The organism is Agromyces sp. Soil535, assembly GCF_001428255.1.
Taxonomy (GTDB): Bacteria; Actinomycetota; Actinomycetes; order Actinomycetales; family Microbacteriaceae; genus Agromyces.
Map to the genome: position 1 here is coordinate 1 of NZ_LMRW01000027.1, position 54978 is coordinate 54978.

At 71.7% G+C, this 54978-nt stretch carries 58 protein-coding genes, 1 tRNA gene, 1 rRNA gene and 1 riboswitch (1 of these 61 only partly in view); of the genes, 40 read left to right on the top strand and 20 right to left on the bottom strand.

What is annotated here, in order from left to right:
- Positions 1-19: 19 nt before the first annotated feature.
- From rrf to pnuC, 4 genes are all read left to right on the top strand, one after another.
- Positions 20-133: ribosomal RNA gene (gene rrf, locus ASG80_RS19645) — 5S ribosomal RNA — on the top strand.
- 120 nt (positions 134-253) lie between these two features.
- Positions 254-2146: a thioredoxin domain-containing protein gene (locus ASG80_RS19650; protein ID WP_056733923.1), complete on the top strand. Its 1893-nt coding sequence runs from the start codon at positions 254-256 to the stop codon at positions 2144-2146.
- A gap of 35 nt (positions 2147-2181) precedes the next feature.
- On the top strand, positions 2182-2589 hold the full coding sequence (locus tag ASG80_RS19655; protein ID WP_056733924.1) for a DUF3054 domain-containing protein: 408 nt from the start codon (positions 2182-2184) through the stop codon (positions 2587-2589).
- A complete protein-coding gene (gene pnuC / locus ASG80_RS19660; RefSeq protein ID WP_056733926.1) occupies positions 2586-3269 on the top strand; it encodes a nicotinamide riboside transporter PnuC in 684 nt (227 codons plus the stop codon). The genes ASG80_RS19655 and pnuC overlap by 4 nt, the downstream gene beginning before the upstream one ends.
- Here the strand turns inward: pnuC and ASG80_RS19665 are convergent.
- Positions 3220-3555, bottom strand: coding sequence for a hypothetical protein (locus ASG80_RS19665; protein ID WP_056733929.1), 336 nt, complete (start codon positions 3553-3555; stop codon positions 3220-3222). The genes pnuC and ASG80_RS19665 overlap by 50 nt on opposite strands.
- Positions 3556-3728: 173 nt before the next feature.
- Between ASG80_RS19665 and ASG80_RS19670 the strand changes: the two genes are divergently transcribed.
- Positions 3729-4313: an alpha/beta hydrolase gene (locus tag ASG80_RS19670; RefSeq protein WP_200952637.1), complete on the top strand. Its 585-nt coding sequence runs from the start codon at positions 3729-3731 to the stop codon at positions 4311-4313.
- A 46-nt stretch (positions 4314-4359) separates the two neighbouring features.
- Positions 4360-5991 carry a methyltransferase gene (locus ASG80_RS19675; RefSeq protein ID WP_056733934.1) on the top strand — a complete coding sequence of 544 codons (1632 nt, stop codon included), beginning with the start codon at positions 4360-4362 and terminating at the stop codon, positions 5989-5991.
- Between the two features lie 21 nt (positions 5992-6012).
- Here the strand turns inward: ASG80_RS19675 and ASG80_RS19680 are convergent, their stop codons facing one another.
- Positions 6013-6438: a DUF1761 domain-containing protein gene (locus ASG80_RS19680; RefSeq protein ID WP_056733935.1), complete on the bottom strand. Its 426-nt coding sequence runs from the start codon at positions 6436-6438 to the stop codon at positions 6013-6015.
- Positions 6439-6577: 139 nt separating this feature from the next.
- Between ASG80_RS19680 and ASG80_RS19685 the strand changes: the two genes are divergently transcribed.
- The 3 genes from ASG80_RS19685 to ASG80_RS19695 all read left to right on the top strand — a co-directional run bounded on the left by ASG80_RS19685 (position 6578) and on the right by ASG80_RS19695 (position 9519).
- Complete coding sequence (locus ASG80_RS19685; protein ID WP_056733937.1) at positions 6578-7510, top strand: DnaJ domain-containing protein; 933 nt, start codon at positions 6578-6580, stop codon at positions 7508-7510.
- 106 nt (positions 7511-7616) lie between these two features.
- Complete coding sequence (locus tag ASG80_RS19690; RefSeq protein WP_056733939.1) at positions 7617-8906, top strand: M18 family aminopeptidase; 1290 nt, start codon at positions 7617-7619, stop codon at positions 8904-8906.
- 100 nt (positions 8907-9006) lie between these two features.
- Entirely contained in the window at positions 9007-9519 is a 513-nt protein-coding gene (locus ASG80_RS19695) for a rhodanese-like domain-containing protein (RefSeq protein ID WP_056733941.1), read from the top strand.
- A 16-nt stretch (positions 9520-9535) separates the two neighbouring features.
- Here ASG80_RS19695 and ASG80_RS19700 read toward each other — a convergent pair whose 3' ends face one another.
- From ASG80_RS19700 to ASG80_RS19710, 3 genes are all read right to left on the bottom strand, one after another.
- On the bottom strand, positions 9536-10414 hold the full coding sequence (locus ASG80_RS19700) for a sulfurtransferase (RefSeq protein WP_056733943.1): 879 nt from the start codon (positions 10412-10414) through the stop codon (positions 9536-9538).
- Positions 10415-10484: 70 nt separating this feature from the next.
- Positions 10485-10667, bottom strand: coding sequence for a hypothetical protein (locus ASG80_RS19705; RefSeq protein ID WP_056733945.1), 183 nt, complete (start codon positions 10665-10667; stop codon positions 10485-10487).
- Positions 10668-10743: 76 nt separating this feature from the next.
- Complete coding sequence (locus tag ASG80_RS19710) at positions 10744-12120, bottom strand: L-serine ammonia-lyase (protein WP_056733947.1); 1377 nt, start codon at positions 12118-12120, stop codon at positions 10744-10746.
- Positions 12121-12253: 133 nt separating this feature from the next.
- Between ASG80_RS19710 and ASG80_RS23170 the strand changes: the two genes are divergently transcribed.
- The 3 genes from ASG80_RS23170 to ASG80_RS19725 all read left to right on the top strand — a co-directional run bounded on the left by ASG80_RS23170 (position 12254) and on the right by ASG80_RS19725 (position 15251).
- Positions 12254-13306 carry a GNAT family N-acetyltransferase gene (locus tag ASG80_RS23170; RefSeq protein ID WP_082590751.1) on the top strand — a complete coding sequence of 351 codons (1053 nt, stop codon included), beginning with the start codon at positions 12254-12256 and terminating at the stop codon, positions 13304-13306.
- A gap of 113 nt (positions 13307-13419) precedes the next feature.
- Positions 13420-14430: an ATP-binding cassette domain-containing protein gene (locus tag ASG80_RS19720; RefSeq protein ID WP_200952638.1), complete on the top strand. Its 1011-nt coding sequence runs from the start codon at positions 13420-13422 to the stop codon at positions 14428-14430.
- Positions 14427-15251: an ABC transporter permease gene (locus tag ASG80_RS19725; protein WP_200952639.1), complete on the top strand. Its 825-nt coding sequence runs from the start codon at positions 14427-14429 to the stop codon at positions 15249-15251. Before ASG80_RS19720 ends, ASG80_RS19725 begins: the two co-directional genes overlap by 4 nt.
- A 17-nt stretch (positions 15252-15268) precedes the next feature.
- Here the strand turns inward: ASG80_RS19725 and ASG80_RS19730 are convergent, their stop codons facing one another.
- Positions 15269-18451, bottom strand: a complete 3183-nt coding sequence (locus tag ASG80_RS19730; protein ID WP_162256660.1) for a BTAD domain-containing putative transcriptional regulator — start codon at positions 18449-18451, stop codon at positions 15269-15271.
- A gap of 128 nt (positions 18452-18579) precedes the next feature.
- On the opposite strand from ASG80_RS19730, the gene ASG80_RS19735 reads away from it, so the two are divergent.
- The 4 genes from ASG80_RS19735 to ASG80_RS19750 are packed head-to-tail and all read left to right on the top strand — an operon-like array spanning position 18580 to position 21194.
- The gene (locus ASG80_RS19735) at positions 18580-18816 is read left to right on the top strand and encodes a helix-turn-helix domain-containing protein (RefSeq protein WP_056733951.1); all 237 of its coding nucleotides are present in this window, start codon (positions 18580-18582) and stop codon (positions 18814-18816) included.
- Positions 18809-19306, top strand: coding sequence for a Clp protease N-terminal domain-containing protein (locus tag ASG80_RS19740; RefSeq protein WP_082590755.1), 498 nt, complete (start codon positions 18809-18811; stop codon positions 19304-19306). Before ASG80_RS19735 ends, ASG80_RS19740 begins: the two co-directional genes overlap by 8 nt.
- Before the next feature lie 47 nt (positions 19307-19353).
- A complete protein-coding gene (locus ASG80_RS19745; protein WP_056733953.1) occupies positions 19354-20367 on the top strand; it encodes an ATP-binding cassette domain-containing protein in 1014 nt (337 codons plus the stop codon).
- Positions 20364-21194, top strand: coding sequence for an ABC transporter permease (locus ASG80_RS19750; protein ID WP_056733956.1), 831 nt, complete (start codon positions 20364-20366; stop codon positions 21192-21194). The genes ASG80_RS19745 and ASG80_RS19750 overlap by 4 nt, the downstream gene beginning before the upstream one ends.
- A 21-nt stretch (positions 21195-21215) precedes the next feature.
- On the opposite strand, the gene ASG80_RS19755 is transcribed toward ASG80_RS19750, so the two are convergent.
- The 3 genes from ASG80_RS19755 to ASG80_RS19765 all read right to left on the bottom strand — a co-directional run bounded on the left by ASG80_RS19755 (position 21216) and on the right by ASG80_RS19765 (position 23805).
- Positions 21216-21734 (bottom strand): CoA-binding protein, encoded by a 519-nt coding sequence (locus ASG80_RS19755; protein WP_369816286.1) that lies wholly within the window; start codon positions 21732-21734, stop codon positions 21216-21218.
- Between the two features lie 137 nt (positions 21735-21871).
- The gene (locus ASG80_RS19760; protein ID WP_056733958.1) at positions 21872-23167 is read right to left on the bottom strand and encodes an O-acetylhomoserine aminocarboxypropyltransferase/cysteine synthase family protein; all 1296 of its coding nucleotides are present in this window, start codon (positions 23165-23167) and stop codon (positions 21872-21874) included.
- Between the two features lie 74 nt (positions 23168-23241).
- Positions 23242-23805, bottom strand: a complete 564-nt coding sequence (locus tag ASG80_RS19765) for a cysteine hydrolase family protein (protein WP_056733960.1) — start codon at positions 23803-23805, stop codon at positions 23242-23244.
- Positions 23806-23996: 191 nt separating this feature from the next.
- On the opposite strand from ASG80_RS19765, the gene ASG80_RS19770 reads away from it, so the two are divergent.
- Positions 23997-24296: an antibiotic biosynthesis monooxygenase gene (locus ASG80_RS19770; protein WP_056733962.1), complete on the top strand. Its 300-nt coding sequence runs from the start codon at positions 23997-23999 to the stop codon at positions 24294-24296.
- Between the two features lie 80 nt (positions 24297-24376).
- Positions 24377-24452, top strand: a riboswitch (guanidine-III (ykkC-III) riboswitch).
- Between the two features lie 13 nt (positions 24453-24465).
- On the top strand, positions 24466-24792 hold the full coding sequence (locus ASG80_RS19775) for a multidrug efflux SMR transporter (protein WP_056733964.1): 327 nt from the start codon (positions 24466-24468) through the stop codon (positions 24790-24792).
- Here the strand turns inward: ASG80_RS19775 and ASG80_RS19780 are convergent.
- Positions 24789-25952: a low temperature requirement protein A gene (locus tag ASG80_RS19780; RefSeq protein ID WP_162256661.1), complete on the bottom strand. Its 1164-nt coding sequence runs from the start codon at positions 25950-25952 to the stop codon at positions 24789-24791. The genes ASG80_RS19775 and ASG80_RS19780 overlap by 4 nt on opposite strands.
- Before the next feature lie 183 nt (positions 25953-26135).
- Between ASG80_RS19780 and ASG80_RS19785 the strand changes: the two genes are divergently transcribed.
- From ASG80_RS19785 to ASG80_RS19805, 5 genes are read left to right on the top strand one after another with little or no spacing between them, the layout of a single operon-like run.
- Positions 26136-26837 (top strand): DUF4386 family protein, encoded by a 702-nt coding sequence (locus tag ASG80_RS19785; RefSeq protein WP_056733969.1) that lies wholly within the window; start codon positions 26136-26138, stop codon positions 26835-26837.
- A gap of 2 nt (positions 26838-26839) precedes the next feature.
- The gene (locus ASG80_RS19790) at positions 26840-27271 is read left to right on the top strand and encodes a hypothetical protein (RefSeq protein ID WP_056733970.1); all 432 of its coding nucleotides are present in this window, start codon (positions 26840-26842) and stop codon (positions 27269-27271) included.
- Positions 27265-27501, top strand: coding sequence for a helix-turn-helix transcriptional regulator (locus ASG80_RS19795; protein ID WP_056733972.1), 237 nt, complete (start codon positions 27265-27267; stop codon positions 27499-27501). The genes ASG80_RS19790 and ASG80_RS19795 overlap by 7 nt, the downstream gene beginning before the upstream one ends.
- Positions 27498-28556 (top strand): NAD(P)-dependent alcohol dehydrogenase, encoded by a 1059-nt coding sequence (locus tag ASG80_RS19800; RefSeq protein ID WP_056733974.1) that lies wholly within the window; start codon positions 27498-27500, stop codon positions 28554-28556. The genes ASG80_RS19795 and ASG80_RS19800 overlap by 4 nt, the downstream gene beginning before the upstream one ends.
- Positions 28553-29518, top strand: a complete 966-nt coding sequence (locus ASG80_RS19805) for an NAD(P)-dependent alcohol dehydrogenase (RefSeq protein ID WP_056733976.1) — start codon at positions 28553-28555, stop codon at positions 29516-29518. The genes ASG80_RS19800 and ASG80_RS19805 overlap by 4 nt, the downstream gene beginning before the upstream one ends.
- 12 nt (positions 29519-29530) lie before the next feature.
- Here ASG80_RS19805 and ASG80_RS19810 read toward each other — a convergent pair whose 3' ends face one another.
- From ASG80_RS19810 to ASG80_RS19820, 3 genes are all read right to left on the bottom strand, one after another.
- The gene (locus ASG80_RS19810) at positions 29531-30511 is read right to left on the bottom strand and encodes a YeiH family protein (protein ID WP_056733978.1); all 981 of its coding nucleotides are present in this window, start codon (positions 30509-30511) and stop codon (positions 29531-29533) included.
- A gap of 72 nt (positions 30512-30583) precedes the next feature.
- Positions 30584-31396, bottom strand: coding sequence for an alpha/beta fold hydrolase (locus ASG80_RS19815; RefSeq protein ID WP_056733980.1), 813 nt, complete (start codon positions 31394-31396; stop codon positions 30584-30586).
- Positions 31397-31420: 24 nt separating this feature from the next.
- Complete coding sequence (locus tag ASG80_RS19820) at positions 31421-33088, bottom strand: dolichyl-phosphate-mannose--protein mannosyltransferase (RefSeq protein WP_056733983.1); 1668 nt, start codon at positions 33086-33088, stop codon at positions 31421-31423.
- Positions 33089-33154: 66 nt separating this feature from the next.
- Between ASG80_RS19820 and rsmI the strand changes: the two genes are divergently transcribed.
- The 8 genes from rsmI to ASG80_RS19860 all read left to right on the top strand — a co-directional run bounded on the left by rsmI (position 33155) and on the right by ASG80_RS19860 (position 42143).
- The gene (gene rsmI / locus ASG80_RS19825; RefSeq protein WP_056733984.1) at positions 33155-33979 is read left to right on the top strand and encodes a 16S rRNA (cytidine(1402)-2'-O)-methyltransferase; all 825 of its coding nucleotides are present in this window, start codon (positions 33155-33157) and stop codon (positions 33977-33979) included.
- 88 nt (positions 33980-34067) lie between these two features.
- The gene (locus ASG80_RS19830) at positions 34068-35147 is read left to right on the top strand and encodes an NADP-dependent oxidoreductase (RefSeq protein WP_056733986.1); all 1080 of its coding nucleotides are present in this window, start codon (positions 34068-34070) and stop codon (positions 35145-35147) included.
- A 57-nt stretch (positions 35148-35204) separates the two neighbouring features.
- Entirely contained in the window at positions 35205-36764 is a 1560-nt protein-coding gene (metG, locus tag ASG80_RS19835; protein ID WP_056733988.1) for a methionine--tRNA ligase, read from the top strand.
- Positions 36765-36780: 16 nt separating this feature from the next.
- Positions 36781-37728, top strand: coding sequence for a TatD family hydrolase (locus tag ASG80_RS19840; RefSeq protein ID WP_082590761.1), 948 nt, complete (start codon positions 36781-36783; stop codon positions 37726-37728).
- A complete protein-coding gene (rsmA, locus tag ASG80_RS19845) occupies positions 37725-38615 on the top strand; it encodes a 16S rRNA (adenine(1518)-N(6)/adenine(1519)-N(6))-dimethyltransferase RsmA (protein ID WP_082590762.1) in 891 nt (296 codons plus the stop codon). Before ASG80_RS19840 ends, rsmA begins: the two co-directional genes overlap by 4 nt.
- Positions 38616-38683: 68 nt before the next feature.
- On the top strand, positions 38684-39223 hold the full coding sequence (locus tag ASG80_RS19850) for a DUF4287 domain-containing protein (protein ID WP_056733990.1): 540 nt from the start codon (positions 38684-38686) through the stop codon (positions 39221-39223).
- A 37-nt stretch (positions 39224-39260) separates the two neighbouring features.
- A complete protein-coding gene (locus ASG80_RS19855; RefSeq protein ID WP_056733991.1) occupies positions 39261-40193 on the top strand; it encodes a 4-(cytidine 5'-diphospho)-2-C-methyl-D-erythritol kinase in 933 nt (310 codons plus the stop codon).
- Positions 40194-40235: 42 nt separating this feature from the next.
- Entirely contained in the window at positions 40236-42143 is a 1908-nt protein-coding gene (locus ASG80_RS19860; protein WP_056733994.1) for an ABC-F family ATP-binding cassette domain-containing protein, read from the top strand.
- An 85-nt stretch (positions 42144-42228) separates the two neighbouring features.
- Here ASG80_RS19860 and ASG80_RS19865 read toward each other — a convergent pair whose 3' ends face one another.
- Genes ASG80_RS19865 through ASG80_RS24640 form a run of 3 tightly spaced genes read right to left on the bottom strand, consistent with a single transcriptional unit; the run spans position 42229 to position 43543 of the window.
- Positions 42229-42720, bottom strand: coding sequence for a MarR family winged helix-turn-helix transcriptional regulator (locus ASG80_RS19865; RefSeq protein WP_056733996.1), 492 nt, complete (start codon positions 42718-42720; stop codon positions 42229-42231).
- Complete coding sequence (locus ASG80_RS24635; RefSeq protein ID WP_082590764.1) at positions 42717-43226, bottom strand: SRPBCC domain-containing protein; 510 nt, start codon at positions 43224-43226, stop codon at positions 42717-42719. Before ASG80_RS24635 ends, ASG80_RS19865 begins: the two co-directional genes overlap by 4 nt.
- Positions 43223-43543, bottom strand: coding sequence for a helix-turn-helix transcriptional regulator (locus tag ASG80_RS24640; RefSeq protein WP_056733999.1), 321 nt, complete (start codon positions 43541-43543; stop codon positions 43223-43225). Before ASG80_RS24640 ends, ASG80_RS24635 begins: the two co-directional genes overlap by 4 nt.
- A 110-nt stretch (positions 43544-43653) precedes the next feature.
- Here ASG80_RS24640 and ASG80_RS19880 point away from each other — a divergent pair.
- From ASG80_RS19880 to ASG80_RS19900, 5 genes are all read left to right on the top strand, one after another.
- Positions 43654-43725, top strand: a tRNA-Gln gene (locus ASG80_RS19880).
- Positions 43726-43788: 63 nt separating this feature from the next.
- The gene (gene glmU, locus ASG80_RS19885; protein ID WP_056734001.1) at positions 43789-45249 is read left to right on the top strand and encodes a bifunctional UDP-N-acetylglucosamine diphosphorylase/glucosamine-1-phosphate N-acetyltransferase GlmU; all 1461 of its coding nucleotides are present in this window, start codon (positions 43789-43791) and stop codon (positions 45247-45249) included.
- Positions 45250-45285: 36 nt separating this feature from the next.
- On the top strand, positions 45286-46263 hold the full coding sequence (locus ASG80_RS19890; protein WP_056734003.1) for a ribose-phosphate diphosphokinase: 978 nt from the start codon (positions 45286-45288) through the stop codon (positions 46261-46263).
- A 7-nt stretch (positions 46264-46270) separates the two neighbouring features.
- Positions 46271-47971, top strand: coding sequence for a long-chain-fatty-acid--CoA ligase (locus tag ASG80_RS19895; protein WP_056734006.1), 1701 nt, complete (start codon positions 46271-46273; stop codon positions 47969-47971).
- Between the two features lie 8 nt (positions 47972-47979).
- Positions 47980-48471: a hypothetical protein gene (locus ASG80_RS19900; protein ID WP_056734008.1), complete on the top strand. Its 492-nt coding sequence runs from the start codon at positions 47980-47982 to the stop codon at positions 48469-48471.
- A 48-nt stretch (positions 48472-48519) separates the two neighbouring features.
- Here ASG80_RS19900 and ASG80_RS19905 read toward each other — a convergent pair whose 3' ends face one another.
- Positions 48520-49215, bottom strand: coding sequence for an SDR family NAD(P)-dependent oxidoreductase (locus ASG80_RS19905; protein WP_056734010.1), 696 nt, complete (start codon positions 49213-49215; stop codon positions 48520-48522).
- 101 nt (positions 49216-49316) lie between these two features.
- Here ASG80_RS19905 and ASG80_RS19910 point away from each other — a divergent pair, with 101 nt between their 5' ends.
- The gene (locus ASG80_RS19910; protein ID WP_056734012.1) at positions 49317-50186 is read left to right on the top strand and encodes a helix-turn-helix transcriptional regulator; all 870 of its coding nucleotides are present in this window, start codon (positions 49317-49319) and stop codon (positions 50184-50186) included.
- Between the two features lie 46 nt (positions 50187-50232).
- Here the strand turns inward: ASG80_RS19910 and ASG80_RS19915 are convergent, their stop codons facing one another.
- Together ASG80_RS19915 and gndA are read right to left on the bottom strand one after the other, a co-directional pair.
- On the bottom strand, positions 50233-50595 hold the full coding sequence (locus ASG80_RS19915) for a hypothetical protein (protein WP_056734014.1): 363 nt from the start codon (positions 50593-50595) through the stop codon (positions 50233-50235).
- A 68-nt stretch (positions 50596-50663) separates the two neighbouring features.
- Entirely contained in the window at positions 50664-52127 is a 1464-nt protein-coding gene (gndA, locus tag ASG80_RS19920; RefSeq protein WP_255355617.1) for an NADP-dependent phosphogluconate dehydrogenase, read from the bottom strand.
- A 120-nt stretch (positions 52128-52247) separates the two neighbouring features.
- On the opposite strand from gndA, the gene ASG80_RS19925 reads away from it, so the two are divergent.
- The 3 genes from ASG80_RS19925 to pth all read left to right on the top strand — a co-directional run bounded on the left by ASG80_RS19925 (position 52248) and on the right by pth (position 54382).
- Complete coding sequence (locus ASG80_RS19925; RefSeq protein ID WP_056734016.1) at positions 52248-52775, top strand: gluconokinase; 528 nt, start codon at positions 52248-52250, stop codon at positions 52773-52775.
- A 220-nt stretch (positions 52776-52995) separates the two neighbouring features.
- Positions 52996-53634: a 50S ribosomal protein L25/general stress protein Ctc gene (locus ASG80_RS19930; protein ID WP_056734018.1), complete on the top strand. Its 639-nt coding sequence runs from the start codon at positions 52996-52998 to the stop codon at positions 53632-53634.
- A gap of 118 nt (positions 53635-53752) precedes the next feature.
- Positions 53753-54382: an aminoacyl-tRNA hydrolase gene (gene pth / locus ASG80_RS19935; protein WP_056734020.1), complete on the top strand. Its 630-nt coding sequence runs from the start codon at positions 53753-53755 to the stop codon at positions 54380-54382.
- Positions 54383-54432: 50 nt separating this feature from the next.
- On the opposite strand, the gene ASG80_RS19940 is transcribed toward pth, so the two are convergent.
- Positions 54433-54978, bottom strand: partial view of a ribonuclease H gene (locus ASG80_RS19940; RefSeq protein WP_056734022.1) — the 3' portion only. The gene runs 180 nt beyond the window's last position; only the last 546 of its 726 coding nucleotides appear in the window; the start codon falls outside the window, past its right edge; its stop codon occupies positions 54433-54435.

Sequence of the window (54978 nt, forward strand, 5' to 3'; positions counted from 1 at the left end):
CGCCCGGACACATTCCGAACCCGGAAGCTAAGACTCGCAGCCGCCCGGACACATTCCGAACCCGGAAGCTAAGACTCGCAGCGCCGATGGTACTGCAGGGGCGACCCTGTGGGAGAGTAGGACACCGCCGGACATTCATTCGAAGAGAGCCGCCCAGAGTTGGGCGGCTCTCTTTGGTTAACGTGCGTGTTCGACTTGGGCAGCTTCGCGTCAAGCCGGCGCGGTAGGGCGCGGCCCGTCCTACGCTGGAGAGATGGCGAACCGCTTGGGGGATGCGCTGAGTCCCTACCTCCGCGCCCACGCCGGCAACCCCGTCGACTGGTATCCGTGGGGCGAGGACGCATTCGAGGCGGCGCGCGAGCGCGATGTGCCGGTGCTCGTCTCCATCGGCTACGCCACGTGCCACTGGTGTCACGTGATGGCCAGGGAGAGCTTCAGCGATCCCGGGATCGCGGAGACGCTCAACGAACGCTTCGTCTCGATCAAGGTGGACCGCGAGGAACATCCCGATGTCGACGCGAGCTACCTGGCCGCTGCCTCAGCGTTCACACGCGAGCTGGGGTGGCCGCTCACGGTCTTCGCCACGCCCGACGGGCGAGCGTTCTACGCGGGCACGTACTTCCCGCCGCGGCCGGTGCACGGCATTCCGGCGTTCGCGGAGGTACTCGCGGCCGTCGACGAGGCGTGGCGCGAACGGCGACGCGATCTCGACGAGACGGCCGACGCGGTCGCGGGCGCCCTCGCGGCGGCATCCGTCGCGTCGACCGCCGGCGAGCTGCCGGGCCCGGTGGAGCTCGGGCGAGCGGTGGACACCCTCGCCGAGGATGAGGATCGCCTCCACGGCGGGTTCGGAACCGCCCCCAAGTTCCCGGTCGCGCCCGTCCTCGGATTCCTCGTGAACTCGGGACCGGAAGGACGCCGCCTCGCGGAGCGGACGATGCGGATGATGGGGGCATCACCACTGTGCGACGCCATCGAGGGAGGGTTCTTCCGCTATTCGACGCGCGCCGACTGGAGTGAGCCGCACTACGAGCGCATGCTCACCGACAACGCGCTCCTCCTCGACGTGGCCGCCGAGCTCAGTCGCGGTGAAGGCGCCACGACGTTCGCGGCACCGCTCGCCGCCGGTGTCATCCGCTTCCTCATCGAACGGATGCAACTCGCGGGTGGCGGGTTCGCGAGTGCGCAGGACTCCGAGAGCGTCGTCGACGGCGAGCGCAGTGAGGGCGGCTACTACCGGCTCGACGCGGCCGGCCGCGCGCGCCTCCAGCCACCCGCCCTCGACCAGAAGGTTCTCACCGGCTGGAACGGCCTGGCCATCGGCGGGCTAGCCCGAGCCGGGTTCGTGCTCGACGAGCCGGCGGCTGTCGACGCTGCCCGCCGGGCGGCCGACCATCTCCTGGAGCACCACGTGCGCGAGGACGGCACCCTCGTGCGCGCGTCGCTCGACGGCGTGCCGTCGAGTGCCGCGTCGACCCTCGAGGACACCGGCATGTTCGCGTGCGGCCTCATCGACCTCGCGTGTGCGACGGGCGACGCCGCGTATGCGTCGATGGCCCGCGTGCTCGTCGATCGGGCCGCATCCGCAGCCGAGGAGGATGCCCAGGTGCCGTTCGCCGCGCCGGCAGGCGGCGACCCGGTGCTCGTCGCACACGGCCTCGCGCTCCCCGCGGACCCCGCCGAGGGCGCAACGCCGTCGGGCGTCACGGCGTGTGCGGATGCGGCATGGCGCCTGTACACGCTCGGGGCGGGCGAGCGTTACCTCGATCTCGCCGAGCAGGCGATGCGGTCGGTCGCCGGCATGGCGGTGCAGCGCCCGCTCGCGTTCGGCGGCGCGCTGGGGCTCATGGCGCGGCTCGCCGCGCCGCTCGTGCAGCTCGTCACGGTCGTGCCGGACGAGCGGGACGGGCCCGGTGGTGCGGGCGAGGCGCTGCTCGGTGCAACGCGGCGGCACGCGGCATCCGTCGCCACGATCGTGACCGAGCGGCAGGCGCGCGAATTCGCAGCGGCGGGATTCGAGCTCTTCGAGGGGCGGAGCGCCCAGCACGACGAGGCGTCCGCCTACCGCTGCAGGTCGTTCGTGTGCGCACTGCCCGTGCACGACGCGGGGGCGCTCGAGGAACTCGTCGAGCGCCCGGGGGAGTGACGTCGTAGACCCCTCCGCATCCGTACGATGGTCGCATGGGTGAACGCGCACGCACGGGCACGGCGTCCGTGGTCGGCGCGCTGGCGCTCGACGCAGCGCTCGTGCTCGTCTTCGCGATCGTCGGCCGGCGCAGCCATGCCGAGGGGCTCGACCTCGCGGGCATCTGGGGTACGGCCTGGCCGTTCCTCTTCGGCCTCGGTGTCGGCTGGCTCGCGGCACGGGCGTGGCGGCATCCGCTCGCCCCCTGGCCCACGGGAGCCGTGATCTGGGCGGCGACCCTCGTGGTCGGGATGCTGCTGCGCCTCGCGAGCGGCCAAGGCGTGCAGCTCGCGTTCGTGCTGGTGGCGGCGATCTCGCTCGCGATCCTCCTCATCGGATGGCGTGGCCTCGCTGCGCTGATCAGGCGGTCGACCCGCGCTCGCGCCCGGTCGGTCGTTCCGTGAATCCCATCGAGTGGCTCTTCGACGCGCAGCTCGTGATCGGCGGGCAGGTGATCCTCTGGCGCGAGATCGTCGGGAACCTGTTCGGGCTCGCGAGCGCGCTCGGCGGCCTGCGCCGCAAGGTGTGGGCGTGGCCCGTGGGCATCGTCGGCAACGTGCTGCTGTTCACGGTGTTCATGGGTGCGGTGTTCGACACTCCGAATCCGGTGAACCTGCTCGGCCAGGCGGGCCGGCAGCTCATGTTCATCGCCGTGTCCATCTACGGCTGGGTGCGGTGGGCCCAACATCGGCACGTGAGCGGCACCGGCGTGGAACCGCGATGGGCGGGTGCCAGAGCGCGCATCCTGCTGGGCGTGGGCATGATCGGCGGCACGTTGCTGCTCACGCCCATCTTCCGCGCGCTCGGTTCGTTCGAGCCGGTCTGGGCGGACGCGTGGATCTTCATGGGGTCGCTGCTCGCGACCTACGGCATGGCGAAGGGCTGGACGGAGTTCTGGCTCATCTGGGTGGCCGTCGACGTCGTCGGCGTGCCGCTGCTCGTGAGCGCCGGCTACTACGCCTCGGCGCTGCTGTACGTGTTCTACGGCGCGTTCACGATCTTCGGCTTCATCACGTGGATGCGCGTGCAGCGCCTCACCAGCGTGACGGAACCCGGTCGAGCACCAACCACACCGCAGAACTGAGCTCGGGGTGGTCGAGCGCGATGTCGCGCAGCAGCTCGAACTCGAACCTGGCGGCATCGCCGTCGCGCGCGGTGGGGTGGTACGCGCGCGCTCGCGCGGGGCTCCACCGCTCGGAGTGGAGCCGCTCCTCGCGCAGCGTCGCCACGACCTGCTCGTCGACGGAGGGGAGATCGGGGAGGAAGACCCACGGGTCCTCGCCGAGCCGGCAGCGCAGTTCGATGAGCGCCGAGAGCTCGTCGCGCGCGTCTTGCCGCAGGCGCTCGAGCGTCAATTCGTCGTCATCCATCTGCGACCTCCCCTCGCTTCCTCGATCGTAGCCAACGCTACGTGCACCGTATGACGACGGGGTTACGCCGCGTGACGGCACGTGTACGCCAGATGACGCGGACGTGACGGCGGCGGCCTGGGGCCGCCCGGCGCCCTGATTGAATGGACCGCATTCGGCGAGAGGAGTCGGGCGTGGCCGAGGAATACCTGATCCTGCACGGATGGCAGAACCATCGGCCGGACGGGCACTGGCAGCGGTGGCTCGCCCGTGAGCTCGAGACGCGCGGGGCCGTCGTGCGGTATCCGCAGCTGCCGGGGGCCGACGAGCCGGTGCTCGACGACTGGATCGAGGCGCTCGAGACCGAGCTGCGCGGCACGGATCCGGCATCGCTGACGGTGATCGCGCACAGCCTCGGGTGCCTGCTGTGGCTGGCGTACGCGGCTCGGCGCGCAGCGCGGAGTGCGCCGGGTGCGGCCGCTCGGCGCGTCATCCTCGTGGCGCCGGCCGCACCCGAGGTGCTGCAGGGGATCCCCGAGATCGCGGCGTTCGCGCCGCTGCTCGGGGGTGCTGCCGCCCGCGCGGCGCTCGCCGCAACGACGTGGGAGCGCGGCACGGTCATCGCGGGCACCGACGACCCGTTCTGCCCCGCCGGCGCCGACCGTGTCTATGCGCGCCCGCTCGACCTGGACTTCGTGCCGGTCGAGGGCGGCGGCCACCTCACCATGGACGACGGCTACGGCCCGTTCCCGCTCGTGCTGGAGCTCGCGACCAGATGAGCGGACGCCCCGGCGCAACCTGGTCGCCATGGCACGATCCGCGCCGATGGCCGTGCGGTTGAATGGTGCGGTGAGCACCGACACCGTACCCGGCGACCCGCACGCACGCGACCTGCTGGCGCGGCTCCGGGTCGACCTCGTCGCGGCCGGCTTCACGGTTCCGGTGCTCGAGGCACTCTGGGGAGCGGATGCCGCGGCGGCGCTGCACCGCGGCGAGCGGGTGCCGGCGCGGCGCGTGCTCGACGGCAAGCGCGGGGCGCACGGCGCATCCGCCGACCTCGCGACCCTCGCCGAGCTGTTCGTGCTCGGCCTGCCGGTGCCGGCGTCGGAGGCGGAGCATGCCCTCCCGACGCTCGGTGTCGACGGCGCGGCCGAGCTGGGGCTGCTGGCGACGGGTGCGCCCGCGTCGGATCGTGCCGGCGCGGCCGGCGACGCGGCATCCGTTCGCGCGTTGCTCGACCTGCGCCCGTACGCCTTCCTCGACGCCCGCGGCGACGGACACTGGTGGATCCTCTCGGACCTCGGCGAGGTCGCACTCGGCCACGCGCTCGGCGAGCAGCACGTGCTCGGCGTCGGCGGCGCGTCGATGACGCTGTCGAGCCTCATGCTGCCGACGCCCGCGCGGTCGGTGCTCGACCTGGGCACCGGCTGCGGCATCCAGGCGATGCACGCGTCGCGCTTCGCGGATCGCGTCGTGGCCACCGACATCTCGGAGGGGGCACTGCGTCTCGCACGGCTCAATGTCGAGCTGAACGGGATCGAGGGCGTGGAGCTCCGGCTCGGCAGCCTCTTCGAGCCCGTGACCGGGGAGCGGTTCGAGCGCATCGTGTCGAATCCGCCGTTCGTGATCACGCCGAGGGCGCTCGGCGTACCCGAGTACGAGTACCGCGATGGCGGCATGGTGGGCGACGGTATCGTCGAGGCGGTGATGCGGGCCGCGGTCGAGCATCTCGAGCCCGGCGGCGTGGCGCAGCTGCTCGGCAACTGGGAGTACCACGAAGGTGACGACGGGCTCGAGCGCCTGCGCGCCTGGGCCGGCCCGCTCGAGCACTGGATCGTCGAGCGCGAGGTGCAGCGCGTCACGGAGTACGCGGAGACGTGGATCCGCGACGGCGGCTCGCGCTCCGGCACGCCTGAGTTCGATCGGCTCTACGACGCCTGGCTCGACGATTTCGAGCGGCGCGGCGTGCGCGAGATCGGCCTCGGCTACGTGCTGTTGCGGCGGCCCGACCGGGCGGCAGTCGGGGGCGACGCGCGGCGCCTCGCGCGTGTCGAGCGGCTGCACGGCCCGCTCGGCGACATGGTCGGCGGTCTCGGCACCCACCTCGCGGCCTGCCTCGACGCGCACGACGTGCAAGCGTCGCTCGACGACGCGACGCTCGCGGCGACGCGGCTCACCGTCGCCGGGGACGTGACGGAGGAGCGGCACTACTGGCCGGGCGACGACGACCCCACCGCCATGCTGCTGCGGCAGGGCGGCGGCTTCGGGCGCGTCGTGCCCCTCGACACGGGCCTCGCCGCGCTGGTCGGCGCGTGCGATGGCGAGCTGCCGGTCGGCGCGATCGTCGCCGCGCTCGCCGAGCTCCTCGACGTCGACGCGACGGCGCTCGCTGCGGACCTGCTGCCGGCGGTGCGTGCCCTCATCGACGACGGGATGCTGCTGCTGCCAGCGGAATGACGGGCATGCGGCATCCGCGACTCAGACGGTGCCGGCGGGCGGCCACAGCCCGATGATGAGCGCCATGACGACGACCGTCACCAGCTCGTGCGCGATGTTCAGGATCGTGAGCCCCGCGGGCCGGCCTTCGAACGCGTCGTGGGTGATGAAGCGGGCCGCGGTGAACCCCGCCCACAGCAGGATGCCGGTGAGCAGCGCCGTCACGAGGTAGTTGCCTCCGAACGCCGTCCACGCGACCTGCGTGGCGATGGCGAGCACCCACGCGGAGATGAAGCTCACGATGACCGTCGTGATGATCGGCACCACGGCGCTGCGATCGCCGGGGTCGACCTTGGCGACGCGCATCCAGTAGTTGCCGAACACCTTCGGTGTGTACCAGATCGACCCGACGACCATGGTCGAGATCGTCGCGATCGCGACGGCCCAGTAGTTCACGTCGATGAGCATGCCGGCTCCCCCCTCACTGCCCCCGCGGGCCTGCCCCGGATTCTAGCGGGGAGCATCCCGCGAGGCCGGGAGCGCCACGACTCGGCGATCACCGAGCCGCCGGGGGTATCCTCGTGGTCGCACACCCGAAAGCGAGCCCATGGCCGACAGTCCGCTCTCCGATTCCCCGTACGAGGTGCTCGGCGTCCCTGCCGACGCGGATGCCGCCGCGCTGCGTCTGGCGTACCGTCGTGCGCTGCGCACCGCCCACCCCGATACGGGCGGCGATGCGGCGCGGTTCCACGCGGTGCAACGGGCCTGGCTGCTCGTCGGCACGCCTGAGGCGCGGGCCGCATTCGACCGCGGCGTCCGGGGTGCGGTGCCCGCGCCGACTCGTGAGGCGTGGGCGCCGGCCGCGCCGCGACGACCGAGGGACTCGCGTCCGCTGGCGCGCTCGTACGGGCATCCGGGCGGGCTGACCCGGGAGCTCTACCTCGACCGCATCCGGGAGTGGGTGGGGCGCGGGGTCGACGTGCCCGACCCGTACGATCCCACGCTCGTGCGGCGCGCGCCCCGCGACATCCGGCACATCCTCGCCGATGCGCTCGTCGAGGAGGCGACCGCCCGCGCGCTGTCGACGCTCGGCATCGCCTACACCGTCTGGCACGATATCGCCACGGATGCCGCCGGGCCCGGCCTGCCCCCGAAGCTCGATCACCTCGTGCTGGGGCCGACGGGGCTGTTCGCGATCCAGTCGGAGGACTGGGGCGGGCCGGTCGGTGTGAGGCGCGGCGAGCTCGTGGGTGAGGCGCTCGCGGGCGAACGGCCGATCCGCGCGCTCGCCGCCCGGGCGAAGGCGATCGGGAGGGCGGCGCGCGTGAAGCCCACGGCGCTGATCGTCGTCGTGCCAGACGAGTACGCGGCGGAGCCGCTGGAGCTCGCAGGCACGGTGCGCGGTGCCGTCGTCGCGCTCGTGCGGAGCTCCCGCCTCGGGAGCGCTGTGCGCGAGGGCCTGCGGGGTTCCGCGCACCTCGGCGGCACCGAGCTCATGGAAGTGCGCTCGCGGCTGCAGGCGACCGTGCGGTTCGCCTGACCGCCGCATCCACGGGCTCGCGGCCTGCGCGGTGTCCGCGGGGTCGCCGGCACGCGGCATCCGGCAGCCCGACTCGACCGCGGGACGCCGGGCGGTGTTGGATGGGATGGTGCCTGACCTCGATCGTGACGCCCACCTCTCCGCCTTCGCCGACTTCATCCCCGACTCGCCCTCGTCGTATCACGCCGCCGCTGCCGTCGCCGCGCGCCTCGAGGCCGCCGGCTTCGACCGGCTCGACGAGCGCGACGAATGGCCGTCGGGGCCGGGGCGACGCGTGGTGGTGCGCGATGGCGCGGTCATCGCCTGGGTGCAACCGGATGCCGCGACGCCGACGACCCCGTTCCGCATCCTCGGGGCGCACACCGACTCGCCGTCGTTCAAGGTGAAGCCGAACCCGGATTCGACGGGGGCAGGGCTCCTTCGCGCGGGCGTCGAGGTCTACGGCGGCCCGCTCCTGAACTCGTGGCTGGACCGCGAGCTCGAGGTCGCAGGGCGAGTCGTCACGCGCGACGGCGGGGAGCACCTCGTGCGCACCGGGCCGATGCTGCGCATCCCGCAGCTGGCGATCCACCTCGATCGCGGCGTGAACGACGCGCTCAAACTCGACAAGCAGTTGCACACCCAGCCGATCTGGGGCGCGGCGTCCGACGCCGCCGGCGCGGAGCTCCTGGCTGAGACCGTGCGCGATGCGGGCATCGAACCCGCCGACATCGCCGGTCACGACCTGCTGCTGGCCGACACGCAGGCGCCGGCGCGCTTCGGTCAGGGGGGCGCGTTCTTCGCAGCCGGTCGCATGGACAACCTGAGCTCCGTGTTCGCGGGACTCGTGGCCCTGCTCGGCGCGCCCGACGACGCGCCGCACGTGAGCGTACTCGCCGCGTTCGACCACGAGGAGCTCGGGTCGGCGTCGCGGTCGGGTGCGAGCGGCCCGTTCCTCGAGGACGTGCTCGCACGCGTCGCAGCAGGGCTCGGCGCCGACCCGACCGAGCGTCGACGCGCATTCGCCGACTCCTGGCTGCTCTCCTCGGACGCCGGTCATGCGGTGCATCCGAACTACCCGGAACGCCACGATCCCGGCAACCGCCCGGTGCTCGGCGGTGGCCCGTTGCTGAAGCTCAACGCGAACCAGCGCTACGCGAGCGACGCCGTGGGCTCCGCGCTCTGGGCGCGCCTCTGCGAGCAGGCGGGCGTCGCCACCCAGCCGTTCGTCTCGAACAACGCCATCCCGTGCGGCTCGACGATCGGGCCGCTGAGCTCGACCCGGCTCGGAATCCGCACGGTCGACGTCGGCGCGCCGCTCCTGTCGATGCACTCGGCTCGGGAGCTCGCCCACGTCGACGACCTCGTCTCGCTCGCCGCAGCGGTCACCGCGTTCTTCGCGCCCGACGCCGACTGAGGCAGGTGCGGGGCTCCCCACCGGCACGGTGACCGGATGTCGCGGCACGACGGCGCGATTTCACGTTCGCCACGGCGCACTCCGGTGCGAGGGTGAAGGCATGACCGAGACCATCACCCCCGCCGCATCAGCCCTCTTCCAGCACGTCGCGACGCAGGCCGACGCGATCTCGCACTTCCGCGGGCGCCTCGGCTTCGAGTCCGACGTGTCGGATGTCGCGGCCGCGCTGGCCGAACCCGAGCCCGGGTTCGTGCTCGTCGACACCCGCAACGACGCGTCGTGGGCGCAGGGGCACGTGCCCGGCGCGATCCATCTGCCCTGGCGCCGCATCGCGGCGGAGGCGGCCGAGCGCATCCCTGCCGGCACCCCCGTCGTCGTCTACTGCTGGGGTCCCGGATGCAACGGCGCCACCCACGCCGCGCTCGAGTTCGCCTTGCTCGGGCATCCCGTGAAGGAGATGCTCGGCGGGTTCGAGTACTGGGTGCGCGAGGGCTTCGCGTTCGACACGACGGAGGGCCTCGCGCAGCTGCCGGCCGACGCGCTCACCAACGTCGCGGAGGCGGGACTCGCCGGCGGCGCGGTCGTGGACCACGACATCACCTGCGCCTGCTGACCCGCACCCGCCGGGCTCAGACGAGCGTGATGAGCGGAGCGTCGGGATCGGCGGCCCACTCGTCGAGCGACCCGTCGTAGACGGCGACATCCGTGTGGCCGGCCCGGCGCAGGGCGAACCCCGTTCCGGCCGCCGCGATACCGCCGCCGCAGTACACCACGACCCGTTTCGCACCGGCGGCCGTGGCGGGGGCGAGGCGGGCGGCGAGTTCCGCGTCGCGCAGGTGCGTGCGCGATTCCCGATCGATGACGGAGGAGACCGGCACACTGACACTGCCCGGGATGTGCCCGCGTCGTGCACGCCCGCCGGTCTCGCCGCGGAAGTCGCTGGCCGGAAGCGCGCACACGAGCGCGGCATCCGCTTCTCCTGCGACGATGCGGCGCACCTCCTGGCCGTCGGCCCAGAACTCCGGTCGAGGCGCCAATGTCAGGTGCCCGGCCGCGCGAGGGGCTTCGAATCCTGGCTCGAGCGACCGGCCTTCGGTCCGCCAGCGGGTGAGGCCGCCGTCGAGCAGGGCGACCCGGTCGATGCCGGCCGAGGCGAGCAGCCACCAGAGGCGTGCGGCCCACTGCCCGAGCGACGTGTCGTAGACGACGACGGCGACCTCGTCGTCGATGCCGAGTTCGCGGGTGACGCGTTCGAGTCGCGCGGCGTCGGGCCTCGTGAACGAGTACGGGCCGTCGGGGTCGGAGAACTCCTCGAGGAGGTCGGCGAACACGGCCCCGGGCACGTGGCCCTGGATCAGGTAGTCGTCGAGGCCGCTGAGCCAGCGGAAGCCGGCCGGCGTGTCGACGCCGAGCACGCTGGCGTCGACGACGACGAGCCCGGGATGCTCGAGGTGCGCGGCGAGCCACTCCGTCGTGACGAGGTCGCCGGGAAGGTCGAGTGCTGGCATGCCGACACGCTAGTCGCGTCGGCGCGCACCGCGTGCGGAGGCCGCAACAGGCCGTAACCGGCCGAGGCCGTCAGCGCAGCGGGCCCCGGCGACTCTCCAGCCACATCGAGTGCTCGCGAAGGCCGTTGCGCACGGCCGCCTTGATGATGAGGTAGCCGATCCAGAGCATGAGCGCCAGCACCGCGAGGTAGATCGCGAGGCCGATGACGAGGCCGATGAGGCCGGCGCCGGTGAGGAGGTCGTTCGGGTCCATCTGCACAGGTTGCCAGAAGCATGCCATGGTGCGCGAGAGTCCCGATCGGGGGACAGCGTTCAGCAGGCACCGTCGTTCAGCACTCGATGACGTTCACCGCGAGGCCGCCCTCGCTCGTCTCCTTGTACTTCGTCATCATGTCGAGTCCGGTCTGCCGCATGGTCTCGATGACCGTGTCGAGCGAGACCAAGTGGGTGCCGTCGCCGTGCAGCGCGAGCCTCGCGGCCGAAACAGCGGTCGACGACGCGATCGCATTGCGCTCGATGCAGGGCACCTGCACGAGGCCTGCGACCGGGTCGCAGGTGAGGCCGAGGTGGTGCTCCATCGCGATCTCCGCCGCGTTCTCGATCTGTCGAGGGGTGCCCCCGAGTACGGCGCAGAGCGCCCCGGCTGCCATTGCGCAGGCCGATCCGACCTCGGCCTGGCATCCGCCCTCTGCGCCCGAGATCGAGGCGTTCTTCTTCACGAGCGAGGCGATCGCCGCGGCGGTGAGCAGGTAACGGCGGATGCCCGCGGCATCCGCACCGGGCACGAAGCGCAGGTAGTAGTGCCCGACGGCCGGGATGATGCCGGCCGCGCCGTTGGTCGGCGCGGTGACCACGCGTCCACCGGAGGCGTTCTCCTCGTTGACCGCGAGGGCGAAGGCGTGCAGCCACTCGGTGGAGGTGTCGCGCACGTGCTCGTCGCGGTCGTACTCCTCGAGTCGCCTGCGCACCTCGGGCGCGCGGCGCTTCACGCCGAGGCCGCCGGGCAGCGTGCCCTCGGTCGCGAGGCCGCGCTCGACGCACACCGCCATGGCCGCCCAAATCGCGTCGAGGCCGGCGTCGATGCCCTCCGCACCGTGCACCGCGACCTCGTTGGAGCGCGCGACGTCGCACAACGAGACGCCGTGCTCCTCGCAGAGGGCCAGCAGTTCGTCGGCGGTGTCGTAGGGCAGCGGATGCCGCAGCGCCTCCGACTCGTGCACCGCGTCGCCCTCGCGGCGGATGAAGCCCCCGCCGACCGAGTAGTACGTCTCCTCGGCGAGGGGGAGGGCGTCGTCGGCGCCCCACCCATGCAGCGTCATCGCGTTCGGGTGGCCGGGCAGGCGGGTTCGCGGCTCGAGGCTCAGGTCGCCCTGCGTCATCGTGACCGCGTGCCGGCCCGCGACGCGCACCTCGGCACCGTCGTCGCTGAGCCGCGTCCACGCGCCGCGCACCTCGTCGGGGTCGCAGTCGTCTGGCCTCAGCCCGGCGAGGCCAGCGATGACGGCGTCGGGGGTGCCGTGGCCGAGCCCGGTCGCACCGAGCGAGCCGTACAGCGAGCAGGTGACGCGGGTGACGCGGTCGAGGATGCCGTCGTCGGCGAGTCGCTCGGCGAACGCACGGGCCGCCCGCATCGGGCCGACGGTGTGCGAACTCGAAGGACCGATCCCGATCGAGAAGAGATCGAGGGCTGAGACGAACGCTGTCACGGCTCAAGGCTACGCCGGTGCCCGCGCATGCATCCGGCGTCACGTCGCAGGATCCTGCGTCGGATGCGCCGTGACGCGGGTGCCGGCGCAGGGCGTGCGATGCCCGCGCGCCCATAGGCTGGTCTGGATCCCCATGACTGACGTACCCCCCTCCTCCCTGCCGCGAATCGCCCCGGTCCTCCCGCACGAAGCCGCCGACGAGGCGGGCGTCATCCACCGCGCCTTCGCGACGGGCCCGTACGGCCACGTCCCGACGAGCGCAGAGCGACGCGCGTTCGAACACGACACCGCCGGGCGCGTGGCATCCGGTACCGTGCTCGTCGCCCGTCGAGAGGGCCGCGTCGTCGGGAGCGCGAGCGTGTTGCGTGCCGAAACGCCGTACTCGCGCGTGGCCGTGCCCGCCGAGGCGGAGATCGGGCTGCTCGCGGTCGACCCGGGCGCGCAGGGGGCTGGCTTCGGCGAGGCGCTGATGCGTGCGAGCCTCGAGGCCGCCCTCGAGTGGGGCGCCGATGCGTTGGTGGTCGACACCGGGCGCCTGAACGTCCGTGCGCGGGCCCTCGACGAGCGGCTCGGCTTCGAGCATGCGCCCGAGCGTGACGCGGCGGCCTCGAACGGCGACGTCGACGCGGTCGTGTACCGGTACGCGCTGCAGGAGCGCGCCGACGTGCGCATGCGGCTCATGCGCACCGACGAGGCCGATGAGGTGTCGGCCCTGGTCGAGGCGGCGTACGCCGCCGACTTCGAGCTGAGCGAGGCCTACCGCGCGGACATCGCCGCGGTCGCCGAGCGGGCACGTGATCACCAGGTCTGGGTGGCGACGGATGCCGCGAGCGGCATGCTTCTCGGCACCGTGTCCACGCCGCGCGCGGGGCGGGCCATCTCGCCGCTCGCGCGAGCCGGCGAGCTCGACTTCCGCTTCCTCGGGGTGACCGCCGGCGCACGTCGCCGCGGGATCGGCGCGCTCCTCGTCGAGCATGTGCTGCTGTTGGCGCGGCTTCGTGGCACCCCGCGCGTGGTGCTCAACACCGGCCCCGACATGGTGGCGGCGCAACGACTGTACGAGGGCATGGGCTTCCACCGTCTCCATGCGCGCGAGTTCGTGTTCGAGCGGCCCGACGGCTCGAGCTTCCTCATGCTCGCGTACGGCCGCGACATCGAGGCGGCCGGCGTGGGCGCCGCGGCCTGAGCCGCGGCAGCGCGCGGCATCCGCTGCCCCGCTCACACGCCGCGCACGCGGGCCCACGGCCGTGTGAGCGCCGCGTGAGTCGCGTGTGAGCGCCGGCGAGCAGCATGGTCGGCATGCACACCATTACACGAAACGGCGACTGGGCCGTCGAGGCCGATGGCCTCGTCAAGGTGTTCGGTACGAACCGCGCGGTCGACGGCGTCGACCTGCGGGTCGCGACCGGCACCGTCTACGGCGTCCTCGGACCCAACGGCGCCGGCAAGACCACCACGATCTCGATGCTCGCGACGCTGCTGCGGCCCGACGCCGGCACCGGCCGGATCTTCGGGCACGACGTGCAGCGGGAGGCGCAGGTCGTGAGACAGCTGATCGGCGTCACCGGACAGTACGCCTCGGTCGACGAGACCCTCTCCGCCACCGAGAACCTCGTGCTGTTCTCCCGCCTGCTCGGCCTCACGCACACCGCCGCGAAGGCCAAGGCCGCCGAGCTGCTCGAGGAGTTCGGACTGACGGATGCCGCGAAGCGGCCGCTCAAGAAGTTCTCCGGCGGCATGCGTCGCCGCCTGGACCTCGCCGCGAGCCTCATCGCGCAGCCGCCGCTCATCTTCCTCGACGAGCCCACCACCGGGCTCGACCCGCGCACGCGCGCGCAGATGTGGGACACGATCCGCCGCCTCGTGGCGACGGGCTCGACGGTGCTGCTCACGACGCAGTACCTCGACGAGGCCGACCAGCTCGCCGACCGCATCGCGGTGATCGACCACGGTCGCGTCGTCGCCGAGGGCACCGCCGACGAGCTCAAGGCGTCGATCGGCGCGTCGAGCCTTCAACTGCGACTCCAGGACCCGCGCGACCTCGACGACGTGCGCGTCGCGATCGAGCGGGTGCTCCGGGTGACGCCGACGATCTCACCCGAGGCCGGCCGCATCACCGCTCCGATGGACGACCCCGACGTCGTCACGGAACTGCTCCTCACCCTGCGCGACGAGGGCGTGCACCTCGCCGAGCTGAGCGTGCAGAAGCCCACGCTCGATGAGGTCTTCCTCACGCTCACCGGCCACGGCGTCGAGGACGCGGCATCCGCCACCGAAGCCGAAACCGAGCTCGAACGGAGCCGCGCATGACCACCATCGCCACCACCCCCATCACGCCGGGCGCGGCCCGCTCGCTGAAGAACCGCGTGAGCACGAGCGAGACCCTCTCGCACACGATCACGATGGCCTACCGCGGGTTGCTGAAGATCAAGCGCACGCCCGAGCAGCTCTTCGACGTGACCCTGCAGCCGATCATCTTCACCGTGATGTTCACGTACATCTTCGGCGGCGCGATCGCGGGCGACGTGCAGAGCTACCTGCCGATCATCATCCCCGGCATCCTCGTGCAGACCGTCATCTCGACCTCGATCGTCACCGGGGTGCAGTTGCGCGAGGACATGGACAAGGGCGTGTTCGACCGGTTCCGCTCACTGCCGATCGCGCGCATCGCCCCGCTGTCCGGAGCACTGCTCGCCGACACGGTTCGCTACCTCATCGCCACGACCCTGACGTTCGTCATGGGATACCTCATGGGCCTCCGCCCGGAGGGCGGGCTCGGAGGCGTCATCGGTGCGGCGCTGCTCGTGATCGTGTGCGCCTGGTCGCTGTCGTGGATCTTCGCCTTCTTCGGCGTGATCGCGCGCAGCGCCTCGAGCGTGCAGGGCATCTCGATGCTCATCCTGTTCCCGCTTACGTTCCTCTCGAACGCGTTCGTGCCCGTCGACACCATGCCCGGCTGGCTGCAGTGGTTCGTCGACATCAACCCCGTCTCTTACATCGTCACGGCAGTGCGCGACCTCGTGAACAGCGGAACGATCGGCGCGGACTTCGGCTGGTCGCTGGTCGGCTCGGCCGTGGTCGTCGCGGTGTTCGCTCCACTCACCGTGAAGGCCTACATGCGGAGGGCATGAGACGGACGGCCTGCGCGTCAGGGTGCGTCGGCCGGCGGAACGGGCGTTGCGAGCAACTCGTGCGCCCGTTCCGCGCATTCGTCGGTGGTGAGCGCGGCCGCAGCGTCGCGCGCGGCCGCGACCCGCTCCGCGCCGACGCGCGCCTCGGCGGCCGCGAGCAATCGGGCGAGGTTGAGCCCCGGAGTGTCCTGACGGCCCGACATGCGCTCGCCGAGCGCGAGCATCTCCAGCCCGCGTTCCTCGAGGCCCGGCTGGTGCATCGCCCACGAGCCCCAACCGATCGCGACCGTGCCGAGCACCGGCTTGTCGGTGAATCCCGGTCGCGCGCGGGCGGTTGCGGTCACGCGGTGACGCAGCCGCTCGGCCCAGCCGCGCACCTCGTCGGGCGGCCACCCCTCTAGTGCGCCGCGCGCGGCGAAGCCGGCTAGCACGATGAGGAACCAGGGGTCCCCTCGGCGGCGACCGTCATGGAACGCCGCGATCGCATGACGCGCGTGGGCCAACGACTCGGCCCGCCTGCCCTCGACGTGGGCGATCTCCGCGAGCCCGAGATCGGCGATGGTCGCGACCGTCATGCCGTCGGGGAGGGTGCGGTCGTCCTCCGCCATCGCGTCGAGCATGACTCGCGCCTCGTCGAGGCGGTCTGCGGCCACGAGCGCGCCCGCGATCATCCAGTCCACATGGAGCAGGTCCTGCTCGGCGTCGAGGCGCTCGAGCCCGATCCTGGCCTGGCGGGCGTGGCGGAGGGTCTCGAGAGGACGGCCCGACTGGCTCGCGAGCTGCGCGAGCATCATGGACGACACCGCCTCGACCAACACGTCGCCCAGGCGCTGCGCGAGCTCATGCGCGCGCAGCGCATACTCGCGTGCGGTTGCCGGATCCCCCTCGTTCTCGGCGAACTGCGACATCATGATGGAGCCGACCACTGCGGTGTCGGGATCGTCCGACTCCGACATCGCGCGGAGCCTGGACAGCGACTCGCCCACGTCGGGGAGCGCGAGCAGGAAGCCGCTCGTCGCCGCGATCCACGGTGGCATCGGATGTCCCGACCGGGCGAGCAGGCGAAGGCGGGCGAGGCCGCGCGTGGCGGTCGTCGTGCCGGCGGCGAGGTGGGTCGCCGAAACGAGTGTGAGCGCCAGGGTCGCCGGCGCGGCCAGTTCCGGCCCCGGACGACTGCCGCGGGTGCCGTCGAGCACGGCGTCGCCGAACGCCAGGATCTCGGAGTGCGCGCTCCGCGCGGTCCATCGATAGGCGAGCGTCGCGAACACCGGGTACACCGTCTCCGCCCGACCATCGGCGATGGCGCGCCGCAGGATCGCGACGAGGTTGTCCTCTTCGAGGTCCAACGTTCGGAAGGCCTCGATCTGACCGGGTCCGCGGACGACGGCGAGGGCGTGCGTGGACAGCGCCACCGCCCACGCGTCCATCGCCGCGAGCGCGCCGGCCTCGTCGCCGGATTCGGTCAGGCGCAGCTGCCCGAACTCGCGCACGGTCTCGAGCATGCGGTAGCGGGGGGCGGGCGACCCCATGGACGCGGCCACCGAGAGCAGCGACTGGGCGATGAGCCCGTCGAGGAGCCAGAGGGCGTCGCCCGACCCGGTCACGGCGTCGGCCGCGTCGAGGCCGAAGCCGTCGGGGAACCACGAGAGCCGGGCCATGGCGAGCCGCTCGTCGGGCGTGAGCAGCGCCCAGCTCCAGTCGATGACGGCGTGGAGCGTGCGCTGACGCGCGGGCGACGAGCGGTCGCCGCCGGCCAGGAGCGCGAACCGGTTCGCCAGGCGCGCCTCGATCTGCTCCACCGTCATCGAGCGCACCCTGGCTGCCGCGAGTTCGATCGCGAGGGGCAGTCCGTCGAGTCGCGTGCACAGCCGGGCGACCGCCTCGAGCGGCAGGTCGGCGGCGGGCCTCGCCGCGACGGCCCGCTCGAGGAAGAGCTCGACCGCCGGCCCGGCGACGTCGGCGGCGAGCGCCTCGAGCGGATACGCCTGCTCGGCGCCGATCATGAGCGGGCTCCGGCTCGTCGCCAGGACGCGTAGCGACGCGATCGAACCCAGGAGGTCGGCTGCCCAGCGGGCCGCCCCCTCGATCACGTGCTCGCAGTTGTCGAGGACGAGGAGCGCCGGCCACTCCTCAAGCCGGGCGATGATGCGCCCCCGCACGTCGAGCCTCGCCTCGCCGAGGCGCTGGCTCGTCGACGCCTCGCGAACGCCCAGCGTCGACGCGAGCGCCAGCACGACGTCGTCATCCGTGCGGATGCTCGCCAGCTCGACCACGACGACGAGGGGATCGTCGGCCCGTGCCGCGACCTCCTGCGCGATGCGCGTCTTGCCGAGTCCGCCACCGCCGAGCACGGTCACGAGCCGACGCCGGCGGAGCAGCCGTTCGATGGCGACGATGTCCTCGTCGCGGCCGATCAGGGCGTTCGCGGCGGCCCGCACGCCGATGCGCACCGAGCCTCGACGGGGCTGCTCGTCGGCGCGCAGCAGCTCGGCGTTCAGTTCGACGAGTTCGCTCGCGGGCGACACTCCGAGCTCTTCGCCGAGCCGCTCGCGGAACGCGCCGAACTCGGCGATGGCTTCGACACGACGGCCGGATGCCGCGAGCGCACGCAGTCGGCGGGCGACGAGGTCCTCGTTCGCGGGTGACGCCGCCATGAGCACGGCGAGGTCGTCTGCCGCCCCGGTGTGATCGCCCGCCGCGTCGCGCGCAGCGGCGCGCCGCGCGAGCAGTTGCAGGCGCAGCGCACCGGCGCGCTCGGCGAGGGTCTGGGCGATCGGGGCATCCCCGAGGTCGAGTGCCGGCTCGCCGCGCCACAGGGCGAGCGCCTCGTCCACTCCGACGGCCGAACCCTCCCCGTCGGCCGCCCCGGCCACGCCGAGGTCGAGTTCCGAGGATGAGATCGCCAGTGCGTAGCCGCCCGGATGGGAGGCGATGAGGTCGTCGGCCGTGACCGCGCGCACCCGGCTCACGAGCGTCTGCAGGGCGGCCCTCGCGTTGCGAGGCGTCGCGTCGCCCCAGAGCTCGTCGGCGATGACGTCGATGCCGACGGTGCCGCCCACCGTGCGGGGCAGCACGGCGAGCGCGGCCACGAGCGCCTTCGCCAGCGCGCCGGGCGGCTCGATGAGGGCGCCGGAACGACCTTCGAGAAGGACCGGGCCGAGCACGCCCACACGAAGGTCTGGGCGTGGTTCGATCGGCACGCGCACGAGCCTACCCGTGGGCACGGACGCCCCGCCTCGATCCTGACAGGTTCGCCGTCGCCGACGCCTCGAGATGCGGATAAGCAACAAGGGTTGACAAAACACTATTAGCAACCTAAGTTGCTTACATGACCCCGCGAATCCCGGAACCGATCGGCGCCGAAGCCGACGACCTCGCCGCCGTCGTTGCGCTGCGCGAGCTTGCAGACCGGCTCGAGGACGCCGCCGTCGAGCGGGCGATGCGCGCCGGTTGGAGCTGGACGCAGGTTGCCGAGGCGCTCGGCGTCACGCGCCAGGCCGTGCACAAGAAACACCACCGGCGACTCGAAGCCGCCGGCATCGAACTGAGGAGGCGCAATGCGTGAGGTACCCGAACCCCTCGACGGCGGCGTGGGCGTCAGCCTGAAGCGCATCGTCCAGCGAGCCATCGACGAGGCCGTGCGGCGAGGCGCGCCGAATGTCGAGGCCGAGCACCTGCTGCTCGTGATCTCGGCCGGAGACGATGCAGCCGGGAGGGCGCTCGCCGAGGTCGGACTCGATCACGCGGGCGTGGAGGCAGCGCTCCGCGAAGAACGCGAGCGAGCCCTCGCGGCAGCGGGGGTCGAGCCCGTGGCCGAGGAGCGGCTGCGGTCCACCCGCAGGTCGCGACCCGGCTGGGGCGCCTCGTTCCGCGAGGCCATGCTCCGTGCGGACTTCCGCACACGTCGCGACCGCAGCCGCGACGAGCGCGAGCGACTCGCGGTCGCCTCCGCGCTGCTCGGCATCCTGCGTGCCGACCTCGGTACCGTGCCGCGTGCGCTCGCCTACGCGGGCGTCGACCGGCGCGCCCTCATCAACCGACTCGAACAGCTCTGACGGCTCGAACGACCTGACGACTCGAACAATTCTGAGAGGACCGTGCCGTGACCACCTCCACCACCGGCTGGGCCGTTGAGGCCGAGGGCCTCGTGAAGGCCTTCGGGGACACCCGTGCGGTCGACGGCGTCGACTTGCACGTCCCCACCGGTTCCGTCTACGGCGTGCTCGGCCCGAACGGGGCCGGGAAGACCACGACGATCTCGATGCTCGCGACGCTCCTTCGTCCCGACGCCGGGAGTGCCCGCGTCTTCGGCCACGATGTCGTGCGGGAACCGCAGATCGTGCGCCAGCTCGTCGGGCTCACCGGCCAGTACGCCTCACTCGACGAAGCCCTCTCGGGCGTCGAGAATCTCGTGCTGTTCTCGCGGCTGCAGGGTTGCAGTCGCGCAGGGGCAAGGCGAAAGGCCGCCGAACTCCTCGAGGAGTTCGGGCTCGCGGATGCCGCGAAGAAGCCCGTCACGCAGTACTCGGGCGGCATGCGCCGGAGGCTCGACCTCGCGGCGAGCCTCATCGCCCAGCCGCCCCTCATGTTCCTCGACGAGCCGACCACCGGCCTCGATCCGCGTACGAGGGCGCGGATGTGGCAGACGATCCGCCGCCTCGTCGCGACCGGGTCGACGGTGCTCCTCACCACGCAGTACCTCGACGAGGCCGACCAGCTCGCCGACCGCATCGCGGTCATCGACCACGGTCGTGTGGTCGCCGAGGGCACCAATGAGGAGCTCAAGGCTTCGGTCGGGGAGTCGAGCCTGCATCTCCGCCTCGTCGACGCCGACGATCTCGACGACGCCAGCGTCGCTCTTGAACGCGTGCTCGGCGCCCGCCCGGCCGTCTCGCCCGAAGCCGGCCGCCTGACTGCGCCGATACAGAATGCCGACCGCGTGACCGACCTGCTCGTTACGCTTCGCGAGTCCGGCATCCGCGTCGCCGAGATGAGCGTCTCGAAGCCGACACTCGACGAGGTGTTCCTCACGGTCACGGGCCACGGGGTCGAGCCAGACCAGATGGACGACGTCGACGCCGAGGCATCCGCCGCACTCGAAGGGAGCCGCGCATGACCACCGCGACCGTCACCCCTGCGCTCATCATCCCCGGCGCCGAGCGCTCACTCAAGAACTCCGTGGGCCTTGGCCAGACGCTCTCGAACTCGTTCGCGATGGCGTGGCGGGGGCTCCTGAAGATCAAGCGGACGCCCGAGCAGCTCTTCGACGTGACGTTCCAGCCGATCCTGCTCACCGTCATGTTCACGTACATCTTCGGCGGCGCGATCGCCGGTACACCCGAGGACTACCTGCCGTTCATCGTGCCGGGCATCCTCGTGCAGACCGTCATCATGACCTCCGTCGTGACCGGGGTGCAGCTCCGCGAGGACATGACGAAGGGAGTCTTCGATCGGTTCCGATCGTTCCCGATCGCACGCGTCGCGCCCCTCGCGGGCGCGTTGCTCGCGGACACCGTTCGGTACGCGATCGCGTCGCTCGTGACGTTCGCCACCGCCCTCGTGATGGGCTACCGGCCCGACGGCGGTCTCGCCGGCGTGCTCCTCGCGAGCGTGCTCGTGATCGTGTCGGCCTGGTCGCTCAGCTGGATCTTCGCGTTCTTCGGCGTCATAGCGCGCTCGGCGGGCGCGGTGCAGGGCATCTCGCTGATGATCCTGTTCCCGCTCACGTTCCTCTCGAACGCCTTCGTCCCGGCGTCGACGATGCCCGACTGGCTCGCGTGGTTCGTCAGCGTGAACCCGGTTTCGCACCTCGTCACCGCCACACGGGAACTCACGACGACGGGCGCGTCGGGCGTCGAGGTCTGGGTGGCGCTCGCCGCGTCCGCCGCAGTGGTCGCCGTGTTCGCACCGCTCACGGTGCGCGCCTACATGCGGAAGGCGTGATCCCGCCCGTCGGCCGAGGGCTCAGCGCACCGTCTTGCGGCTCGTGATCTGACCCGTGTCGAAGCCGAGCAGGTGCAGGCCGCCGTGGAAGCGGGCGTGCTCGACCTTGATGCAGCGGTCCATGACGACGGTGAGCCCCTGCTCCTCGCCGTAGTACGCGGCATCCTGGTTCCAGATGCCGAGCTGCACCCAGATCGTCTTCGCGCCCGAGGCGAGCACCTCGTCGACCACCTGCGGGATGTCGCTGCCGCGTCGGAACACCACGACGATGTCGGGCACCTCGGGCAGGTCGGAGAGGCTCGCGTATGCCGGCTGACCGAGGATCTCGGTGGAGTTCGGGTTCACGAAGTAGAGCCGGTAGTCGCTCGACTGCTGCAGGTAGGTGCCGACGAAGTAGCTCGAGCGCGCCGGGTTCGGCGACGCGCCGACGATCGCGACGGACTTGGCGGCGTTGAGGATCCTCAGCCGTTGCTTCGCGTCGGGTCCGATCCACGTGCGCTGCGAGTGCAGCAGCTTCGCGAGCGGCGAATTCGCGGGCAGCTCGCAGGAGAGCCCGTTGACGAGGCGCACGGTCTCGAGACTCGTGCTGAGCTCCGTCGAAGTGTCGGCCCCTCCAGCCGGGGCGGATGCCGCGGCATCCGCCCCGGTCAGGACGGCCGTGGTCGTGGCATCCGTCGTCATCGTGCTGCTCCTGTCGCGGCCGTGAGGGCCTGGTCGAGATCGTCGATGATGTCTTCAACGTCTTCGATGCCCACGCTAATCCGCACCACGCCGGGGAGCACTCCCGCATCGGCGAGCTGCTGTTCGGTGAGCTGCGCGTGCGTGGTCGACGCCGGGTGGATGATGAGCGTCTTCGCATCGCCGATGTTGGCGAGGTGCGAGGCGAGGTTCACCGACTCGATGAGCTGCTGGCCGACGGCGCGGCCGCCCTTCACCTCGAAGCTGAACACCGAACCGGGCCCCTTCGGCAGGTACTTCCGGGCGCGCTCGTGGTGCGGGTGGTTGGGAAGGCCGGCCCACAGCACGCGCTCGATGCGCGGGTCGGTCTCGAGCCACTCGGCGACCGCGCGGGCGTTGTCGACGTGCGCCTGGATGCGGTACGGCAGCGTCTCCACCCCCTGTGCGAGCAGGAACGCCGAGTGCGGCGCGAGGGCGGGGCCGATGTCGCGCAGCTGCTCGGCGCGGAGGCGCGTGAGGAACGCGTACTCGCCGAAGTTGCCCGACCACTGGAGGCCGCCGTAGCTCGGCACGGGCTGGCCGAACAGCGGGAACTTCTCGGAGTGCCAGTGGAACCGGCCCGACTCCACGACGACTCCGCCGAGGGTGGTGCCGTGGCCGCCGAGGAACTTCGTGGCCGAGTGCGTGACGATGTCGGCGCCCCACTCGATCGGACGGTTGAGGTAGGGCGTCGGGATCGTCGAGTCGACGATGAACGGGATGCCGTGGGCGCGGGCGACATCGGCGAGGCCCTCGAGGTCGGCGATCTCGCCCGACGGGTTCGCGATCGTCTCGACGAACAGGGCCTTGGTCTTCTCGGTGATCGCCGCGGCGTAATCGGCCGGGTCGGAGGAGCGCACGAACGTCGTCTCGACGCCGAACCGGCGGAGCGTGACGTCCAGTTGCGTGATCGAGCCGCCGTAGAGGTTCGCCGAGGCCACGATGTGGTCGCCGGTGCCGGCCAGGCTGGCGAAGGTGATGTACTGCGCGCTGAGGCCGCTCGCCGTGGCGACGGCGCCGAGGCCGCCCTCGAGGCTCGCGACGCGCTCCTCGAAGCTCGCGACGGTGGGGTTCGCGAGTCGGGAGTAGATGTTGCCGTACTTCTGCAGGGCGAATCGGGCCGCGGCATCCGCCGTGTCGTCGAAGACGAACGCGGTCGACTGGTAGATCGGGAGCGCGCGGGCGCCCGTCACCGGGTCGGGGATGTTGCCCGCATGGATGGCGCGGGTCTTGAAGCCGAATTCGCGGTCTGCCATGGCTTCACGCTACTGCCCGCTGTTGCGGCCTCCGCTTCGGGCCGTAACGCGAGGCAACGGATGCCGCGGCGCGGTCAGTCGACGCCGACGACCTCGTCCGTGGTGACGACGCGGGCGAATCCGCCCCCGTCGAGGTTCACGGCGGTCGCGCGCGCGAGGTCGGCCGCGGCGAGTCGGATGCCCCCCGGCCCCTCGAGGTCGAACGTGTGCGTGGCGTCGAGGGGGACGACGACGTCGTACCCGAGGTTGCCGGCCATGCGGGCCGTGGTCTCGACGCACATGTTCGTCTGGATGCCGCAGATCACGAGCTGCCGGATGCCGCGTTCCGCCAGCCATGCGTGCAGGTCGGGGTCGCCGTAGAACGCCGAGTTCACCTGCTTCGTCACGAACAGGTCGTGCCCGGCATCCGCCACCACGTCCTTCAGCGCGTTGCCGGGGGAGCCGACCGCGAGCGGCGACCCGGGGGAGACGGAGTCGTGCCGCACGAGCACGATCGGCCGGGCGGCCTCCGCCCACGTGGCGACGAGCCGGCCGATGTTCGCCTCCGCGTCGGGATTGTCGCGCTCGCCCCACGCGGGGTCGTCGAAGCCACGCTGCACGTCGATCACGATGAGGGCGGCGGTGTCGTCGAAGTCCATGGCTCCATCGTGCACGCCGTTCCGGACCGGCGGTCGGCGGAGGGGCCTTGTTGGCGGCTTGTCGCCGAAGACAGGCAGACACGCCGCGTCGGCTGCGAGAGCAGGAAGGCGCGCCCGCCGCGTCGGCGTCCCTGCCTGCTTCCGATGCGCATCGCATCTCGCCGGCCGTCTGCCGCGACTACGGTGGGCGGGTGATCCTCGAACACGCGATCCTGCCCGTCATCCCCGGCCGGGAGGTCGACTTCGAAGCCGCCTTCGCGCACGCGGAGGCGATCATCTCGGGCATGCCCGGATTCGTCGACCTCCGCCTGTCGCGGTCGATCGAGACGCCGAACGAGTACCTGCTGCTCGTGCACTGGGAGAGTGTCGACGCGCACGAGCAGGGCTTCCGCGGGTCGCCCGAGTACGCGCGGTGGCGGGAGCTGCTGCACGGGTTCTACGAGCCGTTCCCGATCGTGGAGCATTTCGCCGAGGTCGCGCGGGTCGGGTGAGGCGATCGGATGCGTGGATGGTGCGCCGCGGCATCCGCTGCACAGGGCCTGCTCAGTCCCGCTTGCTAGCTTGAGCGCAGGTCGCCGCCGGAATGATCGAAACGCAGCGGCCCCGGACGAGGGATCAGTACCCGGAACGCGACAAGACTGGCCACGGGAGCGAACAGTCATGGCGTGGGTCATCCTCATCGTCTCCGGCGTGCTCGAGGCCGTCTGGGCCACCGCGCTCGGCAAGTCCGAGGGCTTCACGAAGCTCTGGCCGTCGGTCGTCTTCTTCGGCGCACTCGCCCTGAGCATGGGCGGTCTCGCGTGGGCCATGCGCGACATCTCCACCGGCACGGCGTATGCGGTGTGGGTCGGCATCGGCGCGGCCCTCACGGTGATCTGGGCGATGATCACGGGCGACACGGATGTCTCGTGGGTGAAGCTCGCGCTCATCGTCGGGCTCGTCGGCTGCGTGGTCGGCCTGAAGCTCGTCGACGGTGCAGGTCACTAGTCCGACACGACGGCTCCACGCGCATCCTGACGGAGGCGCTGGCGGAGTCGGTGGGAGATCATCGCGAGCCCGAAGAGGATGACGCCGAGCAGCGCGACCTCCGCGAGCGCGACCAGCGCGGCGCCCCGCCACATCGCCACGATGCACACGGCGGTCGCGGCACCCGACGCGAGCCACTGGATGCCGCCGGCGGCTGCGACGGCCTGTCGAAACGCCGCGATGCCCAGGATGTAGATGCCCGCGCCGCCCGCGAGGAATGCTGCGCCGCTCGGCGACAAGCGGTCGAGCGGATGTTCGAGCACCTCGGCGAGGCCCGCGGAGATCATGACGATGCCGCCGAGGAGCGGGACGAAGCCGTACCCGAATGCGCGTCCCGCGATTCGGACCACCCGCTCGGACGGCGCTGTCTCGAGCGAACGCTCGGCGTCGTCGTCGAGGTCGAGGAAGTAGAGCGACCAGAGGGCGGCCGCGAGGCCGAGGCTCATGAGCGCTGCGACCAGGAGCGCCGGGTCCAGGACGCGATCTCCGATGCCGATGCCCAGCGCGACCATCGACTCTCCGAGCGCGACGATGAGCACGACGGAGTGGCGTTCCACGAAGTGGGCCGCGAGCAGCGAGAAGCTCCCGTATCGGCCGAACTCCAGCAGGCCGACGTGCAACGCCGCGGCGATGCCCCAGAGCCACCAGTCCGCCGCGCCCTCGACGAACCCGGCGATGATGAGCAGCACGGCCGATCCGAGGTTGGAGACCGCGGCCTGCATCACCGCCCGGCCGCCGCCGCGCTGGAATGACAGGGTGATGACGAGGTGCACCACGACGACGACGAGGTACGCCAGGCCGAACGCGAGCCCGTCGGCGCCGAACGCATTCGGCGTCGCGATCGCCATGACCAGGAATCCGCCCATCGCGACGAACAGGAGCAGTCGGCTCGGCAGCGACGACGTGGCCCTGTTGCTCGTGAGCCAGCCGTACCCGGCATACATCCACCAGATGTTGCCGAGGATCAGGAACACGGTCAGCAACCCGATGACGTCGGGCTCGTGGTGCAGCACCTCGGTGAGTCTCGTGATCGTGAGCACGAAGACGAGGTCGAAGAACAGCTCGAAGGTCGTCACCCTCGTCGTGGGCGCCGGTGCCGGCGCGAGATGGTCGCCCCTCATGGGCTCAGTGTGGCGGCCGTCGGCACTCTCCGCCAACAGCCGCGTCGGGTGGTCGAGGACGCTCGACGCGAGGGCAGAGCGACCGCCGCCGACAAGGTTGTAAAGAATCATTGACATCATGTCTGCAACGCTTTACGCTGAGCATGTCAAACAATCTTGACATTCTGACGTGAGGAGACAGCGATGGAGCGACGTGGTGCGACCCCGGTCGAGTGGTTCGCCGCAGCGGGTGGACTGGTGCTCATGGCGGGGCTCGCGGTTGCGGGCACCGGCGCGATCGGTCGGGCGCGGTCGGATGCATCGATCGACGCGATAGGAGCCGCGGCGTTCGGATGGGGCGTCGTCGCGCTCTACGTCGTGGTCCTGCTCGACATCATCGTGGCCTGGGCGCTCTGGCGCGTGTTCCGCGCCGATCGCCCCGGGGGCGCGGCGCTCGCCGCAGCCTTCCGGCTGGCGTATGCCGCGGCATTCGCGGCAGCGATCGCCTTCCTGGCAGACGCGCACCGGATCGCGGCCGGACTCGATGGGACCGGGGCGTTCGACGCAGAGGCTCGCGACGCGACCGTGTTCATGCGGCTCGGCGAGTTCGACACCGCCTGGAGTGGGGCGCTCCTCGTGTTCGCGGCGCACCTGGTCGTGATCGGCTGGCTGCTGGTGCGTCGCGGGGGCGTCTTCGCGATCATCGTGGGGGTGCTCGTGTTCGTGGCGGGCGCCGGGTACGCGGTCGATTCGGTGGTGCGGATCGTGACGCCGGAGTCCGACACCGGGGTCGCGCAATTCACGTTCATCGGCGAACTGGTGCTCATCGCGTGGCCCGTCGTGGGCGGCATCGGCTCCATCCGTGCGGTTCGTCGCCCGACTGGCGCGATGCGAGAAGGTGCGTGAGCATGTCGTACGAGGAGAAGGGCACCTGGGTCTACCTGGTCATCGCGGTCGTCGGCTACACCGTGTACCTCTCGCTCGTACTGCCGCAGGTGATCGGCGGCGTCGGCGTCGAGGACGTCGACTACGTGCCGGTCATGCTCTGGACCATCGGCGGCGCGATCGTCGCGTCGATCGTGCTCCGCATCCTCGTCGAGATCGTCTTCCCGAGCGAGAGCACGAAGGGCGACGTGCGCGACCGCGACATCGACCGGCTCGGCGAGCGCGTCGGCAGCTCGTTCGTCGTGATCGGCGCACTCAGCGCCCTCGTGCTCGCCATGCTCGAGGCCGACTGGTTCTGGATCGCGAACGTCGTGTACCTGTGCTTCGTGCTGTCGGCGCTCCTGTCGAGCGTCACGCGGCTGGTCGCCTATCGCAAGGGCGTGCCGACATGGTGAAGCCCACGAGGGTCACGAACGACATCCGCTCGCTGCGCTTCCGGGCGGGCGAGATGACCCAGGCCGAGCTGGCGAAGCGGATCGGGGTGACCCGTCAGACCGTCATCGCCATCGAGCAGGGGCGGTACTCGCCGTCGCTCGAGATGGCCTTCCAGATCGCGCGGGTGTTCGGGGTCCCGCTCGACGAGGTGTTCCAGTACCCCGACGAGCAGCAGGGAGCAGCATCATGAGAGTCGCAGCCTACGAACGGTACGGACCGCCCGAGGTCGTCGGCATGATCGAACGGCCCGATCCGATTCCGGGCGCAGGTGAGGTGCGCATGCGGGTGCACGCGGTGTCGGTCGGCGCGTCGGACAGCGCCGCGCGGTCGGGAACCCCATGGTTCGCACGCCTGGCCTTCGGGCTCCGGGCGCCGCGGAAGGCGGTGCTGGGATCGGACTTCGCGGGGGTCGTCGACGCCATCGGGCCCGGCGTCACGCGGTTCGCGGTCGGCGACCGGGTCTTCGGCGCCACGGGCGCCGCCTCGGGCGCCCATGCGGAGCTGCTGGTGGTCGCCGAGTCGTCCGCGATCGTGCCGCTGCCCGGCGCGGTGGGCATGGCGGACGCCGCGGCGATCTGCGACGGCGCACTGACCGCGCTGCCCTTCCTGCGCGACGGCGGGCACGTGGGCGTGGGTGATCGCGTGCTCGTCAACGGCGCTTCGGGCAGCGTCGGCGCTGCCGCCGTGCTGCTTGCGAAGCACCTCGGCGCCGAGGTGACTGCGGTCTGCGGGCCTGCCCACGTCGAGCTCGTCTCCGGGCTCGGCGCCGACCGCGTCGTCGACCGCACCCGCGAGGATGTCACGCGCGGCGACGCCATGTTCGACGTCTTCTTCGATGCGGTCGGCAAGACCACGTTCGTGCGAGCGCGGCGCATTCTGGCGCCGGGCGGCGTCTACCTCACGACGGTGCCGTCGTGGGCGATCATGTTCCAGCAGCTCACGTCTCGGCTCGGCCGCCGGCGGGCCGTGATCATGTTCACGGGCCTCCGCAAGGACGCGGACAAGGTGCCCGACCTCGAATACCTCGCGGCGCTCGCCGCGACGGGTGCGCTTCGGCCGCCGATCGAACGCGAAGTGCCGCTCGAGCAGGTCGCCGACGGGTACCGTCTCGTTGACGCGGGGCACAAGGCCGGGAGTGTCATCCTGCGGCCCGTGCCCGAGAACGTCGAGGCCGCGGACGCCGCCACCGAGCCCGAGTCGACGCACGCGGCATCCGCACGGCCCGAGACGAGGGCCGGCGCATGAGGGCGATCGTGCAACATGCCTACGGCGGGCCCGAGCGGCTCTCGCTCGCCGAGGTCGAGGCGCCGGTGCCGGCCGACGACGAGGTGCTGATCCGGGTGGCCGCCGTCGCCGTGAGCGTCGGCGACGTGTTCCTGTTGCACGGCGAGCCGCGGGCCGTGCGCCTCGCGTTCGGCCTCAGGCGCCCGAAGCATGCCGTGATCGGGCGGGACGTCGCGGGCGTCGTCGAGGCCGTCGGCGCGGCGGTCACGCGGTTCCACGTCGGCGACGCCGTGTTCGGCGAGTCCGAGCAGGGCGGATTCGCCGAGCTCGTCGCCGTGCCCGAGCGGTTCGTCGCCGCCCGTCCGGTGAGCGTCGACGCCGTCCACGCCGCCGCAATGGTCGTGTCGGGCACCACCGCGCTGCAGGGCCTGCGGCTCGCGGGCGTCGGGCCCGGGCAGCACGTGCTCGTGAACGGTGCGTCAGGCGGGGTCGGCGGGTTCGCCGTGCAGCTCGCGAAGGCGATGGGCGCCGAGGTGACCGGCGTGTGTCGCGGCGCCAAGGCCGAGCACGTGCGGGCGATCGGCGCCGACCACGTCATCGACTACACCCGCGAGGACTTCACCGCGGGCGACGTGCGGTACGACGTGATCTTCGACCTCGTGGCGGATCATCCGCTCGGCCGCGTGCGACGCTCGCTCGTGCCGCGAGGCACCCTCGTGCTGTCGTCGGGCAAGGGCGGGAAGGTGTTCGGCCCGTTCGGTCGCATCGTCCGCGCGTCCGTGCTCTCCCCGTTCGTGTCGCAGCGACTGCGCCCGCTCGCAGCGAGGCGCAGCGGCGAAGACCTCGCCGAGCTCGCGCGTCGCATCGACGCGGGCGACGTGCGGCCGGTCGTCGACGAGGTGTTCCCGCTCGAGCGGGCGGCCGAGGCGGTGGCCAGGCTCGAGTCCGGCGAGGTGCGCGGCAAGGTGGTCATCGCGGTCTGAGCCGGCCCCCGCTCAGCCGAGCAGCACCGCGCCGTACGCGAGCGCGGCGACGAGCACCCACGACGTCAGGCCGACGATGAGCGCGCGCCACCCCGTGTGCACGAGCTCGCCGACCCGGATCGACGCACCGAGTGCGAACAGCGCCGTCGCGAGCAGGGCGGTCTGCACCCAGTCGGTCCCCGTCAGGAGCCACTCGGGGAGCGGCACGAACGTGTTGAGCAGCACGGCGGCGAGGAACCCGGCGATGAACAGCGGCACGATCGCAGGCGGCGGTCCCGATGGCTCGATCGCGCGTCGCCGCTCGACGGCGGCCGTGATCGCGACAATCGGCGCGAGCATGAGCACGCGCGTGAGCTTCACGACGACGGCCACCGCGAGCGCAGTGGGCCCTGCCAGCTGCGCGGTCGCGACCACCTGGCCGACGTCGTGCACGCCCGCGCCCACCCAGTGGCCGAAACCCGTCGCCGAGAGGCCGAGCGGATGCCACAGCGCGGGCAGCACCGCGATGGCGAGCGTGCCGCACAGCGTGACGAGCGCGATCGGCACCGCCTGCTCCTCATCCTTGGCGCGCACGGTCGCGGCCATCGCGCCGATCGCGGACGCGCCGCAGATCGAGAACCCGCTCGCGACGAGCACCGGCTGGTGCCCCGGCAGGCCGAGCGCACGGCCGAGGCCGATCGTGCCGACGAACGTGACCACGACCACGCCGAGGGTCGTGACGATCGTCACCCAGCCCAGCCCGGCGATGTCCACGAGGCTGAGCTTGAGGCCGAGCAGCACGATGCCGAGGCGCAGCAGGCGACGCGAGGCGATGCGGAGTCCGGGCGCGAGACGGCCCTCGAGCACCGGCTGCAGGGCCGGCACCTGCCCCACGACGATGCCGAGGGCCACTGCGGCGGTGAGGATCGGCACGGCGGGCACCGCGAGGTGCACGAGCCACGAGACGAGGGCCGCGGATGCCGCGACGACGAGTCCCGGCATCCGCTCGCGCATCACCCCACGCTAGCGGAGGCGTGCGCGACCGCCCGCCGCCGTTCGCGGTGGCCGGACCGCCGGCCCGCGCGGTCAGCGGGTGCCCGCGTGGCGATCGACGAAGGCGAGCACCTCGGCTCCGGCCGGGTCGATGAGGTGGCCGCCGGGCACCCGCGCGAGTTCCGCCCCGATGAGGAGCTGGGCGAGCCGTTCGGCGCACTCGCGCAGCGGCTTCGGCGAGTCGGCGGCCACGACCATGAGCACCGGAACCCGGGTCGGAAGCTCCGCAAGCTCCGCAGCGCGGTAGGTGCGAGGATGGGCGCTGAGGTCGAGGCCGTCGCCGTGCAACTCGGCGCGGGTGCCGTCGTTCGCGCCCGCGAACATCTCGACGATCTCGGCCGGGAACGCGTCCCACGTCGCGTCGCCGAGTGCGTCGCGTACCACCGTTTCTGCGACGCCGCCCGCATCGACCGCCTCCGCGTCGAGCACGCGGCCTCGGAGGTCGGCCGCCCACCGTCGGATCGCGTCGTCGATCGAGAACACGGCGGGCTCGAGCAGCACGAGGGCGCGCACGGCATCCGGCGAGCGAAGCGCGAGCTCGAGCGCGATGAGGCCGCCCGTGCTGCGGCCGATCACGATCGCCGGCGTCGCGTCGAGCGCCTCGAGGAGCGCGAGCGCATCGCCGACGTGGTCGTCGAGGTCGACGGACGGCAGCGGGTCGTCGCCCCGACTGCGCAGGAACCCGCGCCGGTCATAGGTGATGCAGCGACCATGCCGGGCCAGCTCGCCCGCGGCGGACTCCCACATCACTGCGGAACTGGGCGTGCCGTGGATACCGAGTATCGGGACTCCTCCGCCCCTGATCTCGACGTGCAGCTCGACCGCATTCACGGTGATGCGAGGCATGACGTCAGGCTACGCCCGGGCCGGTCAGGTCGCCCAGCTCGGCGCCCAGAAGTGGAGCTGCCGGAACTCGGGCGTCACCGGCACCGCCGTCCAGATCGGGTAGTAGTACGCCGAGACGAGCACCACGAAGCCGAGGAAGATCGCCACCGTCGCGATGCCGCGTTGCCGCCGCCACGTCACGTCGTCGCGGCGGCCGAGCGCGAGCGCGATGACCGCCGCGAGCGCCAGCATCGTGTAGGGCTGGAACGCGATCGAGTAGAACTGGAACACCGTGCGGTCGAGGTACGCGAGCCAGGGCAGGTACCCGGCGGCGAGGCCGAGCAGGATCGCACCCGTCTGCCACTCCCGGTAGCGGGCGAGCCGATAGACGAGGTAGACGGATGCCGCGGCCGCCGCCCACCAGATGAGCGGGTTGCCGATGCCGATGATCGATTCCCAGCACGTGTCGGCGCCGCATCCGCCCGACCCGTCGTCCGTGGACGCGAAGTACATGTTCGTCGGCTTGAACATGATGAGCCAGGTGAGCGGGTTCGACTGCGACGGATGCTCGCCGTGCACGCCGATGTGGTACGTGTAGGCCGACTGGTGGTAGTGCCAGAGGCTCTGCAGTGCGTGCGGCACCCAGGCGAGCCATCCGGTCGCCTCGTTGCCGGCTTCGTCGGCCCAGTGCCGGTAGTAGCCGCCGTCGGTGACGAGCCAGCCCGACCAGGAGGCGAGGTACACCGCCACGGCGACCGGTACGAGCAGCAGGAACGTCACCGGCCCCTGCTTCAGCACGGAGCCGGTCAGCCAGAACGGCACGCCCGCGCGCCGACGGGCGAGTGCGTCGACCACCACGAGGTAGAGCCCGAACGCCGCGAGGAACCACACTCCCGACCACTTCACGGCACACGCGGCGCCGATCGCCACGCCAGCCGCGACCACCCACGGTCGCGCCCAGATGGCGGGCCCGTAGTGCGGGTCCCGCCCGACCTCCCGTGCCGCATCGAGCCTGCGCTCGAGCTCCCGCCTGGCCTGCTCGCGGTCGAGGAGCACGAACCAGAAGCCGAGCAGCGCGAAGAGCATGACCCAGTTGTCGAGCAACGCCACGCGCGACATCACGATGGCGTTGCCGTCGACGGCGAGCAGGAACGCCGCGATCACGGCGACGATCGTGGACGGCCAGAGGCGCCGCGCGACCATCGCGAGCACGAACACGGCGACCGTACCGGCGAGCGCGGTGCTGGCGCGCCACCAGAAGGCGTCGCCCGCGCCGAAGGCCGCCATGCCGAGCGCGATCATCCACTTGCCCAGCGGCGGGTGCACGACATAGGCGGGGTCGTCGAGGTAGATCCCGGTGTCGCCGCGTGCGAAGTCCTCGTCGGCGCCGTCGGGCCAGCTCGACTCGTAGCCGTTCTGCAGCAGCGTCCAGGCGTCCTTCACGTAGTACGTCTCGTCGAAGATCATGGCCTGCGGGTGCCCGAGGTTCCAGAAGCGCAGCACCGCGGCGAAGAGGGTCACGAGGATCGGGCCGCCCCAGTACCAGAGGGTCCGCCGCCGCGGCGTCGCGAGCACGCGGCCCCACCAGTCGTCGAGCCGCGTGCCGCGGGACTCGGCGATGGGCTCTTCGATGAGCCCGGACGCCGCAGGGTGGTCGCCGTCAGCACCGCCCTGCGATGCGCGCGCGTCGGCGGCGTCGGTCTCAACACCCATGCGCCCCAGCGTAACCGCGACCGCCGTACGGCTGACCGAGCGGCGCCCGTGAGAGACACTGGGGGCATGATCATCCTCGCGGCGACGCCCATCGGCAACCTCGGCGACGCCTCGGCGCGGCTCCGCGAGGCGCTCGCGCAGGCGACGGTCGTGGCATCCGAGGACACGCGAGTCACCCAGCGGCTTCTCGCGGGACTCGGCATCGAGCACCGCCCCCGCCTGATCGCGCTGCACGAGCACAACGAGCGCCGGAAGGCCGCCGAGCTCGTCGAGCTGGCGCGCGACGCGGACCTCCTCGTGCTGAGCGACGCGGGCATGCCGACCGTCTCCGACCCGGGGTTCCCGCTCGTGCAGGCCGCCGTGGCCGCGGGCGTCGAGGTCACCGTGATCCCCGGGCCGTCCGCCGTCATCACCGCGCTCGCCGTGTCGGGCCTGCCCACGGACCGGTTCGCATTCGAGGGGTTCCTGCCGCGCAAGGCGGGGGAACGCGCCCGGCGCCTCGCCGAGCTCGCCGGCGATCGACGCACGCTCGTCTTCTTCGAGGGTCCGTCGCGCCTCGCCGCGAGCCTCGCGGCGCTCGCCGAGGCGTTCGGCGCCGACCGGCCCGCCGCGGTCTGCCGGGAGCTCACGAAGCTCCACGAGGAGGTGCGCCGCGGCGGACTCGGCGAGCTGGCGACGTGGGCGGCCCCCGGCGTGCGCGGCGAGATCTGCATCGTCGTCGGCGGTGCACCCGAGCAGCGGGCGGATCCGGCGGGGGCCCTCGACCGCGTGCTCGAGCTCGCGGCATCCGGCATGCGGCTGAAGGACGCCGCCGCGCTCGTGGCCGCGGAGAGCGGCCTCGGCCGGCGGGACCTCTACGAGGCGGCGCTGGCCGCTCGCAACGGCCGCTGACCCACCGGTGACGGCTCGCTGAACGTTTCCCCCGCTGTCCCTCGAAGTGGGGGACAATGACACTACCGCGCATCGGTGGAGGTGCAACATGGCGCACGCAGTCAGGTTCTCCGAGTTCGGCGGCCCCGAGGTGCTCGAGGTCGTCGAGGTGCCCACGCCGGAGCCCGGCGAGGGCGAGGTGCTCGTCGAGGTGTTCGCGGCCGGCCTGAACCCCGCCGAGAGCGCGGTGCGGCGCGGCGATCACCGCGAGCGATGGCCGGTGCAGCTGCCGGCGACGCAGGGCCGCGACCTCGCGGGCCTCGTGGTCGCGACCGGCCCCGGGGTCTCCCGGTTCGCGCGGGGCGACGAGGTGATGGGGTTCGTCGACCACGGCGCGCAGGCCACGCACGTGGTCGTGCCGGAGACGAACCTGCTCCCGCGCCCGCCCGCGCTGTCATGGGAGGTTGCCGGCTCGCTCTACACCGCCGGCACCACGGCCTGGACCGCAGTGGAGGGCCTCGGGCTCTCGCCGAGCGACACGGTCGTCGTGACGGCCGCAGCGGGCGGCGTCGGATGCCTCGCCGCGCAGTTCGCCCGCATGCGAGGTGCCACCGTGGTCGGCACGAGCGTGGAGACCCGCTTCGACTTCCTGCGGCAGTTCGGCGTGCTCCCCACGCCGTATGGGCCGGCGCTCGCCGAGCGCGTGCGCGCCCTCACGTCGCAACCCGTGTCCGCGTTCTTCGACTTCCTCGGCGGCGAGACCGACGCGGCGCGCGAGCTCGGCGTGCCCGCCGCCCGCGTGTTCACCGTGCTCGATTGGGACGCCGTCGACGGGCACGACGCCGTGCGGGCCTCGGCCGGCGACGTCGTGGCGCTCAGCCGCGTCGCCGCGCTGGCGGCGGCACGACGCATCCGCCTTCCCATCGCCGACGTGTTCCCGCTCGACGCGGTGGGCGACGCGTACCGCGCGCTCGACAAGCGCGAGGCGCCCGGCAAGATCGTGCTCGGCCTGCGCGTCGTCGACTACCCCGCGCAGCGCGTGCGCGAACCCGAGATCAAGGAGCAGGACGTCACGCTCGGGGTCGCCACGCCGCACGAGCACCTCGACGTGGAGGAGGCGGTGCCGCCCGCGATCGGCGACGGCAGTGTCCGGCGACGGCATCGCGAGGAGCGCGCTCGGGAGGCGTGACCCGGCGCCGGCGTAACGCGGACCCTGCGGCATCCGTGCGCCCATAAGATTGAGCGCATGGCCGACGCCTCCTCGTTCTACATCACCACGCCCATTTTCTACGTGAACGACGTGCCCCACATCGGGCACGCCTACACGGAGGTGGCGACCGACGTGCTCGCGCGCTGGAACCGCCAGGCGGGCAACGACACGTGGATGCTCACGGGCACCGACGAGCACGGCCAGAAGATCCTGCGCACCGCCACGGCCAACGGCGTGACGCCGAAGGAGTGGGCAGACACGCTCGTCGCCGACGCGTGGAAGCCGCTGCTCGAGACGATCGACGTGGCGAACGACGACTTCATCCGCACGACCGACGAGCGCCACGAGCAGAACGTGCAGAAGTTCCTGCAGAAGCTCTACGACGACGGGCACATCTACACCGGCGAGTACGAGGGCTACTACTGCGTGGGCTGCGAGGAGTACAAGCAGCAGTCCGAGCTCGTGCCGGGCACCGGCGAGTACGAGGGCCAGCTCGTCTGCGCCATCCACTCGAAGCCCGTCGAGCTCTTGCACGAGAAGAACTACTTCTTCCGCATGTCCGCATTCGCCGACAAGCTGCTCGCGCTCTACGAGGAGCGGCCCGACTTCGTGCAGCCCGAGTCGGCGCGCAACGAGGCGGTGTCGTTCGTGAAGCAGGGGCTCGCCGACCTCTCCATCTCGCGGTCGACGTTCGATTGGGGCGTGAAGGTGCCGTGGGATGACTCGCACGTCGTCTACGTCTGGTTCGACGCGCTCCTCAACTACGTCACGGCGGTCGGCTACGGACAGGACGACGAGGAGTTCGCACGCCGCTGGCCCGCGCAGCACATCATCGGCAAGGACATCCTGCGGTTCCACGCGGTCATCTGGCCCGCCATGCTCATGGCGGCCGGCCTCGACGTGCCTCGCGGCGTCTTCGGTCATGGATGGCTGCTCGTGGGCGGCGAGAAGATGTCGAAGTCGAAGCTCACGGGCATCGCGCCCGAGCAGATCACCGCGACGTTCGGGTCGGACGCGTTCCGGTACTACTTCCTCTCGGCGATCCACTTCGGCCAGGACGGCTCGTTCTCGTGGGAGGACCTCGCGGCCCGCTACCAAGCCGAGCTCGCGAACGGCTTCGGCAACCTCGCCTCGCGCGTCGTCGCCATGATCATCCGCTACTGCGACGGCGTCGTGCCCGAGGCGTCCGAATTGTCGGCCGCCGACCACGAGATCGCGGCCATCGAGGAGCGCGCGACGGATGCCGCATGGGCGGCGGTCGGCCGGCTCGCGATCCACGAGTCGATCGCCGCCGCGTGGGAGCTCGTCGACGCCCTGAACGGGTATCTCACCGTCGAGGAGCCGTGGACGCTCGCGAAGGACCCGCACCAGCGCGCCCGCCTCGAGACGGTGCTGGCCACCGCGTACCACGGTCTCGGCACGCTCGCCGTGCTGCTCTCGCCCGTGCTGCCCAAGGCGACCGCGAAGCTCTGGACGGCGCTCGGCGCCGCCGGCACCGTGCAGGAGCAGCGCATCGACCGGGCCCACGAGTGGGCCGTCGGCGAGCGGGTGGCGCCGCTCGAGGCGCTCTTCCCGCGCGTCGAGGTCCACGCGTGAGCGCAGGGCTCGCCGCATGACGGCCGCCTCGCCCGAGCCTCGGGTCGAGGAGCCCGCGGAGCGGGCGTCTCGAGACCATCTGCGCACGCGCTCGGACGGCGGCCGGGCCGTCGAGTACCCGCCACCGCCCGAGCCGCTGGCCGTCGGCGTGTACGACAACCACACGCACCTCGAGATCGCCGACGGCGCCCTGCCGCTCGACGTGCACGAGCACCTCGAGCGCGCGGCATCCGTCGGTGTCGTGGGCGCGGTGCAGGTGGGCACGGATGTCGCGACGAGCCGCTGGTCGGCCGACGTCGCCGAGCGCGAGCCCCGCCTGCTCGCCGCCGTCGCCCTCCACCCCAACGAGGCGCCCGTGCTCGAGGCGGCGGGTGCGCTCGACGACGCCCTCGCCGTGATCGACGAGCTCGCCGCGCGGCCCCGGGTGCGCGCGATCGGCGAGACCGGCCTCGACTTCTACCGCACCGGCGAAGACGGGCGCGACGCCCAGTTCCGCTCGTTCGAGGCGCACATCGACATCGCGAGGCGTCACGGGCTCGCCCTGCAGATCCACGACCGCGACGCCCACGACGAGGTGCTCGAGACGCTGCGCCGGGTCGGCGCACCCGAGCGCACCGTGTTCCACTGCTTCTCGGGAGGGGACGAGCTCGCCCGCGTCGCGACCGAGGCCGGCTGGTACCTCTCGTTCGCCGGCAACGTCACGTTCAAGAACGCCGAGACGCTGCGCGACGCGCTGCTGGCGACGCCGCGCGACCGCATCCTCGTCGAGACGGATGCCCCGTACCTCACTCCGGTGCCGCTCCGCGGCCGGCCGAACGCGCCCTACCTGGTGCCGCACACCATGCGGTTCATGGCCGGGGTGCTCGGCGCGGACCTCGACGAGTTGTGCGCACAGGTCGCGTCGAACACGCGGGCGGTGTACGGAGCGTGGCATGATGAGCCCGTGCGGGGGGCATCGGGGTGAACGCGCATCGGCATGCGGCCGAAGGCGCCGAGAGCGCGCCGCGGCTGCTCGGGCCGGCCGAGATCCGCGACCTCGCCGAGCTCCTCGACGTGACGCCGACGAAGAAGCTCGGCCAGAACTTCGTGCACGACGGCAACACCGTCCGCCGCATCGTGCTGACGGCGGGCGTGCAACCGGGGGAGACCGTGCTCGAGATCGGGCCGGGCCTCGGCTCGCTCACGCTCGGGCTGCTCGAAGCCGGGGCATCCGTCATCGCCGTCGAGATCGACGGTCGCCTCGCCGAGCAGTTGCCGCACACCGTGCGCCTCATGCAGCCGGGCACCTCCCTGGCGGTCGTGCACGACGACGCATTGCGCGTGACCGAGCTGCCAGGCGAGCCGGTGCGGCTCGTCGCGAACCTGCCCTACAACGTGTCGGTGCCGGTGCTGCTGCACCTGCTCGAGCACTTCCCGACCCTGCAATCGGGCATCGTCATGGTGCAGGCCGAGGTGGGGCACCGGCTCGCCGCCGAGCCCGGCTCGAAGGTGTACGGCGCGCCGAGCGCGAAGGCCGCGTGGTACGGCCACCGGCGGCTCGCGGGCCAGGTCTCGCGCATGGTCTTCTGGCCGGTGCCGAACGTCGACTCGGTGCTCGTCGGCTTCGAGCGTCGCGACCAGCCGGGCACAGAGGCGGAACGGAAGGCGACGTTCGCCCTCGTCGACGCGGCGTTCCAACAGCGTCGGAAGATGCTGCGGCAGTCGCTCTCGAGCGTGCTCGGCGGGTCGTCGGCGTCGGCGGTGCAGGCGCTCGAGCGGGCCGGCATCGACCCGCAGGCGCGGGGCGAGCAGCTGCGCATCGAGGACTTCCTCGCGATCGCGCGGGCCGCATCCGCGTCGGTCGACGCGTGACGGCTGCGCGCCGCGTCGTCGCGTGGCGACACCTTCCGCGGCCCATCGGACCGCACTAGCGTGGAGGCATGGGCACGCCGGTGGGGAGCAGCGCCGAGGGGGTCGGCGACGAGGCCGTCCGTGAGGCGACGGGAAGGGACCGCGCGGAGTGGTTCGCCCTGCTCGACAGTGCCGGCGCAACCGCCTGGAAGCACAAGCACATCGGGAGCTGGCTCGTGGCCGAGCACGGCGTGGACGGGTGGTGGGCGCAGGGCATCACGGTGGGCTACGAGCAGGCACGCGACATCCGCCAGCCCGGCCAGCGCCAGGACGGCACGTTCGAAGCCAGCGTGAGCCGCACCGTCGACCTCGACACCGGCGCCGCGCTGCGGGCGCTCGCCGCGATCGTGACCCTCGAGCTCGACGTCGACCCGCTTGCGCTCAACGTGACCGCGAAGCATCCGACCGCGCGGTTCCCGCTCGACGGCGGCGAGTTCGTGCTCGCATCGGTCAGCCCCATCGACGACGGCCGATCGTCGATGGGGCTCACCTGGGGCCGCATGCCCGACGGGTCCCGACTCGCCGAGGTCAAGGTGCGCATGCGCGAGTGGTTGCGGGCGGTCGACTGACCGGGTCGCGCCGGGGCCGTGGGATAGCGTTGGAAGCATGACGATCGCGGCGACGGACGAGGCGGTGCACGTTCGGGCGCCCGGCAAGATCAACCTGTTCATGCGGGTCGGCGAGGCCCAGCCCGACGGCTATCACGACGTCGCGACCGCGTACCAGGCGGTGTCGCTCTACGAGGACGTGCGGGCGTGGCCCGACGACGAGTTCAGCGTCGCCTTCGGCGGGAGTGTCGACACTTCGGGCCTGCCGACGGATGCCTCGAACCTCGCGATCCGCGCCGCCAAGCTGCTCGCGCGCACGTCAGGCGTCCCTGGCGGCGTGCACCTCGAGATCGACAAGCACGTGCCCATCGCCGGAGGCATGGGCGGCGGGTCCGCGGATGCCGCTGCGACCCTGGTGGCCTGCGACGCGATGTGGGGCACCGCGCTGTCGAAGGAGGAGTTGCACGCGCTCGCGGCGAAGCTCGGCGCCGACGTGCCGTTCGCCCTCTCGGGCGGCACGGCGATCGGCACCGGCCGAGGCGACCGCCTCAACCCCGCACTCGCGACGGGGTCGTTCCACTGGGTGCTCGCCGTCGCCGAGTTCGGCCTGTCGACGCCCGGCGTCTACCGCGAGCTCGACCGCCGACGCGAGGAGAAGCCGCGGCTCGCGCCGGTGCACGCGCCACCCACGGTAGATACGTCGGTACTGCAGGCGCTGCGCGCCGGGGATCCCCGGCTCCTCGCCGACGCGCTGCACAACGACCTCCAGTCCGCCGCGCTCGGCCTTGCGCCAGGGCTCGGCGGCATCCTCGAACTCGGCGAGTCGCATGGTGCGCTCGCCGGTCTCGTGTCGGGATCGGGGCCAACGGTCGCGTTCCTCGCCGACGACGCGGACTCGGCCCTCGAGCTGCAGATCGCACTCTCCGCGGCGCGACTGAATGCCGTGCACGTGCACGGGCCGGTGCACGGCGCCCGCATCATCCGCGGCTGAGCGCCGGGCGCGCCCGCGCGGGGCGGCTAGGCTCGGTGGGACATGGCACACCTCTTCGGCGCCGAGCGCCTGCACCTCGAGTTCCCGACGCGCACCGTCTTCGACGAGGTCACGCTCGGCATCGACGAGGGCGACCGCATCGGCGTCGTCGGCCGCAACGGCGACGGCAAGTCCTCGCTGCTGAAGCTGCTCGCCGGCCGGCTCGAGGCCGACGCCGGGCGGGTCACACGCCGCCGCGGCATCCGCATCGGCATGCTCGACCAGGCCGACGTCGTGGACCCCGGCATGACGGTCGCCGAGGCCGTGGTCGGCGGCATCGAGGAGCACGTGTGGGCGGGCGACGCGAAGGTGCGCGACGTCATCGGCGGCCTGCTCGCGGATGTGCCGTGGCACGCCCAGATCGCCAGCCTCTCGGGCGGCCAGCGACGGCGCGTGGGCCTCGCAGCGCTGCTCGTGGGCGACTGGGACGTGGTGTTCCTCGACGAGCCGACGAACCACCTCGACGTCGAGGGCATCGCCTGGCTCGCCCGCCACCTGAAGGGTCGATGGGCCGCGGATTCCGGTGCGCTCGTCGTCGTGACGCACGACCGCTGGTTCCTCGACGAGGTGTGCACCGGCACATGGGAGGTGCACGACGGCCTCGTCGAGCCGTTCGAGGGCGGGTACGCCGCGTACGTGCTGCAACGCGTCGAGCGGGACCGCATGGCCGCGGCATCCGAGGCGAAGCGGCAGAACCTCATGCGCAAGGAGCTCGCGTGGTTGCGCCGCGGTGCCCCTGCACGTACGTCGAAGCCGAAGTTCCGCATCGAGGCGGCGAACCAGCTCATCGAGAACGAGCCGCCGGTGCGGAACCCGGTCGAGCTCAGCCGACTCGCGGTGTCTCGGCTCGGCAAGGACGTCGTCGACCTGCTCGACGTGTCGATCGTGTACCCGGTGACGGATGCCGCGCCGGGCGCCCCGACCGACCGCACCGTGCTGCACGACGTCGAGTGGCGCATCGCGCCGGGGGAGCGCACCGGCATCCTCGGGGTGAACGGCGCCGGCAAGTCGACGCTGCTCGGGCTCGTGACCGGCGCGGTGCAGCCGACGACCGGGCGCGTGAAGCGCGGCAAGACCGTGAGGATCGCGACCCTGAGCCAGGAACTCGCGGAGCTCGCCGAGTGGGCCGATCAGCGCGTGAGCGCCGTCATCGCTGAGCAGCGCACCGCCTACAGGGTCGGCGAGGGCTCCAAGGCCGTCGAGCTCACGCCGGGCCAGCTGCTCGAGCGGCTCGGCTTCACGAACGCGCAGCTGTCGACCCCGGTGAAGAACCTCTCGGGCGGCCAGAAGCGCCGCCTGCAGCTGCTGCTCATCCTCCTCAGCGAGCCGAACGTGCTCATCCTCGACGAGCCCACGAACGACCTCGACACCGATATGCTCGCCGCGATCGAGGACCTCCTCGATTCCTGGCCCGGGACCCTGCTCGTCGTGAGCCACGACCGCTACCTCGTCGAGCGCGTGACCGACCGCCAGCTCGCGATCCTCGACGGGCACCTGCGTGACCTCCCTCGCGGCGTCGAGCAGTACCTGGAGCTACGGCGACAGCAGGCGGATGCCGTGGGCGGCGTCGCCGCCGCCGAGGCGTCCCGTCCGATCGCGGCAGGCGGTTCCGCGCCCGTGGCGACGACGGGAGTCGGTGCTGCGGCGTCGACGACCGTCGCCGGCGCCGCGGCATCCGCTGCCCTCACCGGCGCGGAGCGCCGTGCCGCCGAGAAGGAGCGGTCGTCGATCGACCGCCGGCTGGAGAAGCTTCAGGCGCAGATCGCGGAGCAGCACGAGAAGCTCGCGCGGCACGACCAGGGCGACTACGTGGGGCTCGGCGTGCTCGGAGACGAGCTCGCCGAGCTCGAGGCATCCGTCGCCGAGCTGGAGACCCGGTGGCTCGAGGTGTCGGAGGCGCTGGAGACCTGACCGCGCAGACATAGTGACGCGCGGGCCACTCGCGATTCGCGGCGGACTGCAACCGGGTCCCTCGCTCTGCGGGAGTCGCGCGAGCTCAGTCGAACCCGAGGCTGAGCTTGCGCAGCAGCCCTGCGAGGCGCTTCTGCTCGGCGGCGGGCAGGCTGCCGAGGAGCTCCGCCTCCGCGTCGACGAGCCGGGTGATCGCGGCATCCACCCGGGTGAGTCCGGCGGGGCTCATCTCCACGAGGATGCCGCGTCCGTCGTTCGGGTCGGTCTGGCGGGTCACGAGGCCGCGCTCGACGAGCCGGTCGATGCGGTTCGTCATGGTGCCGCTCGAGACGAGGGTCTGCTGCAGCAGCTGCTTGGGGGAGAGGCGGTACGGGGCGCCTGCACGGCGAAGGGCGGAGAGCACGTCGAACTCGGATGCCTCGAGCTCCGACCGCGCGAAGGCCTGGCGCCTGGCGCGGTCGAGGTGCTTCGAGAGGCGAGCCACGCGGGAGAGCACCTGCAGGGGAGCGAAGTCGAGGTCGGGGCGCTCGCGCTCCCAGTCGTCGACGATCCGGTCGACCTCGTCAGCTTCCGTCATCCCACCATTATCCCGCGCCGCCCTCGGGCGCCCGATGCGCGGCGCGGCCGCGGCGGCTCGCGGCGCCTCAACTCGCGCGGAAGCCCCTCGCCCGTCTCGAGCAGCGTCTTCATCGAGCTGAGCACGTACATCCAGCCCGCGCCCGAGACATCCGCCGCCGTCTTCGGCGAGGCCTCCAGCCGGGCGTGGGTGAGGGTCACGAGGCACATGGTGCCGCCCTCCTGCGGGGTGATCTCCCACGTCACGCGGCTCGCCGGCTCGGCGGCGAGCTCCTCGTCGTACACGGACTTCCACTCGTGCACGAGCCGCCTCGGCGGATCGAACTCGAGCACCGCGTCGGTGCCCCAATCCTCGCCGCCGGGTCCGCGCGACGAACGGAGTCCGGGGGCGATCTCGATGGTCGTTCCGAAGAAGTACTTCGACGTGCGCTCGGGGCTCGTGATCGCCTCCCAGATCTCGTCCGCCGTCGCGCGGATGAAGACGTGGTGGACCTGCGTCGTCGTCATGGTCGTTGCTCCAGTTCTCGTTTGAGGTCGGCGAGCGCCGAGGCGGGCCCGACCCGGTACTTGTCGATCCAGCGGTCGTGGATGAGTCGGATCGGCACGACGTTCAGGAAGTGCAGCTTCTCGCGGCCCGAACGCCGGGTGGTGACGAGTCCGGCGTCCTCGAGCACGCGCAGGTGCTTCATCACGCCGAACCGCGTCATGTCGGCGAGCGACTCGAGATCGGCGAGGCGTGCGCCGTCGTGCTCGAAGAGGTGGTCGAGCAGGCGCCGTCTCGTGGGATCCGCAAGGGCCTTGAACACGGCATCGTCGTCATCCATCGCGATCATGATACGTGACTAATAGGTCACATGACAAGGCCGGAACGCCACGCCCCGACCCGGCAGGTCTGGCAGACTGGAGGACGCTCGGAATCACGTGTTCCGCGCGGTCCGCCATGGTGTAACGGCAGCACGACAGCCTTTGGAGCTGTGAGGACCAGGTTCGAATCCTGGTGGCGGAGCATGGCGGCGCCGATGCCGTCCCAGATCCACCACGAACGCGCGACCGCACCCACAGGAGACGCATGACCGACCAGAACCTCGCCATCATCGTGCTCGCCGCCGGCCAGGGCACCCGCATGAAGTCGGCCACCCCGAAGCTCCTGCACCCCCTCGCGGGGTCGCCGATCGTCGCGCACGTGCTGCGCACGGCGCAGGCGCTCGACGCCGCCCACGTCGTCGCCGTCGTGCGGCACGAGCGCGACGAGGTCGCCGCGATGGTGGAATCGGTGCTGCCCGGCACGCTCGTCGTCGACCAGGACGAGATCCCCGGCACCGGCCGGGCGGTCGAGCAGGCGCTCGCCGCGCTTCCGCTCGACTTCGAGGGCGAGGTGCTCGTGCTGAACGGCGACGTGCCGCTCCTCGACGCCGACACGCTCGCCGCCTTCCTCGAGCAGCACCGCGCGGATGCCGCGGAGGCATCCGTGCTCTCGGCGATCTATGACGACCCGAACGGCTACGGCCGCGTCGTGCGCGACGAACACGGCGGGTTCGACCGCATCGTCGAGCAGAAGGACGCGACCGACGACGAGCGGGCGATCGATGAGATCAACGCGGGCATCTACGCGTTCGGCGCCAACGCCCTGCGCGACCAGCTCGCGAACCTCACCACCGACAACGCCCAGGGCGAGAAGTACCTCACCGACGTGATCCAGCTGTTGCGCGAGGCGGGCTCCGAGGTGGAGGCCGTGCCGGTGTCGGAGCCGTGGCTCGTGGCCGGGATCAACGACCGCGCGCAGCTGTCGGAGACCGCCGCCCGCCTCAACGCGCTCATCGTGCGCGGCTGGCAGCTCGCCGGGGTCACGATCGAGGACCCGGCCACCACCTGGATCGACCTCGACGTGACGATCGAGCCCGACGTCACCATCCGCCCCGGCACGCAGTTGAAGGGCGCCACCGTCATCGCCACGGGCGCAGTGGTCGGTCCCGACACGACGCTCGTCGACTGCGAGGTCGGGCGGGGCGCCGAGGTGAAGCGAACGGATGCCACGCTCTCGGTCATCGGCGACGGGGCATCCGTCGGCCCGTTCGCGTACCTCCGCCCCGGCACCGTGCTCGGAGTCGACGGCAAGATCGGCACGTTCGTCGAGACGAAGAACGCGAGGATCGGCGAGGGCACCAAGGTGCCGCACCTCTCGTACGTCGGCGACGCGACGATCGGCGTGCACTCGAACATCGGCGCCGGCTCGATCTTCGCCAACTACGACGGCGTGCGGAAGCACCACTCCGACATCGGCTCGCACGTGAAGACCGGTGCGCACGGCGTGTTCATCGCGCCGGTTAGGATTGGCGACGGGGCCTACACGGGTGCCGGCACCGTCGTCCGCAAGGACGTCCCCGCGGGCGCGCTGGGCGTGAACGTGGCCCCGCAACGCAACATCGAAGGATGGGTCCAGAAGCAACGGCCCGGCACCGCGGCAGCGCAAGCGGCTGAGGCGGCCGAGGCGGCATCCGGCCCGGCATCGATCGACGCACCCGAAGACTGACGCACCGGCGGATCGCGGGTGGAGAGGACAGACCACATGTCGGGAATCGAGACCACCGGATCGAAACGCCTCGTCCTGGTTTCCGGGCGCGCCCACCCCGCGCTCGCCGAGCAGATCGCCGAGGAGCTCGGCACCGAGCTCATGCCGACCGATGCGCGCACGTTCGCGAACGGCGAGCTGTATGCCCGCTTCGATGAGAGCGTGCGGGGAACGGATGCCTTCGTGATCCAGTCGCACTCGGCGCCGATCAACGAGTGGCTCATGGAGCAGCTCATCATGATCGACGCGCTGAAGCGCGCCTCGGCGAAACGCATCACGGTCGTCGCGCCGTTCTACCCGTACGCCCGTCAGGACAAGAAGGGCCGCGGGCGGGAGCCCATCTCGGCGCGCCTCGTGGCCGACCTCTTCAAGGCGGCCGGAGCCGACCGGATCATGTCGATCGACCTGCACGCCGCGCAGATCCAGGGGTTCTTCGACGGACCGGTCGACCACCTCTTCGCCATGCCGGTGCTGCTCGAGCACTTCAAGGAGAAGCTCGACCCCGAAACCCTCACGGTCGTCTCGCCCGACATGGGCCGCGTGCGCGTCGCCGACATCTGGAGCGACAAGCTCGGCGCGCCGCTTGCCATCATCCACAAGCGGCGCGACCCGCTCGTGCCCAACCAGGTCTCGGTGCACGAGATCGTCGGCGAGGTGCACGGCCGGGTGTGCCTGCTCGTCGACGACCTCATCGACACCGGTCGCACCATCGTGAAGGCCGCCGAGGCGCTGAAGGCGAACGGCGCGATCGGCGTCGTCGTCGCCGCGACGCACGCCGTGTTCTCGAACCCGGCGACGCAGATCCTCCAGTCGGACTTCATCGACAGCGTCGTCGTCACCGACACCCTCCCTGTACCGGAAGAGAAGCGGTGGGATCGGCTCACCGTGCTTCCGATCGCGCCGCTCCTCGCTCGCGCCATCCACGAGGTCTTCGAGGACGGCTCGGTGACGAGCATGTTCGACGGCGCGGCCTAGGCGCACGATGGCGATCACCACACCGCGACCCTGGCTGGCCAGCTACGCCGAGGGCGTGCCGCACGACATCGAGGAGCAGGACGGCTCGCTCTACGATCTCGTGCGGGGCTCCGTCGAGCAGTACGGCGACCACGTCGCGCTCGAGTTCTTCCGTGCCACCACGACCTACGCCGAGCTCGGCGACCAGATCGAACGCGCCGCCGAGGGGCTGCGCCTGCTGGGCGTGCAGAAGGGCGATCCCGTCGCGCTCGTACTGCCGAACTGCCCGCAGCACATCGTCGCGTTCTACGCGGTGCTCCGCCTCGGCGCCATCGTCGTCGAGCACAACCCGCTGTACACGCCGCGAGAGCTGCGCCACCAGTTCGAGGACCACGGCGCCCGTGTGGTGATCGCCTGGGACAAGGTGGTCGCCACCATCCAGGCCTTCCCGGCGGATGTCGCGGTGCAGTCGATCATCTCGGTCGACGTCACGCGCGCCATGCCGTTCCTCACCCGGTTCATGCTCCGGCTGCCCGTCGCGAAGGCACGGGAGTCCCGCGCTGCGCTCACCACGAAGGTGCGCGGTGCGATGCCGTGGCGCGAGCTCGTGGCATCCGCCCCCATCGATGGCCACATCATCGGCCCCGAGGCCGGTGACGTCGCGCTCATCCAGTACACGAGCGGCACCACCGGCAGCCCGAAGGGCGCCACGCTCACGCACGCGAACCTCGGCGCGAACGCGGCTCAGGCGCGCGCCTGGGTGCCGCAGATCGAACGCGGCACGTCGGTCGTCTACGCCGTGCTGCCGATGTTCCATGCCTACGGGCTCACGCTCTGCCTCGCGTTCGCGATGAGCATGGGCTCGCGGCTCGTGCTGTTCCCGAGGTTCGATCCCGACCTCGTGCTCAAGGTGATCACGCGGCATCCGCCGACCTTCTTCCCCGCCGTGCCGCCGATCTACGACCGGCTGACGAAGGCGGCCGCCGCCGAGGGCGTCTCGCTGCAGGGCATCCAGATCGCGATCTCCGGCGCGATGCCGCTGTCGGCCGATGTGGTCGAGCCGTGGGAGGCCGCGACCGGCGGGTACCTCGTCGAGGGCTACGGCCTGTCGGAGACCTCGCCCGTGCTGATGGCCAACCCGGTGGCGCCCACCCGCAAGGCCGGCACCGTGGGCCTGCCGCTGCCCTCCACCGAGGTGCGTGTCGTCGACCCCGACGAGCCCACCGTCGACCGCGAACCGGGCGCAGAGGGCGAGCTCATCGTGCGCGGCCCGCAGGTGTTCTCGGGGTACTGGCGCAAGCCCGAGGAGACCGAGGCGGTGTTCGTGCCCGCCGACGACGGCGGCGCGGACTGGTTCCGCACGGGCGACATCGTGGCGATCGACGACGAGGGCTTCGTGCGCGTCGTCGATCGCATCAAGGAGCTCATCATCACGGGCGGCTTCAACGTGGCGCCGAGCGAGGTCGAGGAGGCCATCCGCGCCCACCCCGACATCGAGGACTGCGCCGTGGTGGGCCTGCCCGACGAGCACTCGGGCGAGCAGGTCGTCGCGGTCGTGGTGCTGAAGGACGGCGCCTCGTTCGACGAGACGGCCATCCGCGACTTCGCACGCGGCGGGCTCACCGCCTACAAGGTGCCGAAGCGGGTCGTGCAGGCCGACGACCTGCCGCGGTCGCTCATCGGCAAGGTGCTGCGCCGCCAGGTGCGCAACGGCCTGCTCGAGGGCTGAGGCCGGTCGTGCCGTTCCTGTCCGCCGACGCAGCCCGTGAGCTCGCGCGCCTCGCAGAGCTCGAGGCGGGGTCGGCGGATCCCGCGCCGCTCGAGCGGCTGCGCGGCATCCGCTCGCTCGTGGCCGCCCTCGACGCCGACCCGGTCGCCTTGGACGCGGTGCGCGAGGCCCTCGACGGGGGCGCGACGTGGGACGACGTGGCGGATGCCGCGGGCCTCAGCCCGTCGGCGGCGAAGTACCGCTGGGCGGGCGACGACGCCGCCATCGCGCACCGCCAGGAGGCGAGCCGGAAGCGCAAGCGCGAACGGCCGTCGAGCGTACCCGCCGACCTGCCCGGTCTCTCGGTCGCGGAGGCGGCGAAGCGGCTCGGCGTGACCCCGCAGGCGATCTACCAGCGCGTGGCGCGCGGGCTCCTCGAGGCGCTGACCGTTGAATTGCCCGACGGGCGCAGCTACAAGCGGGTGTTCCTCGCGGAGACGCCTCCGGCAGAGGAGGAGTGACGCGGGACGCCACGGGCCCGCGTCACTTGCATCACCGGTATCCCTCCGTCACCAGGCGACGGGTCCGGATGCCGCGACGAACGACCCGGTCGGGCCGTCGGCCCCGATCGTCGCCATGCCGACGATGATCGCGGCGCCCTCTGCCACGGACTGGATGCCTCGATGGCCGTTGAGGTCGGTTGCGGTGTAGCCGGGGTCCACGACGTTGACGCGGAACCGCGGCAGACCTTTCGCGTACTGCGAGGTGATCATGTTCACCGCGGTCTTCGAGGACGGATAGCCGATGCCGACGAGGGTGGACTCGAGCCGCTCGGGGTCCGTCGTGACGGCGAGCGAGCCCATGCCGCTGCCCACGTTGACGACGACGGGCGCCGTCGACCGCTCGAGCAGGGGGATGAACGCGTGCATCATGCGGACGATGCCGAAGACGTTCGTCTCGTAGACGCGCAGCACGTCGTCGGCGCGGGTGTCGCGCGGCGGCGAGAGCGACCCCGCGATGCCGGCGTTGTTCACGAGCACGTCGAGCACGCCCTCGCGTTCCTCGATGAGGGCGGCCGCCGCGGCCACGGAGGTGTCGTCGGTGACGTCGAGGGTGAGGTGCCGCGCGCCGAGCGCGGCGGCGGCGGCCTCGCCGCGACCGGGGTCGCGGGCGCCGAGGTAGACGGTGTGGCCGGCCCCGAGGAGTGCGCGGGCGGTTTCGAATCCGAGGCCTTTGTTGCCGCCGGTGATGAGGGTGATGGTCATATCCTCATCGTCGGATGCCGGGGGGAGCCTGCCCAGTCGTCTCGTCATCCTGGGACCGGCGGTACCAGCTTCGCGGTCGTGATCCGCGGCATACTCGAAGGATGAGCAGTGAGGGGCGGGAGCTCGGACGGATGCTGCGCGTCTGGCGCGACCGCGTCGATCCCGGCGAGGCCGGCATCCCGGTCGGCCCCAAGCGGCGATCCGCCGGCCTTCGACGTGAAGAGGTCGCGCTCGCGGCGGGCGTGTCGGTTGACTACCTCACGCGGCTCGAACAGGGACGCTCGCAACATCCGTCGCCGCAGGTGCTTTCTGCGCTGGCCCGCACGCTTCGGCTGAGCACCGCGGAACGCGATCACCTGTTCCTGCTCGCCGGCCTCCTCGCACCGACGGCCGGCACCGTCGATGCGCACCTGACGCCGGGGGTGCAACGCCTCGTCGAGCGGATGCGCGACCTGCCGGTCGCGGTCTTCGACGCGCGCTGGTCGCTCATCACCTCGAGTCCGCTGTGGGACGCGCTCATGGGCGCGCCACTCGCCGGCGATGCTCGTGGGCGCAACCTCCCTTGGCAGATCTTCCTCGGCTCACCGGGCCGGGTGCGCCACAGTCCAGACGAGCGGCGGGCACTCGAGTCCGAGGTCGTCGCCGACCTCCGTCAGGCGAGCGCCCGCTACCCGCGCGATCGCGAGCTCGCCGACCTCGTGCACGGGCTTCGGGCGGAATCGCCCAGGTTCGCCGAGCTCTGGGAGCGCGCCGAAGTGACTGCGCACACGGCCGACCGCAAGACGATCGAGCACCCCGAAGTCGGAACGCTCACGCTCGACTGCGACGTGCTCACCGTGCAGGGAGCCGACCTGCGGATCGTCGCCTACTCCGCCGTGGCCGGCAGCGCCGATGCTGCGGCGCTCGACCTGCTTCGGGTCATCGGAGGGGTGCCGCACGCCGAGTCCCACGCCCGAGCCCAGGCTCGATGATGCCCGGCGGCTGGCTTGGGCTGCCGTCGCTCCCGGCGATGCGCCGTCACACGTCACGCTCGTCGGGCGGGACCGGCCGTGGCGCGGCGGGCAGCAGCCCGAGGTTCGCGAGGAGGGTGGCGACGCCGCCGTCCGACACGGAGAAGCACTCCCAGCCCGGCCCGCCCGGCGCGAAGACCTCGAACGACGTGCGGAATCCGGCCGCGCTCGTGTCGTACGCGGCGACGTAGACGGCGCACACCCGGTCGGCGGCGGACTTCGCCACGCCGTACGCCGAGAGCACGAGGGGGAGCACCAGCGCGCCGAGCGCGACGAGCACGGCGACGCGCAGCGCCTTCTGTCGGCGCTGGCCGGGCGTGGGCGCGTCGTCCCAGGGGTCGGGCTCGAGCTCAGGATGCCGCTCGCTCATGCTGCACCGCCTCCGACGAAGACCGACGCCACGCCCGGCATCCGCTCGCCCCTTCGCTCGCTCCCCACCTAGTGCGAGGAGGGCGCGGTCTCGATCTCGCTGTGGTCGCCCGACCAGAGCGTGTGGAACACGCCCGGCTTGTCGACGCGCTTGTAGGTGTGTGCCCCGAAGAAGTCGCGCTGGCCCTGGATGAGCGCGGCCGGGAGCCGCTTCGCGCGCAGGCCGTCGTAGTACGCGAGCGACGACGAGAAAGCGGGGGTGGGGATACCGGCCTGCGCGGCGATCGCGATGACACGGCGCCAGCTCTCCTGCGCGCCGGCGACCGCATCGCGGAAGTACGGGGCGACCACGAGGGCGACGAGCGACGGGTCGTCGGCGTACGCCTCGGCGATGCGGTTGAGGAAGCGCGCGCGGATGATGCAACCCGCACGCCAGATCTTGGCGATGTCGCCCTTCCTGATGTCCCAGCCGAACTGCTCGGCGCCGGCGACGATCTCATCGAAGCCCTGCGAGTACGCGATGATCTTCGAGGCGTACAGGGCGCGGCGCACGTCCTCGATGAACGCGTCGGCGTCGGCCTCGGCCACCTTCCACTCGCTCGAGGGACCGGGCAGGTCGGATGCCGCGTCGCGCTGCGCGCGCTTGGACGAGAGGCTGCGCGCGAACACGGCCTCGGCGATGCCCGAGGTCGGCACGCCGAGGTCGAGGGCGTTCTGCACGGTCCACGCGCCGGTGCCCTTGGCGCCCGCCTCGTCGAGGATGACGTCGACGAGCGGCTCGCCCGTCGCGGCATCCGTCTGGCGCAGCACCTCGGCGGTGATCTCGATGAGGTAGCTCTCGAGCTCGCCGGTGTTCCACTCGGCGAAGACGTCGGCGATCTCGGCGGGGCTCTTGCCCGTGCCCTGGCGGATGAGGTCGTAGGCCTCGGCGATGAGCTGCATGTCGGCGTACTCGATGCCGTTGTGCACCATCTTCACGAAGTGGCCGGCGCCGTCGGTGCCGACATGCGTGACGCACGGCTCGCCGTCGGGCGCGACCGCCGCGATCGTGCGAAGGATCGGGCCGAGCGTCTCGTATGCCTCGGCGGTGCCGCCGGGCATGATCGAGGGGCCGTTGAGCGCGCCCTCCTCGCCGCCCGAGACGCCCATGCCGACGAAGTGGATGCCGGTGGGCTTGATCTCGGTCTCGCGGCGGATCGTGTCGTGGAAGTTCGCGTTGCCGCCGTCGACGATGATGTCGCCCGGCTCGAAACGGGAGACGAGCTCGGAGATCACGGCGTCGGTGCCCTTGCCGGCCTGCACCATGATGATCGCGGTGCGCGGCTTCGCGAGCGAGGCGACGAACTCGTCGTAGCCCTCGGAGGCGACGAAGTCCGCTTCGGGGTGCTCGGAGGTCAGCGTGCGGGTGCGCCCGGGAGTGCGGTTGAACACCGCCACGGAGTTGCCCTCGCGGCTCGCGAGGTTGCGGGCGAGGTTCGACCCCATCACCGCGAGTCCGACGACGCCGATGTTTGCTGATCCGTTTGCAGGCACGAACACTCTCCTCGTGGGTTCTGGGGGGTCGCCTCCAGCGTACTGTGAGCGCGGCTCACCGTTGCGCGCTGTTGCTGTGAGGGCCGGATGCCGCGGCACCGTGTGGGCTAGCCTGCACGCATGACCGACGACGCCGATCCGCCCCGCCTCGTCGTCATGGGTCCGAGCGGCGCCGGCAAGTCCGTGGTGGGCGCCGCGCTCGCCGACCGCCTCGCCGAGCGCTTCCCCGGCGTCGAGTTCGTCGACGCCGACGACCTGCACCCGACGTCGAACGTCGAGAAGATGCGCCACGGCATCCCGCTGGACGACGACGACCGGTGGCCGTGGCTCCGGCTGGTGGGGGAGGCGCTCGCGGCGGGCGATGGCGGCCGCGTGGTGGCGTGCTCTGCGCTGCGACGGGCGTACCGTGACGCCATCCGTTCGGCCTGTCCCGATGCGGAGTTCGTGGAACTCGTCGTGCCTGCCCGTGAGCTCGACGAGCGCGTCGGCGGCCGCCCCGGCCACTTCATGCCCGCCGCGCTGCTCGTGTCGCAGCTCGATGCCCTCGAGCCCCTGGGCGCCGACGAACCGGGCGTGCGCGTCGAGAATGTCGGGCCCGTCGAGACGGTCGTCACGCGCGCGATCGCAGCGCTCCGGCCGGGCTGGTAGACTCTCCCCTTGGTCTTCCGTGCTCAGGCGCGGGGGCTGGCAACTTCGGCGAGGGAGGCCCGGGTCGTTCGCGAGAGCGAGCGGCGGGGCATCCGTGATCGACGCGGTGGAACCAGGCTTCACGGCTTTTCCTCACGCACCAGCGCATGTCACATGCCGCGCGTTCGAGTCGAAACAACAGACACACGATCTGGGCCGCGAGCCCGCTAGGAGAACCACCATGGACGAAGAGAACAAGGTCGTCGCAGACCCGCGCGAGACGTTCGGCAAGGGCGCGGCCCGCAAGATCCGCGCCGCCGGCAAGATCCCTGCCGTGCTCTACGGCCACGGCACCGACCCGCAGCACCTCACGCTCCCCGGCCACCAGGTCGGGCTGCTCATCCGCAAGGCGAACGCCGTGCTCGACCTGCAGATCGCGGGCAAGAGCCAGATCGCCCTCGTGAAGGACGTGCAGAAGGACCCGGTGCACCAGGTCATCGAGCACATCGACCTCATCGTCATCAGGCGCGGCGAGAAGGTCCAGGTCGAGGTGCCCGTGCACCTCGAGGGCGAGTCGTACCCCGGCACCATCGCCGATCTCGATGCCAAGACCCTCCTGCTCGAGGTCGAGGCGACGCGCATCCCCGAGAACATCGTCGTGTCGATCGAGGGTCTCGAGGACGGCTCGCAGATCCACGCCACCGAGGTCGAGCTGCCCGCGGGCGCGACGCTCGTGAGCGACCCCGAGACGCTCGTCGTGCTCGTGCACGTGCCGCAGAAGGTCGACCTGGGTGAGGAGGCCGCCGAGGCCGCCGCCGAGGAGGCCGCCGAGGCCGAGGCGCCCGTCGCCGAGGAGGCTGCGGCCGAGTCGGCCGAGTAGCCACCGCGCGACCACGCGCACGGGGCCTGCGGCACCGCATCCGGGTACTCTCGGAGGCGGGCCACAGGCCCCGTTCCACTTCCCCGTTCGTTTCCACGCAGTCGAGAGGAGCCGTGTGATGGGTCTCCTCGATCGGCTGCGCCCCCGCCGGAAGGACGACGCCGTGGCTGACAACACGTGGCTCGTGGTGGGGCTCGGCAATCCCGGGCCCCAGTACGCCGGCAACCGGCACAACGTCGGCCAGATGGTCGCCGACGAGCTCTCGGCACGCATCGGCGCCGCCTTCAAGACGCATAAGACGCCGTCGCGGGTGGCCGAGGGCTTCCTCGGCCCGGGCGGCCCGAAGCTCGTGATCGCGAAGCCGAACGGCTACATGAACGTCTCAGGCGGCCCGGTGTCGGCGCTGCTCAAGTACTACTCGGTGCCCGTCGACCGACTCATCGTCATCCACGACGAGCTCGACATCCCCTTCGACACCGTGCGGCTGAAGCAGGGAGGCGGCCACGGCGGCCACAACGGCATCCGCGACGTCTCGAAGGCGACCGGCGCGGGTCCGTTCACGCGCGTGCGAGTCGGCATCGGCCGCCCGCCCGGCCGCCAGGACGCGGCCGATTTCGTGCTGAAGGACTTCTCGGGCACCGAGCGCCAGGCGCTGCCGAACCTGCTGTCGGATGCCGCGGACGCCGTCGAGGCGATCGTGTCGGAGGGCATCGTGGCCGCGCAGCAGCGGTTCCACTCGCCGGCCTGAGCGACTGCGCCTCGGCGCCGGCGTTCGACCCTCGTCGGAGCCGACCCCGCTCAGATGAGGCCGCGGAGGAAGTCCTCTGGCGAGACGCCCTCGCTCCTCGCCCGCTGCAGCAGCCGCTCGTACTCCTCGGTCGAGAGCTCGATCGTGAGCGCGTGCCACGGCTCTGCGGGCTCATCGAGCACGAAGAGCGCGTCGTCATCGTCGTCGGATGCCACCTCGAACGCACCATCGGGGCCTTCATCGACGTCGGGCTCGACGTCACCGGGCCACTCGACGATCTCGTCCACCTGGATCGGGACCGAGGGTGGGCCGTCATAGGTCCACCCCGGCCCGGACGGCACCGACGTGGCTCCGCGGCGGTAGGCCTCCGCGACCGCGCGCGCCCGGGCATCCGCCGCCTCGTTGAGGGTGTGGCCGACGTGTCCCTTCACCCACTCGAACCGATAGCGGCGGCCGGCCAGCACGGCGTCGAGCTGCTGGAGCAACTCGACGTTCATGACCGGCTTGCCGTCGGCCTTGCGCCACCCCTTGCGCTTCCACCCGGCCATCCACCTCGTCACGGCGTTGATCACGTACTGGCTGTCGCACAGCACGTG

Coding starts and splice junctions, on each gene's coding strand:
- ASG80_RS19650 (WP_056733923.1), top strand. CDS start 254: ATGGCGAACCGCTTGGGGGATGCGCTGAGTCCCTACCTCCGCGCCCAC.
- ASG80_RS19655 (WP_056733924.1), top strand. CDS start 2,182: ATGGGTGAACGCGCACGCACGGGCACGGCGTCCGTGGTCGGCGCGCTG.
- ASG80_RS19665 (WP_056733929.1), bottom strand. CDS start 3,555: ATGGATGACGACGAATTGACGCTCGAGCGCCTGCGGCAAGACGCGCGC.
- ASG80_RS19675 (WP_056733934.1), top strand. CDS start 4,360: ATGGCCGTGCGGTTGAATGGTGCGGTGAGCACCGACACCGTACCCGGC.
- ASG80_RS19680 (WP_056733935.1), bottom strand. CDS start 6,438: ATGCTCATCGACGTGAACTACTGGGCCGTCGCGATCGCGACGATCTCG.
- ASG80_RS19685 (WP_056733937.1), top strand. CDS start 6,578: ATGGCCGACAGTCCGCTCTCCGATTCCCCGTACGAGGTGCTCGGCGTC.
- ASG80_RS19690 (WP_056733939.1), top strand. CDS start 7,617: ATGGTGCCTGACCTCGATCGTGACGCCCACCTCTCCGCCTTCGCCGAC.
- ASG80_RS19695 (WP_056733941.1), top strand. CDS start 9,007: ATGACCGAGACCATCACCCCCGCCGCATCAGCCCTCTTCCAGCACGTC.
- ASG80_RS19700 (WP_056733943.1), bottom strand. CDS start 10,414: ATGCCAGCACTCGACCTTCCCGGCGACCTCGTCACGACGGAGTGGCTC.
- ASG80_RS19705 (WP_056733945.1), bottom strand. CDS start 10,667: ATGGACCCGAACGACCTCCTCACCGGCGCCGGCCTCATCGGCCTCGTC.
- ASG80_RS23170 (WP_082590751.1), top strand. CDS start 12,254: ATGACTGACGTACCCCCCTCCTCCCTGCCGCGAATCGCCCCGGTCCTC.
- ASG80_RS19720 (WP_200952638.1), top strand. CDS start 13,420: ATGCACACCATTACACGAAACGGCGACTGGGCCGTCGAGGCCGATGGC.
- ASG80_RS19725 (WP_200952639.1), top strand. CDS start 14,427: ATGACCACCATCGCCACCACCCCCATCACGCCGGGCGCGGCCCGCTCG.
- ASG80_RS19735 (WP_056733951.1), top strand. CDS start 18,580: ATGACCCCGCGAATCCCGGAACCGATCGGCGCCGAAGCCGACGACCTC.
- ASG80_RS19740 (WP_082590755.1), top strand. CDS start 18,809: ATGCGTGAGGTACCCGAACCCCTCGACGGCGGCGTGGGCGTCAGCCTG.
- ASG80_RS19750 (WP_056733956.1), top strand. CDS start 20,364: ATGACCACCGCGACCGTCACCCCTGCGCTCATCATCCCCGGCGCCGAG.
- ASG80_RS19760 (WP_056733958.1), bottom strand. CDS start 23,167: ATGGCAGACCGCGAATTCGGCTTCAAGACCCGCGCCATCCATGCGGGC.
- ASG80_RS19765 (WP_056733960.1), bottom strand. CDS start 23,805: ATGGACTTCGACGACACCGCCGCCCTCATCGTGATCGACGTGCAGCGT.
- ASG80_RS19775 (WP_056733964.1), top strand. CDS start 24,466: ATGGCGTGGGTCATCCTCATCGTCTCCGGCGTGCTCGAGGCCGTCTGG.
- ASG80_RS19780 (WP_162256661.1), bottom strand. CDS start 25,952: ATGAGGGGCGACCATCTCGCGCCGGCACCGGCGCCCACGACGAGGGTG.
- ASG80_RS19785 (WP_056733969.1), top strand. CDS start 26,136: ATGGAGCGACGTGGTGCGACCCCGGTCGAGTGGTTCGCCGCAGCGGGT.
- ASG80_RS19790 (WP_056733970.1), top strand. CDS start 26,840: ATGTCGTACGAGGAGAAGGGCACCTGGGTCTACCTGGTCATCGCGGTC.
- ASG80_RS19795 (WP_056733972.1), top strand. CDS start 27,265: ATGGTGAAGCCCACGAGGGTCACGAACGACATCCGCTCGCTGCGCTTC.
- ASG80_RS19800 (WP_056733974.1), top strand. CDS start 27,498: ATGAGAGTCGCAGCCTACGAACGGTACGGACCGCCCGAGGTCGTCGGC.
- ASG80_RS19805 (WP_056733976.1), top strand. CDS start 28,553: ATGAGGGCGATCGTGCAACATGCCTACGGCGGGCCCGAGCGGCTCTCG.
- ASG80_RS19810 (WP_056733978.1), bottom strand. CDS start 30,511: ATGCGCGAGCGGATGCCGGGACTCGTCGTCGCGGCATCCGCGGCCCTC.
- ASG80_RS19815 (WP_056733980.1), bottom strand. CDS start 31,396: ATGCCTCGCATCACCGTGAATGCGGTCGAGCTGCACGTCGAGATCAGG.
- ASG80_RS19820 (WP_056733983.1), bottom strand. CDS start 33,088: ATGGGTGTTGAGACCGACGCCGCCGACGCGCGCGCATCGCAGGGCGGT.
- rsmI (WP_056733984.1), top strand. CDS start 33,155: ATGATCATCCTCGCGGCGACGCCCATCGGCAACCTCGGCGACGCCTCG.
- ASG80_RS19830 (WP_056733986.1), top strand. CDS start 34,068: ATGGCGCACGCAGTCAGGTTCTCCGAGTTCGGCGGCCCCGAGGTGCTC.
- metG (WP_056733988.1), top strand. CDS start 35,205: ATGGCCGACGCCTCCTCGTTCTACATCACCACGCCCATTTTCTACGTG.
- ASG80_RS19840 (WP_082590761.1), top strand. CDS start 36,781: ATGACGGCCGCCTCGCCCGAGCCTCGGGTCGAGGAGCCCGCGGAGCGG.
- ASG80_RS19850 (WP_056733990.1), top strand. CDS start 38,684: ATGGGCACGCCGGTGGGGAGCAGCGCCGAGGGGGTCGGCGACGAGGCC.
- ASG80_RS19855 (WP_056733991.1), top strand. CDS start 39,261: ATGACGATCGCGGCGACGGACGAGGCGGTGCACGTTCGGGCGCCCGGC.
- ASG80_RS19860 (WP_056733994.1), top strand. CDS start 40,236: ATGGCACACCTCTTCGGCGCCGAGCGCCTGCACCTCGAGTTCCCGACG.
- ASG80_RS19865 (WP_056733996.1), bottom strand. CDS start 42,720: ATGACGGAAGCTGACGAGGTCGACCGGATCGTCGACGACTGGGAGCGC.
- ASG80_RS24635 (WP_082590764.1), bottom strand. CDS start 43,226: ATGACGACGACGCAGGTCCACCACGTCTTCATCCGCGCGACGGCGGAC.
- ASG80_RS24640 (WP_056733999.1), bottom strand. CDS start 43,543: ATGGATGACGACGATGCCGTGTTCAAGGCCCTTGCGGATCCCACGAGA.
- glmU (WP_056734001.1), top strand. CDS start 43,789: ATGACCGACCAGAACCTCGCCATCATCGTGCTCGCCGCCGGCCAGGGC.
- ASG80_RS19890 (WP_056734003.1), top strand. CDS start 45,286: ATGTCGGGAATCGAGACCACCGGATCGAAACGCCTCGTCCTGGTTTCC.
- ASG80_RS19895 (WP_056734006.1), top strand. CDS start 46,271: ATGGCGATCACCACACCGCGACCCTGGCTGGCCAGCTACGCCGAGGGC.
- ASG80_RS19905 (WP_056734010.1), bottom strand. CDS start 49,215: ATGACCATCACCCTCATCACCGGCGGCAACAAAGGCCTCGGATTCGAA.
- ASG80_RS19910 (WP_056734012.1), top strand. CDS start 49,317: ATGAGCAGTGAGGGGCGGGAGCTCGGACGGATGCTGCGCGTCTGGCGC.
- ASG80_RS19915 (WP_056734014.1), bottom strand. CDS start 50,595: ATGAGCGAGCGGCATCCTGAGCTCGAGCCCGACCCCTGGGACGACGCG.
- ASG80_RS19925 (WP_056734016.1), top strand. CDS start 52,248: ATGACCGACGACGCCGATCCGCCCCGCCTCGTCGTCATGGGTCCGAGC.
- ASG80_RS19930 (WP_056734018.1), top strand. CDS start 52,996: ATGGACGAAGAGAACAAGGTCGTCGCAGACCCGCGCGAGACGTTCGGC.
- pth (WP_056734020.1), top strand. CDS start 53,753: ATGGGTCTCCTCGATCGGCTGCGCCCCCGCCGGAAGGACGACGCCGTG.